We start from the raw sequence: 57,671 nt of genomic DNA, 5'->3' as shown, positions 1-57,671 counted from the left end.
GGAAAAACAGCCGTAATGTCGCCCTGATTGGCATTAAGCAAGGGCAGCATTTTTTCGGCCATCTCGCAAAAAAGCGCCGGAGTCAGGGGTGTACGACGGTGCTGGTCGAGCAAGGCCACGAAGCGCGACATATGCGTGCCTTTTTCTTCGGCGGGCAACGCGACGGTGAGCTCCCAGTTGGCAACGGTGGGCAATGCCTCGCCGTTGGCGCCCGCAACCAGCATCGGATGCCGCACGCCGCGCACACCCACGCGTTGAATGGCCAGACGACGGGTGTCTAGGCTGCTTTGCACATCGGGCATCGCAACGACGGAATCGGTAACTGAATTCATAACTTGACCTGAATAAGCCAGGCCGCAGGCCTGGCCACTGAAGTAGACAACTATTTATTATGGGTCAGTTTAGCCGCAAATGCGCTTAATCCCCTATGGAACTGGGGACATTATGGGTTTTGGCGCTGAGCAGGCCCGGGAAGCGGGCCTGGATGGAACGCTCGATACCCTGGGCATCCAGACCCAGCGAGGCCAGCAGCGCGCCTTGCTCGCCATGGTCGATGAAACAATCGGGCAAGCCCAGTTGCAGCACCGGAACGCTCGCCCCACAGGCGCTGAGGTGTTCAAGCACCGCGCTGCCCGCCCCCCCCATGATGGCGGCTTCTTCGACCGTTACGATGGCCTCATGGCTTTTAACCAGCGTATCAAGCAGCTCGGTATCCAGCGGCTTGACGAAACGCATGTCAACCACGGTGGCGTCCAGTTGCTCAGCGGCCTTAAGCGCTGCCTGCACCAAGGTGCCGAACCCGACAATGGCAATGCCCCGCCCTTGGCGCAGGATACGTCCTTTGCCCAGCGGTACCGTAGCCAACCCCGCCTCGACCAATGCCCCACACCCGGCTCCGCGTGGGTATCGCACTGCCGCGGGCCCCTCGTGGTGGTAGCAGGTGGAAAGCAACAGACGCGTTTCGTTCTCGTCTGACGGCGCCGCCACAACCATATTGGGAATACAGCGCAAAAAGGCAATGTCGTAGTTGCCGGCATGGGTTGCCCCATCGGCCCCCACCAGGCCGGCGCGATCCAGCGCAAACGTGACGTCAAGATCTTGCAGCGCCACATCATGGATCAGCTGGTCATATCCGCGTTGCAGGAAGGTGGAATAAATGGCCACGACCGGCTTCATGCCGTCACAGGCCAGGCCGGCCGCGAAGGTCACCGCATGCTGCTCGGCAATGCCTACGTCGAAATAGCGCCGGGGAAACCGCTTATGAAACTCGACCATGCCGCTGCCCTCGCGCATGGCGGGCGTAATGCCTATCAGGCGTGTGTCGTTCTCGGCCATGTCGCACAACCAGTGGCCGAACACCTGCGTAAAGGTCTGGCGAGGCGGCGAAGAAGGCTTCTGGATGCCCACCGTAGGGTCGAATTTGCCCGGTCCGTGGTACAGAACCGGATCGGCTTCGGCCAGCTTGTAGCCCTGGCCCTTGCGTGTGACCACATGCAAGAACTGCAGCCCGCCCAGCGAACGCAGGTTCTCGAGCGTGGGAATCAATGCGTCGAGGTCGTGGCCGTCGATAGGGCCGACATAATTGAAACCCAATTCTTCAAACAAAGTGGCCGGCGAGGCTACCAGACCCTTTGCGTGACCTTCGAAGCGACGCGCCAACTCGAGCATGGGCGGAACATGCTGCAACACGGCGCGCCCCATGTTCTTGGCGGTGGCGTAAAACCGCCCCGACAACAAGCGCGCAAAATAGTGGTTAAGCGCACCCACCGGCGGCGAGATCGACATGTCGTTGTCGTTAAGCACCACCAGCATGTTGACGTCAGGCGTTACGCCCGCATTGTTCAGGGCCTCGAATGCCATGCCGGCTGTCATGGCTCCGTCGCCGATGACGGCAATATGTTGGCGCTGCAGGCCTTTATTGCGAGCCGCCACCGCCATGCCCAAGGCCGCCGAAATCGATGTAGACGAATGTGCCGTGCCGAAAGCGTCGTAGGGCGACTCGCTACGCTTGGGAAAGCCCGATATACCGCCTCGCTGACGCAGGTGCGCCATGGCCTCGCGACGTCCGGTTAGGATCTTGTGGGGATAAGACTGGTGGCCGACATCCCACACAATGGGGTCGTCGGGCGTATTGAATACATGATGCAGCGCGATAGTGAGCTCGACTGTACCCAGGTTGGACGACAAATGCCCCCCCGTTTTCGACACCGACTCCAGGACGAAGGCGCGCAACTGGCCCGCCAATTCTTTCAGCTCGCGGCGATCCAGCGCCCTTAGATCGGCCGGAGACTCAATTTGTTCGAGAGAAACAGTAGTCATACGTAAAAAGCGAATATCGGGAGCATGAAGTTCTGGTGAATGATGCCGCGTCAGCGATTGCGCCCGACGATATAGTCGGCAAGCTCAGCAAGACGTGTGCCGGTTGGGCCCAAGGGCAGTATTGCCGTCTGAGCCTCATGCAAAAGGGCCTTGAGCAAATCGCGCGAACCATCCAGACCAAGCAGCGAAACATAGGTAGGTTTATTGCCGGCAGCGTCTTTGCCCGCGGTTTTTCCGAGGGTGGACGTGTCAGCCACCACATCCAGCACGTCATCCACAATCTGAAAGGCCAGACCCACTGCGTCGGCGTATTTCTCTAGTCCCTGACGCGCGGTAGAGCTGGCCCCCACCACAACTCCGCCCAGCAAAACACTGGCTTCGAGCATGGCGCCGGTTTTCATGCTGTGCATGGTTTGCAGTTGCTCTTGAGTAAGGTTCAAGCCCACGCTGGCGCAATCGATGGCCTGCCCCCCCACCATGCCGGCGCTACCCGAGCAGCGGGCAAGCGTTTCAACGGCCTGCACCACTAGGGCGGGCGCCACAGGCATCTGAGCCAGAAGCTCAAACGCCAGAGGTTGTAGTGCGTCGCCCGCCAGCATGGCAGTGGCCTCGTCGTATTGCACATGTACGGTGGGACGACCGCGGCGCAGCTGATCATCATCCATGCATGGCAGGTCGTCGTGCACCAGCGAGTAGGCGTGTATCAGTTCGACAGCGGCGGCGGCATGATCAAGCGCAATGCCCTGCGCCGCTGAAACGCCCTTGCCGGCGGGCGCGCAGGCCTCGCCGGCGGCGTAGACCAGCGCGGCTCGAATGCGCTTTCCGCCACCCATGGCAGCGTAACGCATGGCTTCATGCAGACGCGCCGGGGCCACGGTGGATTCGGGTAAGAACCCCTCAAGCACGGACTCCATGTGCTGCGCCCGCTGGGCCAGCCAGTCGGGAAATTCAATTTGGCTCATGATCAGCTCTCGGCAGGCGGGCTTATGTCGAGTTCGTCGAAGGGCTTGAGCAAATTGCCCTGCAATACCTTGACTTGCTCTTCGGCAGAGTCAAGCAACTTCTGGCAGATGCGGGCCAACTCAACCCCTTTTTGATAGGCCGCCAACGATTGATCCAAAGGCAACGAACCGTTCTCCATCTGCGACACCAGGCTTTCGAGCTGCGCCAGCGCCGTCTCGAAATCTTGAGGCAGTTCGTTTGCGTCAGGCACACCGCCTGCTTCCAGCGCCGCACCGGGTGCCTTGCCGTGATCAACCATAGGAAAAATTCCAGAAAGAAGAATTCGGCTTGCGCCGTAAAAATCGATTTGCAATACGAATTGTACGAGATGCGGGCCCCCAACTCACAAAAACGTATGGGAACCCTTGTTTTATAAAGGAAAATCTACGCTACAATTAAAAGTTCACTTCCGATTTCATCGACGCGGGGGGAATCCATGACCGACATTGGTCGGGAGGCGCAATTTGCGCTTGCGCGAACTCAATTATCAGTCAGCAGCTACTTTGACGAAGCCGTTTTTGCTCGCGAAAAAGCACTGATTTTCAAGCAGTCATCCATTTACGCCGGGCACGAAAAGCAAGTTCCCGCAATGGGCGACTGGCGCACCCTGCCCCACGAAAACAGCGGTCGGGTGCTTGTGCATGGCCCCCAAGGCATTGAGCTCATGTCTAATGTTTGCCGCCATCGGCAGGCAATTATGCTGGGTTTCAACCAAAACGGTGCGCCTGCCTCGGGCAATCTGCAGCAAACGGGCGGCAATATCGTCTGCCCGGTGCATCGCTGGACATACAGCGTACAGGGCGAGCTGCTGGGTGCACCGCTTTTTCCTGAAACGCCGTGCATGAACCTGCAGCGCTACAGCCTTAAGAACTGCCACGGCCTGCTGTTCGAAGGCCCACGCGACCCCGCCACCGACATGGCCGACTTGTTCAAGCGCCCCGAGTTCGATTTTTCAGACTACGTGCTTGACCACGTTGAAATCCATCATTGCCACTACAACTGGAAAACCTTCATCGAGGTCTATCTCGAGGACTATCACGTCGGGCCCTTTCACCCGGGCCTGGGCCGTTTTGTGACCTGCGACGATCTGAGCTGGGAGTTTTCCGAATGGTTCAGCCTGCAGCGCGTGGGCGTACATAATGCCCTGGCTCAGCCAGGCAGCGACATATACAGCAAGTGGCACGACCAGCTGCTGGGCTACCGGCAAGGGCAGCCGCCCGATTTCGGAGCCGTATGGGTCACCTATTTTCCCACTCACATGATCGAGCTCTACCCTCACGTGGTGGTGCTGTCTACGCTGCATCCCATTAGCCCGCAAGAAACCGTCAACGTGGTCGAGTTTTACTACCCCGAAGAAATCGCGGCGTTCGAGCGCGATTTCGTCGAAGCGCAACGGGCGGCCTATATGGAAACCGCCATCGAAGACGACGAAATCGCCGAGCGCATGGATGCTGGCCGTAAAGCGCTGATGCAACGGGGTATCGACGAATCAGGCCCTTATCAGTCGCCCATGGAAGACGGCATGCTGCATTTTCATGCCTGGTATCGAAAGATAATGTCCGGCAAGGCGGCTTAGCGGTCGCCCTTTGCCACCGGGCGCTTGGCGTCGCTGCACCATTCGCTCCACGAACCCGGATACAGCGCGGATCCATGCAGGCCTGCCAGTTCCATGGCAAACAAATTATGGCTGGCCGTAATGCCCGAACCGCACTGATGCACCACTTGCCGGGCGTCACGTTCGCCCAACAGCTCGGTGAATTCTTCATGTAGTTGCTCTGCCGGCTTGAACCGGCCGTTGGCCTGCAAGTTCAATGAGTTTGGCCGGTTAAGCGCCCCCGGAATATGCCCCGCCACCGGGTCCATGGGTTCGACCTCTCCGCGAAAACGTTCAGGCGCCCGCGCATCGAGTACGGTAAAAGTCGGCGCACTAAGGTTGGCCAATACGGCCTGGGCATCCACAATGGGCATGCTCGGCACGTCATTCGGCATGGACTGGGCGGCGGAAACGGCCGGCGCGTCAGACATGGCTGCCGCACCGGCCTCGACCAAGCCCCCCGAATCCAACCAAGCCTGCCAACCGCCATCAAGCACCGCCACCTGCTGATGCCCCATCCAGCGAAGCATCCACCAGACGTGAGCGGCGAACATGCCTGCGCTCGCGTCATACACCACGACCCTGGAATCGGGCTTTAGCCCCAGGCCCCGCATGAACACGGCGAAATCGTTCAAGCTGGGCAATGGGTGTCGGCCGTTGACTCCGGTTCGCGGCGCAGAAAGCTGGCGCTCGTGGTCCAGGTATATGGCTCCGGGTATATGCCCTTCGTCATAGGCCTTGCGCCCTGCGCTATGGTCGGCAAGGTCGTGACGGGCATCGAAAACGAGCCACGGCTCGTGGGCCATGGCGTGTTGAAGTTGGTCGGGTGTGATCAGAATATCGCTCAAGGTGAACCTCTTGTTTGGAAATATCGCTCGGTGCGACGGCCTGCTTTGCCACTAAGTTACCCCGGTTTCATGCCCGAACCCGACGCCTGCCGTCGCTTGCTGCTGTCGGTATAAGTACGCCAGGTAGAAAGCAAGCCCGATCCAATAATAAATGCCATGCCCGCCCATGCCACGACATCGGGGCGGTCACCCCAAAAAACAATACCCAGCAGTGTCGCAAAAATAATGGTCGTGTATTGCAAGGCCGCGGTCAGTAAAGTAGACCCGTAACCGAAGGCGCGTGTCATGGCAAGCTGGCCCACCAACCCTGAGGTGCCCAATGCAAAGAGGCCGAGCCAGGCTTGCGGGCCCGCGTGCGCCCAGCCTTGCACAATCAGGCCGACAACACTGGTCAGGCACACACAAGCGGAAAATATAAACACGGTGCGCCACTCGGGTTCGCCCACCCGGCCCAATTCACGGACCTGGAGCATGGCCACCGCGCTGAGCGCCCCCGCGCAAAGCCCCAACAGACCAGCGAAAAAATGCTCTTCGCCGATGCTCGGCCGCAACACTCCCACCACGCCCAAAAAACCAAATACGACCGCCGCAATGCGCAGCCAGTCACGTCGAATCGCGCCGGAAACCAGCATCCAGCCCGCGATGAACAGGGGCGACGTGTAGTTAAGACTGATTGCTGTGGGCAGGGGCAGGTTCGACAAGGCATAAAAACCCACCCACATGGAGGAAATGCCCGACACATTGCGCCATAGATGCAATTTCCAGGTAGGTGGGCGCAATGTGCGTCGCGTCGAGCTGGCCCAGATAAACAACAGCAGCACCGACGGAATACCGCGAAACAGGACAATTTGCGAAAGCGATGCGCCAAAATCAGCCGCGACCTTGATGCATGCGCCCATGACCGCAAACATGGCACACGCCAGCAACATCCACAACGATTGCATCTAACCACCCAATAGCGCAGGGACCAAAGACGCTACTATACTTGCGTCGCGGACTTTGTTTGTGCCGGTGCACCGCAGCTTTTTCCCAGTTCAATGAAATAATTTGCGCTTCGGGCACTTTAATCCCCGCCAGCTGTCTCCATATATTCTCAGGCAACATTAATACTACAGTTCGCAAGACAGGAAACCTTTGCATGAAACGCATCTTTCTTTTTCTGGTGACCAACCTCGCCGTTCTGGTCGTGCTCAGCATTACCATGAGCGTACTGGGTGTCGGGCGCTTCCTGACCGCCGAAGGCCTTGACCTGGGCCAACTGCTGATATTTGCCGCGCTGGTCGGTTTTACCGGTTCGTTCATTTCATTGCTGATGAGCAAATGGATGGCCAAGCAAAGCACGGGCGCGCGCGTTATCGACCCCCAGGCCCCCGCCAATTCGCGTGAGCGCTGGCTGGTCGACACCGTGCACCAGCTGGCCGACCGCGCCGGCATCGGCCACCCCGAAGTGGCCATCTACGAAGGCGAGCCAAACGCCTTTGCCACCGGCGCCTTCAAGAACAACGCCTTGGTCGCCGTATCGACCGGCTTGCTGCAAAGCATGACCGAAGAAGAGGTGGCAGCCGTTCTGGGACACGAAGTGGCCCACGTAGCCAACGGCGACATGATCACCCTTACCCTGATACAAGGCGTAGTCAACACCTTTGTGGTGTTCTTTGCCCGCGTGGTGGGGTATTTTGTAGACCGCGTCTTGCTCAAAAACGACCGTGACGGCGTGGGCATGGGTTATTACGCCACGGTCATCGTCTGTGAAATAGTATTCGGCATCCTGGCATCGATCATCGTGGCCTGGTTCTCGCGTCAGCGCGAGTTTCGTGCCGATGCCGGTTCGGCCAAGCTCATGGGCGCACGTGAGCCCATGATCCGCGCACTGGCCCGCTTAGGTGGCCTGGAGCCGGGTGCGTTGCCAAAAACCTTTGAAGCCTCGGGTATTTCGGGCGGTCGCGGCATTGGCGCCCTGTTTGCCACCCACCCCCCCATTGAAACGCGCATTCGCGCCTTGCAAGAGCGCACAGTCGCAAACTAGGCAGCCCTTTATTGAAGCCAGCGTCTGACCGACGCTTGCAAAACCGCCGGCCAGATACAGTTTGTGTAGCTGGCCGGTTGTTTTTTACAAATGAGTCTTGAACCATTCAAGCGCCTTGGCCCAGGCGTCGCGAGCATCGCGCTCGTTATAGCTGGGGCGGTAATCCGCGTAAAAAGCATGGTCTGAATCGGGGTAGACCACCACGCGGGAAGCCTGGGCCACCGCGTTTCCGTTAGCCAGCCCTTTTTCCATGCGGCGCACGTCTTCGAGCGGAATGCTGGCATCTCGGCCACCATACAGGCCCAGGACAGGTGCTTTCAGTGTCGGCCCCACATCAACCGGGTTACGCTTTTGCAAAGGGCCGTGGCCTACCGCCAGCTTGCCATACCATGCCACCCCCGCCTTGGCCACATCACTGTGCTCAAGATACATCCAGGTAAGCCTGCCCCCCCAACAGAAGCCGGTAACGCCCAGCCGGGCAGTGTCGCCCCCCTGCTGGCCGGCCCATTTGGCTGCGGCATCCAGATCGGCAAAGACCTGCTCGTCGGAGACTTTGGAAACGATGTCACGAATAAGTTCGGGCACATTTTCGTAGGTACTTGGGTCGCCCTGCCGTTGGTAGAGCTCGACCGACACCGCAAAATAGCCTTCGCGTGCGAAGCGTCGGCAGACATCGCGAATGTGTTCGTGCAGGCCGAACACCTCTTGGAGCACCAGAATGACCGGCAGCCCCTCCTTGCCTTGCGGTCTGGCGTAGTAGGCATCAATCACGCCGTCGAAGGTGGGCAGTTTGAAGTCGCCCTGCTCCAGCCCCTGGGTGGGCGTATGTATGGTGGTATCAGCCTGACCTGTAATACGTGAAAAAGACATTTGTCAGCTCCTTGTTTGAATGAAGTCTAGTGGGCCTGTTCCCAGTTGTCGCCGACCCCCACCTCGGCCACCAATGGCACGTCAAGCTTGGCAACGTCGCACATCAGGGCAGGCAGTTCGGCGCGAACCAGATCGATTTCGTGGTCGGGCACCTCGAGCACCAGTTCGTCGTGCACCTGCATGATCACGACGGCTTCCAGCTTGTTGGCCTCGATCCAGCGCTGCACCGCCACCATGGCCATTTTGATCAGGTCGGCGGCCGTACCCTGCACCGGCGCATTAATGGCCGCGCGCTCTGCGCCTGCCAGTCTGGGCCCTTTGGCGCCCTTGATGTCGGGCAGCCACAAGCGGCGTCCGAACACGGTTTCGACGTAGCCCTGCTCGCGCGCCTTGAGCTTGGTTTGCTCCATGTACGACGCCACGCCGGGGTAGCGCGTAAAGTAACGATCAATGTAAGACCGCGCTGCGTCGCGTGTAATGCCCAGGTTGGTTGCCAGCCCGAACTCGCCCATGCCATAGATAAGGCCGAAGTTGATCGCCTTGGCGGCTCGGCGCTGCTCGGCAGAAACCTGCGCCAGCGGTGTGCCGAAGACTTCGGCGGCGGTTGCCATGTGAATGTCTTCGCCCCGCTCAAAAGCACTTTGCAGGTTTTTGTCGCCCGACATGTGCGCCATGACGCGCAACTCGACTTGCGAATAGTCGGCCGACGCGATCTTGCCCCGAGCCGGAACAAAGGCGCTACGCACCCGTCGCCCTTCGGCAGTGCGTACGGGTATGTTCTGCAGATTAGGGTCTGAAGAGGCAAGCCGCCCGGTTACCACCGCCGCTTGCGAGTAACGAGTATGAACCCGGCCTGTTTTTGGGTCGACCATACGAGGCAGTTTGTCGGTGTAGGTGGATTTAAGTTTGGACAGGCCACGGTATTCGAGCAATACCTGGGGCAAGGGATAGTCGCGAGCGAGTTTGGTCAGTACGTCTTCGTCGGTAGACGGAGCACCGCTTGCCGTCTTGCGCACAACCGGCAGTTCCATGCGCTGGAACAGGATCTCGCCCAGTTGTTTGGGCGAATTAAGATTGAAGGGTTGCCCCGCAAGCTCGTGTGCCTTCTGTTCAAGCTCGAGCATTTGCCGGCCCAGTTCGTGACTTTGGGTATTCAATACCTGCACGTCGATACGCACACCCGTGCGTTCGATCGTTGTCAGCACTCCGGACACCTGAAGCTCGAGCTGGTAAATGCGTTCGAACCCTTCATTGGCCGCAACCTGCGGTCGCAACACCTGATGCAAGCGCAAGGTGTAGTCGGCGTCCTCACAGGCGTAAATGGCCGCCTTGGCAAGCTCAACCTCGTCGAAACAGATTTGTTTGGCACCCTTGCCACAAAGCTCTTCGTAGGTAACGCCAGTAACCCCGAGCCAGCGCTGGGCAAGCTCTTGCATATTGACGCGCCGATGCGACTCGAGCACGTACGATTGCAGCATGGTGTCTTCGGCGATGCCGGCAAGCGCAATGCCTTCGTTGCTGAAGATATGACTGTCGTACTTGGCGTTATGCAACACCTTGGCGGCCTTGGGGTCTTCGAGCCAGGGGCGCAACCGTGACCACACTTCGGACATGGACAACTGTTGCGGATTGTCGGGCCCGCGATGCGTCATGGGTATGTAGCAGGCTTGCCCAGGCTCGACCGACAGTGACAGACCTACAATACGCGCCTGCATCGGATCGATTGACGTGGTTTCGGTGTCAAGCGCAACCAGTTTGGCCTTGCTCAGGCGCTCGACCCAGATATCGAGCGCCGCGCGGTCGACCACGGTTTCGTAGTTCACCTGGGCAGGCGCCGGGGGCAGCTCGGGCGCGATGCGTGCATCTTGTTCGGGTATGCGCTCGGCATCGCCGCTAAGCTCGCGCAACCAGGTACGAAAACCGTATTGGTCATACAGGTCGATAAGCGTGTCGCGATCGAGCTTTTTTGGCCTCAGATCGGATAGATCGTCGGATAAAAATGGAATATCGCAATCGAGCTTGATCGAAACCAGTCTGCGCGTCATGTCAAAGTCGGGAATGGCCTTGCGCAAATTATTGCCCGCCACCCCTTTTATTTCGTCGGCATTCGCCACGAGATTGTCTAGCGTGTCGTAGGCATTAAGCCATTTGGCGGCAGTTTTGGGCCCGACCTTTTCGACTCCTGGAATATTGTCAACGGCATCGCCTGTTAACATCAGATAATCAATGATCTGGTCGGGGCGCACACCGAACTTGCGCATCACCCCCTCGACGTCGGATTTTTCTCCGCTCATGGTGTTTACGAGCTCGACGTCTTCGTTTACCAACTGAGCCAGATCTTTGTCTCCGGTAGAAATTACCGTGCGCACGCCCAGGGCCGTGGCCTGTTTGGCAAGGGTTCCGATAACGTCGTCGGCTTCGACCCCCGACACAGCCAGCACCGGCCAACCCAACGCTGCCACCATTTTGTGTATGGGCTCGATCTGTGCACGCAGATCATCGGGCATGTCGGGTCGGTGCCCCTTGTAAAGAGGGTAAATATCGTCACGAAAAGTGCCACCTTTGGCATCGAAGACGCAGGCCGCGTAATCTGCCTTGTAATCCTGAAGCAGCCTACGTAACATGGAAACGACACCATACATGGCGCCCGTTGGTTCGCCTTTGGCATTACGCAGATCGGGCAGGGCATGATAGGCACGGTACAAATAGCTGGACCCATCAACAAGCAACAAGGTTTTTTTCATGACAGTAAATAAAATAGTGCGCGCATCGGCAGCCGAGCAGATTCCCCAAATTATGTCAGAGATGCAGGCTGCCGCCGACACCCTGATGCAGGTGGGTTGGGGTGTAAGCGTTTTTGGCAGCGCCCGCATCAAGCCCGACTCGCCGTACTACCAGCTAAGCGAACTTTTAGGTCAACGCTTGGCTCAGGCCGGCTTGCCGGTTATTGCCGGGGGCGGGCCCGGCATTATGGAGGCCGCCAACAAAGGAGCCTATACAGCCGGAGGCACAAGTATAGGCCTGAACATCAGCCTGCCCCGCGAAACCACCAATAACCACTACCAGACACACAGCCTTCAGTTTGAGTATTTTTATTCGCGCAAGGCGACGTTCTTTATGCATAGTGCAGCCTACATTGCCATGCCCGGCGGCTTTGGAACGCTAGACGAGCTATTCGAAGTGATGACCTTAGTGCAAACACGCAAGGTTCCGCCTGCGCCCATCATCTTAATGGGGGCCGACTTCTGGGCCGGCCTGTTCGACTGGATGAGGCAACAGCTTTTGACCCATAAGCTCATCGGCCCCAACGACCTTGAGCTGGTCACCATCAGCGACGATATCGACGTGGTGATGCAGCACATTGAAGGCTTTTGCTCTGATTACGCCGAACATCTGGGCCGTAGCGCCATATTGCCCACAGAATAGGCCCGCAGCCCGCGAACGAAGCGGGCGCGGCACCGACCTTGCACCGCCAGTTCTTTTCTGAACGGGGCTTATTTACGAGACAGGGCCTGGGCAACCAGATACCCTGAACCGCCACCCAGGCCTGGGCCAGGGTGGGTGGACGCACCAATGTGGAACACATTTTTATACGGTGTTTTGTGTGCCCTGGCCCCGTCGGCGCCGGCAAAAGGCCTTAGCCAGAAGAACTGGTCGGGCGAGCAGATTCCCGAATAAGGGTCGCCGCCCACCAAGTTGCAATTAAGCGCTTCAAGGTCGCCGGGTGAAAAAGCGCGCCGCCCAATAACCAGACTGGAAAGCCCCGGCAGCACTGCTTCGAGCGACGCCTGCACCCGATCGGCCATGGCTTCGCGCACGGTGTCGTTCCAGCGCCCATCGGCGGGCGCTTCGATAAGCCCTGCGGCATCGCCCTTGATGTGTGTGGGCATTTCTTGTAACTGCAGCCAAAGTATCCACTTGCCGTCGGGCGCGCGCGAAGGGTCGACCGCCACAGGCTGGCCGATCGCGATGGTGGGGTTGCGTGGCAATAAGCCGTTATTGGCTTCGGCCACCGACATGCTGACCGACTCCATGCTGCCGGCCAGGTGGACCAGGGGTACGTTGAGCATTTCGGGATCGCGCCAGGGGGCGGGAGCATCAAGGGCAAAGTGAATTTGCATGCAACCCCGACCAAAGGCGTAGCCCTGAGCCTGCTTGCGCACCGCTTGCGGTGCGTCGGGCAGTAGCCGACCATACAGTTGAGGAGGAGTTACATTGCAGACCACGGCCTCGCTTGCCGTATAAACGGTGTCGCCCGCCTTGACGCCGCTAGCCCGGTCGCCCGAAACCTGCACCTGGGTAACGTCTACGCCGGTAAGCACTTGGCCGCCATGTCGCTCAATAAGGGCCTGCAAGGCTTTGACCAGGTTTTGACTGCCCCCCTTGACCACCGGCATGCCGCCCGCCACCACCGCGCCGAAGGTAAGCTTGCCTATCAGGGCCGAGGAGGCTTCGTCAGGCCCTAGCCCGGTGTGAAGCACCCACGGGCTGATCATGGCGCGAGCCAGATCGGAGCCGAGCTCGCGCTGAGCCCAGCGGCGGAAACTTTCGAGCGACTCGGCGGCATAGGCCAGCAGACCATTGGTGCCGCGCTTGCGCCACTCGGAAAACAAGAGACGGCCCACCTTCCAGTCGTAAGGCGAGTTGCCCAGCAGACCGAAGGTAAGGGCGGCGTCTTTTCCAAACAACTGGGCGGCCATGGCACCGAAGGCCTGCCCGTCGCCCGGCGCCACCTGGTCGATGCGACGCACTGCGTCGTCGATGTCTTGGCGTAGCGCCAGGGTGCGACCGTCGGGCATGGCCACACCGGTGGTGTATCCGTTGGTTAGAAACTCGACGCCCAGCGAGGCGAGGTCGTCTTTGAGTTCAGGATAAGCGGCTCCGCCCAAAAACAAGGGGTACCACGAAGACAGGACCTCGTGGTGGAACCCCGGAAAGAGTTCTTCGGTGCGGATGCACCCCCCCGCCCGGTCGTTGCGTTCGAGCACCAGTACTGATTTGCCGCGCTTGGCCAGCAAGGCGGCGCACACCAGTGAGTTCATGCCGCTGCCCACGACGATGACCTGAGCTTGGGTATTGCTCATGCATCCCTCCGTTGTCTCTTGATTTTGATGTTATTGGTCTTGAAGCCGATTAGGGAACCAGAGCCAGCACACGCAGCGGGCTACCCGAACCACCTTTGATCTTGAGCGGCGCCGAAACAATGACAGCGCCCTTGACTGGCAACTGATCCAGATTGTTCAGGCACTGCAGGCCATACTTGCCGGCACCGTGCATGAGGGTATGGCAGGGATAAGGCATGGACCAACCATATGACTGGCCGGCATCTGTATTGATGGTTTCAACACCAAAGCCGTGAACGTTGCGCTCTTTGATGAGCCATTCGACAGCCTCTTGGCTGGGGCCGGGAGTATGGGCGCCGTCTTCGCGCATGTTGACGTAAGACGCGGGGTCGCTTAAACGCTTGGACCACCCTGTACGGAACAACACCCAGTTACCTTCAGGGATGCGGCCGTGTTCGGCTTCCCAGTTTTTAAGGAATTCGACGGTAAGTACCCAGTCGTCGTCCTGACTGACCTGTTCGGTCGCATCTACAACCACTGCCGGCGCAATGAAGTTGGCAGGGTCGATGGTGTCGACCGAGTTGTTTGGCAGGTCTTTGCCCGATATCCAGTGTGCGGGTGCGTCAAAATGGGTGCCGGTGTGCTCGCCACACGTGAAGTTGTTCCAGTACCAGGCCGGGCCGGCATCGTCGTAGTGCGAAATGGTTTCCATCTTGAATGCCGCCACCTGGCCGAACTGGGGGGGCAACTGCAACGGCGGGAAGTCGGGAGACAAAGTATGGGTAAGGTCCACGACTTTGAAGTCGCCTTTAGCCAGAAGGTCGGTAAAACTGGAAGCAGGTGTGGTCATGAAAGTCTCCATTTAAAATACGTAGGATAGCGGCGCTATTCGAAACGCGCCGCCTGGGTTTATATGTATGGTTTTTATTTACACTTAGTTTAAACTTAAATAATCCTTGCAGTCATCTGCGCGACTGGCGCCACTCGCTGCACCGGCGCGACGCGTTCCCTGGAGGTCTGCTTCCATGAACCTGCCGTCCACCCCAGCGTTTCCTGCCGGCGATGCAAGCCCGGTTCGCCTGTTTCATTCTCACGACCTGGACGAAACCCGCAGCACCGTAGGACGCGTGTTCAAGCCCCATGCGCTGGGCGTGCTTGGGCAGCGCCAAAAACTCGACGCCTTCATGGACCACCTCGCACTGGGCCAGGCATCAATCAACCGGCTTTGTTACGGCGCCAATGTCAGCATCGAACCCGACTGCCTCGACCACTTCCTGCTCGTGCAAATGCCGCTTCAGGGCAGCGCCCAGATCCGTTGCGGCGATCAAAAAATCACCTCCAGCCCCTACACGGCGTCGGTACTTACCCCTACGCTGCCGCTGCACATGCAGTGGCAGGGCCAGTGCGACCAGCTTATCGTGCGCCTTGAGCGCAGCTCGCTCGAAGCGGCCTGCAGCGCCCAACTGGGGCATGCCCTGCCCCACCCCATCGAGTTCGAGCTTGGCATGAACCTGCGCGAAGGCCAGGGAGCGGCCTGGCTGGCCCTGGTCCGGTTTTTAACCTCGTCGGCGTTTGCGTCGGGCCCCGCCGGCCACGAGCTCATCGGCCGGCAGATCGAGCATCTGCTGGTTACCACCCTGCTTACCCAGCACCGTCACAACTATACCGACGCCCTGGCCCGCCCTGTCCAAACGCCGCCCACCCATTATGTGCAACGCGCCCAAGACTACATAGTCGCCCACTACCGCGAACCCATCACCCTCGAAACACTGGCCCGACACGCGGCTATCAGTGCGCGCAGCCTGCACAAGGGTTTTCAACGGCATAAAGGCATGTCACCCATGGCGTTCTTGCGACTGGTCCGCCTGCAGCAGGTGCGCCAAGAGCTGCTGCAAGCCCGCTGTAACGCCGAGCCCATCAGCATCACCCGGGCGGCACTTGACGCGGGCTTCAGCCATCCGGGGCATTTCACTCAGGCCTACCGCAGCCAGTTCGGTGAAACGCCCACACAAACACTTAGCGCCGGGTAGCGGGCCGCCATCAGGCCGCAGGCTTGCCGCGCAACGGCACCGCACGCGCATGCCCTTCTTTGGCCCGAAGACGCTTCAGCAACGCCTTGCTGACCGAGCGATAGTCTTTTGCATTGCTGGGCAGCAACCACTGCTTGAAACGAGTGGCCGCTGATACATTCAGTCCCATTTCGTTCAGCATTTCGTCGATATTGTGCATCGAGAAGGGAATAATATTGGTGCCGCGCGCATGCTTGCCCTCGGTGCGCTCTTGCATCCAGCGCAGCCGCCTGCGCACATGTTCCAGTCGCTGTTCTTGTGGCGGAAGCGCAATCTCGTCCATCAGGTAGCCGGCGATCCACAAAGCAGCCACTTCGGCGCTCAAGGGACTGTAGAACGACGAGTTATACCCACAGAAGTAAAGGTTGGGCAGATTGAAAGGCAGGATCTGCCTGTACAACATGAAGTTGCCTTCTTCGTCGGTAAGTTGCTTTTGCACGGCCTCCGAAAAGAACGGCACCACCTGCTTGAATCCGGTTCCACAGATAACCAGGTCGGCTGGGACCCGACTTCCGTCGCTCAGCTCGGCAATGGGCTGCCCGCGATCCTGACCCAAGCGCACAATTTCGCACTCGCGCAGCACCTGGCTGCGACCTTGCTCGACCTGTTTATATAACCTGTCGGTTGCCAGGCTGACGGTGCTGCGTGCAATCCGATCAAAGGTGCCTTCAGGCACCAGGCCGAGCTTGTCGAGTTTAAGCTGCTTGGTCGATACGGACTGAAGCGAACCGATCATGCCGTCGCGCACGCCCTTGCCCGGGCCATGCAGAAAACGCTCAAAGCCCTTTTGCTCGATATACGGAAACAGGCCTTCTCCCATGCGGGTCAACATCAGGTATTTGTAATTGAGTACATTGAGGATCTTGCGCGGCATTTTCCAGAGCAGTTCGCGCGCCACTACCTTGGTCGACATGGCAACCTCGCCCACCGCCGCCGCAACGTCGCAGGATGATTTCCCGTAGCCCACCACGAGCACGTGCTTGCCCCGCGCCTGCTCCACGTCATGAAATTCGGACGTGGCGCACAGGCGACCACCCGCGGACTCAAAGGTTTCACGTCCTTCATAGGGAGGAATGAAAGGCTCGGAAAAAATTCCATTTGCAACAATAAGGCTGTCGACCTCATGTTCGGTGGTTGCACCCAGGCGGGTATCGCGCACCACCAGACGCCACCCGTCCTGGTCGTTGGGTTCGGCCGAAAGCACCTCGGCGTTCAAGCGTATGGATCCGTTCAGGTCGAAATGATTGGCGTAACTCTCGAGATACTGCTGCACCTGCTCGCCGGAAGGCCATTCTGGGTAGGAAGCAGGCATTGGAAAATCGGTGAAGCAGTAGGTGTCCTTGTTGTTCTGGGTACGCAAACCCGGATAGCGCCGCGTGGCGCTCCAGACGCCGCCCACATCGGGCGCCTTTTCGAACACCGCCACCTCGTGACCAAATTCCGACAGTACCTTGGCTGAGCTCAGGCCGGCGAAGCCAGCCCCAATTATTGCAATTTTCATCTTTGTCTCCTTAGTGGCGGCCCACGCCTTGTCGCCGTGCCCACCGTTGACGCGCTCTTGTGGCGCGACTATTTTCGGCCTGCTGAGGCAGGCTCATTAACAATGGATTTACCGGGCCAGCAACGGAATCGCCGGCACCGCTTGCTCGGGCCCCATGGCGCTGTAACCGCCGTCAATCGGCAAGTCGGCGCCGGTAACAAAGGAGGCCTGGGCCGAGCATAAAAACACCACACCCTGGGCGACCTCGTCGGGGTCGCCGACCCTGCCAAGCATGTGGAACGGCGCAGCCACCCTGTCGGTCTTCGCCCGATCGCCACCCGAAAGCTCGTCCATGACACGCGACCACGTCCAGCCCGGCGAAACCGAATTGACGCGTATCCGATCAGCGGCCAGATCCATGGCCATGCTGCGGGTCAGTTGAGCCACCGCGGCCTTGCCCACCGGGTAAAGCCAACGGCCCGTCTGTGCCACCTTGGCACTGATGCTGCTGAAATTGACAATGCTACCGGCACCGCGTTCGACCATATGGGGTCGACACGCTTTACTCATCATGACGGCGCCCACGACGTTCACACTCAGGCTTTGGTTCCAGTCGTCACGTGTGGCGTTAATGCCGTCATCCACATAGCTGCAAGCCAGGTTGACCAAAATATCGATGCCGCCAAACGTTTCCACGGTGCGACGCACGCAATGGTCGATCTGCTGATCGTCGGTAATGTCGGTAGCAATGAATAATGCATTGTCGCCCAGCCCGGCCGCCACCTTGGCGCCGTGTTCTTGATCGATGTCGGCGATCACAACACGTACGCCGCGAGCGTGCAGCGCGGCGGCCACGGCGGCACCAATAATGGTGGCGCCCCCGGTCACGATCGCCGTTTTATTTTCAAGTCCGTCCATGATCTGTCTCCTTGCCCGCCTGCATGGGACGGGTGCTGTCTTATTGATATGTACAGATCATTATGAGCATAGGACGGGCGCGGACTATCCTTAAAGCGCCCTTCGTTATCCCAAAAGCGCCTCTGCCCCCCACTAGACATGTATCGCAGGTGACACGCCCGGGCAGATTGCCGCGGGCGGCTGCTTGCCTTCTTATTCGGCGTCGATGAATTTCAGCGACATGAAGCCTTCCAGGGAATCGTCCTTGATCTCCAGCCACGGTTTAGGCAGCTTGGCGGCCTGGGTACCCGTGATGGTCGAACGATACGACACGTTGCGAAACGCCATGATGTCGTCTTCTTTGTCTTGCAGCCACGACTTGAGCAGCTCGGCCTGCATCTCGATGGGAAAATCAGGGTAATCGGTTGGCCCGATCAGATCGCGAATGTACTTGGCCTGAAAATCGATGGACTCATGAGGGTTCTGAAGCGCCTCGTGTTCGTTCAGCCAGCGCTGCATGTCTTGCCGGCGCTGCTGGGCCTCAGGAAGTTCAATCTTGCCCAGGATGACATCGCGCGCATACCAGGCCTGAGCGTCAAACATATTGAAAGTAAAATACTGATCCTGCATGCCCAGATAGATCAGCTTGGGATTGGTCTGAAAAAAGACACCCTTGTAGAGGTTTTCAGGGTAAAGGCAGTTATGGGTCTGCAGTCGGAGCTCGTCGGGCAGGAACGGGAAGTGAAACTGATAGCCCGTGCACATGATTATTGCGTCGAACGCCCTGGTGGTGCCGTCCTTGAAGTGGGCCACGTTGCCCTCAAAATGCGACAACAAAGGCTTTTCCTCGATGCCGTCGGGCCAGTCAAAACCCAAGGGTTCGGTGCGATAGCTGATGGTGACCGACTTGGCTCCGTACTTGTAGCATTGGGTTCCGATGTCTTCAGCCGAATAACTTCCTCCGACCAACAGCAGATCCTGTCCCTCGAACTCCAGCGCATCGCGAAAATCATGCGCGTGCAGAACCCGGCCGGGGAACTGTTCCAGGCCTTCGTAGTACGGCATATTGGGCGTGGAAAAATGCCCCGTCGCCACCACCACGTAATCGAACTCTTCGGTTTCCTGCTCGCCCGTCTTGTGGTTCATGACCGTGACAGTGAATTTTTCGGTGTCGTCGTCATAGGTGACCCATCGCACCGGGCATTCAAGCCGAATGTAGTTGAAGATGGCCCGCTTATCGATGCGGCCCATAATGTAGTCCTTCAGCACCTCGCGCGGGGGATACGAAGGAATCGGCCTGCCAAAGTGCTTGTCAAAAGAATAATCGGCGAATTCAAGGCATTCTTTGGGGCCGTTGGACCACAAATAACGATACATGCTGCCATGCACAGGTTCGCCGTTGCGGTCCAGGCCGGTGCGCCAGGTGTAATTCCACATGCCGCAAATATCATTCTGTTTCTCGTAGCAGACAATCTCCGGCAGGTCTTTCGCCCCCGCCCGACGCGCCGCCTCAAATGCCCTTAATTGGGCCAGTCCACTGGGGCCCGCTCCTAAAATCGCGATTCTCTTCTTTTCGGTCAAAACATACTCCTGTAAAAACTATCGGTGGCAGGTACGCCCTTTTTCCTTGCGCGCAAACCGCTCCGCCCGATCGAGCGAATACGACCGATCCCCGCACGGAGCGTGCAGGCCGGCCTTTGGATGCGGCATTGAAACTGGAAAAAGGGAAACTTGCCGCGTACGGCCGGCACAAATGGTGAGATCACCGCCGGCCAACTGGCCATACTGAGTGCGTCGGCACGCTTTCCGGCAAGCGGAAAGCACGGCGGCGCGGATGGCAGCCCGGCGCTTAGGCCGGGCTTAAAGACGAGATGACGTCAGCCCGCTTCGCGCATGGCGCGGCGGCGTTCGTGCTCCTGCAGATACCGCTTGCGCAGGCGTATCGATTTAGGCGTCACCTCGACGAGTTCATCGTCATCAATAAACTCAACCGCGTATTCCAGCGTCAGCTTGATGGGCGGCACCAAATCAATGTGCTCGTCCTTGCTGGTTGTACGGATATTGGTCAGTTTCTTTTCCTTGATCGGGTTTACAACCAGATCGTTGTCGCGACTATGAATGCCGATGATCATGCCCTCGTACAGCGCTTCGCCCGGGCCGACAAACATGCGGCCCCGATCTTGCAGCTTCCAGAGCGCGTACGCCACGGCGGCCCCGTCGTCCTGGCTGATCAGCACGCCATTTCGGCGTTCGCCGACACCCCCTTCACGCATGGGGGCGTAGTCATCGAAAATATGGCTCATCAGGCCGGTGCCACGGGTCAGGGTCATGAACTCACCCTGGAAGCCGATAAGTCCGCGTGCCGGAATACGGTATTCAAGACGCGTACGACCCCGACTGTCGGACTGCATGTCCAGCAAATCGCCCTTGCGTCGGCCCAGTTCTTCCATCACCCCACCCTGGTGCGCTTCCTCGATATCCACCGTAAGCAGCTCGTAGGGTTCGTGACGAACGCCGTCGATCTCTTTGAGCAGCACCTGGGGCCGTGATACGGCCAGCTCGTAGCCTTCGCGGCGCATGTTCTCGAGCAGAATGGTCAAGTGCAGCTCGCCTCGGCCACGCACCTCAAAGACCATATCATCGTCGGTAGGGTTGACGCGCAGGGCCACGTTTGATTTAAGCTCGCGCTCGAGCCGGTCGCGCAACTGGCGGCTGGTAACGAACTTGCCCTCGCGTCCGGCCAAAGGCGAAGAGTTCACCATGAAGTTCATGGTCAGTGTGGGCTCGTCGATACGCAGCATAGGCAGCGGCTCGGGCGCGGAAGGATCCATGACCGTGCAGCCAATGCCGATGTCTTCAATGCCGTTGATCAGCACGATATCGCCCGCTTCGGCTTCGTCGACCAGTTCGCGATCAAGGCCGCTGAACTGCTGGACCTGGTTGATGCGGCCCTTGAAGGATTCGCCATCGGGGCCGAACTGAACCACCACATCTTGCCCGGGGCGCACCCTGCCGCGATTGACGCGGCCGATGCCGATTTTACCGACATAGGTGCTGTAGTCGATGGAAATGATCTGCAGCTGCAACGGCCCTTCAGCGTCGTCATCGCGCTGCGGAACGTGCTTGAGTATGGTGTCGAACAGCGGGCGCATGTCACCGCTGCGTACATCGTCGGTAAGCCCCGCGAAACCTGACAGGCCCGAGGCGTAAATAATGGGGAAATCAAGCTGCTCTTCGGTGGCGCCCAATTTGTCGAACAGATCGAAGGTAGCGTTGATGACATGGTCGGGCCGAGCGCCGCCGCGATCGATCTTATTGACGACCACGATGGGTTTCAGGCCCAGCGCCAGCGCCTTGCGTGTCACGAAACGAGTCTGAGGCATAGGGCCCTCGACGGCATCCACCAGCAGCAGCACGCCGTCGACCATCGACAGCACGCGCTCGACCTCTCCGCCGAAATCAGCGTGTCCCGGGGTGTCGATGATGTTGATGTGAGTGCCTTCGTACTCGACGGCGCAGTTTTTGGAAAGAATGGTGATGCCGCGCTCTTTCTCGATATCGCCGGAGTCCATGACCCGTGAGGAAACCTGCTCGTTCTCGCGGAAAGTGCCCGACTGACGCAGCAGTTGGTCCACCAGGGTGGTCTTGCCGTGATCGACGTGAGCGATGATTGCCACATTGCGCAGGGCGCGTTTCATAATTCGTCCTTTAATTTAAGGTTTGCCGGCCACAAGCCCTGGGGCAAGGCTTGCGGCGCAATCAATACGGTCTGCGGTTCAGGCATCTGCTGTAGCGTCTCTAGTTCGACGGCGTCGTCAAGGCTAAAGGGCCCCACTTGTGTACGCCGCAGCGCCGCCAAGTGTCCTCCGCATCCCAGGGCACGGCCGATGTCCTGGGCCAGGGTACGAATATACGTCCCTTTGCTGCAATGCACCAAAATTTTTGCATCCCGGCCGTCGAACGCCAACAATTCGAGCCGGTAAATCGTTATCTTGCGTGGCGGCCGTTCCAGCTCGATGCCCTGGCGCGCATACTCGTACAAAGGCTTGCCGTCGCGCTTCAGTGCCGAATGCATGGGCGGGATCTGTTCAATCTCGCCACGAAACTGCTCAAGCACGGCTTCAAACTGTTCGCATGTCACTGCCGCCGCGTCGTTGGGTGCCTGAAACACGATATGACCGGTTAAATCGCCGGAATCGGTTTCCTCGCCCAAACGCACCGTGGCTTCGTAAACCTTGTCGGCCTCGAGCATGGACGCCGAAATTTTTGTTGCGCGCCCCAGACAGCACACCAGCAAGCCGGTGGCGAATGGGTCAAGCGTACCAGTGTGCCCCGCCTTGCGGGCATCCAGCGCGCGCTTGGCGCGCTGCAAAGCATGATTGCTGGATAAACCCTCGGGTTTGTCCAGCAACAAGACACCATCGAGCATCTGCCCGCGTCGGGAAGCCATCGTCTCGTCTCTCTTGAAAACAAATCACGACAGCCCCATCAGGAGCGTTCGTCGGGATCCTCGGGCTCGGCAGGCTCAGATGCGGAATAGCTTTGGGGACGATTCGCTTCGTCGATCAGGCGCGACAACTCGATGCCTCGAACCAATTGCTGGTCGTGGACAAAATGCAAGGTAGGCACAGTATGGATGTGCAGCATCTTGAACAACAGGGAATGCAGCCAACCCGCCTTTTCGTTGAGCGCCGCCAAAGCTGCCTCGGGCTCGGCACCCATGACGGTGAAGTGCACTTTTGCATGCGCGTAATCGGCCGACAAGTCGACACCAGTAAGCGTTACCAGACCGGCACGCGAGACGTCGATCTCGCGCTGGATGAGACCGGCCAGATCTTTTTGGATCTGGTCGGCCAGCCGTGTGTTGCGGCCCGGATTCGCTCTGGACTTATGACGACTCATGCTTACAACGCCCGTGCAAACTCTTTGATCTCGAAGATCTCGAGCTGATCGCCCACTTCGATATCGTTGTTGCCTTTAAGGGTGATACCGCAATCAAAACCTTGCTTGACTTCCTTGACGTCATCTTTGAAGCGGCGCAGCGACTCGATGTGACCGGTCCAGTGCACAACGTGGTTGCGCAGCAGGCGAACCTGCGAATCGCGTCTGACGACACCGTCGGTGACCATACAACCGGCAATGTTGCCGATGCGCGAAACGCTGAACACCTCGCGGATCTCGACCATGCCGATGACTTCTTCGCGTTTCTCGGGCGCCAGCATGCCCGACATGGCATTGCGTACGTCGTCGATGGCGTCGTAGATGATGTTGTAGTAGCGCAGATCGATGCCGTTGTGTTCGGCCAGCTTCTTGGCGCTTTGTTCGGCGCGCACATTGAAGCCGATAATGACTGCATGCGAGGCAATGGCCAGGTTGACGTCGCTTTCGGAGATGCCGCCCACTGCCGCGTGAACCACCTGAACACGAACCTCGTCGGTGGAAAGCTTGAGCAGCGACTGCACGAGGGCCTCTTGCGAGCCCTGTACGTCGGTCTTGACGATAAGCGCCAGCGTTTGTGTGCCTTCGCCCAGGTTGTCGAACATGGATTCGAGCTTGGCCGCCTGCTGACGCGCCAGCTTGACGTCGCGGAACTTGCCTTGACGGAACAAGGCGATTTCGCGTGCCTTGCGCTCGTCGACCATGGCAATGACTTCGTCGCCCGCCGCCGGCACCTCGGTGAGGCCCTGGATCTCGACGGGGGTGGCCGGGCCTGCACTGGTCACCGGCTTGCCGTTTTCATTGAGCATGGCTCGAACACGCCCGTAGCTGGCACCGGCCAGCAAGGCGTCGCCGCGCGTAAGGGTGCCGCTTTGCACGAGGATGGTCGCCACCGGGCCCCGGCCCTTATCCAGGCGAGCCTCGATGACAATACCCTTGGCGGGAGCATCGATCGGCGCCTTCAGCTCTAGCATCTCGGCCTGTAGCAATACGTTCTCGAGCAGTTCGTCGATGCCCTGGCCCGTCTTGGCAGACACCGGAACAAAAGGAACGTCACCGCCGTACTCTTCAGGCACGACTTCTTCGGCCACGAGCTCTTGCTTGACCCGTTCGGGGTTGGCTTCGGGCTTGTCGATCTTGTTAATGGCCACGACCAGGGGCACACCAGCCGCTTTCGCGTGGTGAATGGCCTCTTTGGTTTGCGGCATGACGCCGTCGTCGGCGGCCACAACCAGAATCACGACGTCGGTTGCCTTGGCACCGCGCGCACGCATGGCTGTAAAGGCCTCGTGACCGGGGGTATCAAGGAAAGCCACTACACCGCGATCGGTTTTGACGCTGTAGGCGCCGATATGCTGCGTGATGCCACCCGCTTCGCCGGAGGCCACTTTGGCTCGACGAATATAGTCGAGGAGCGACGTTTTACCGTGGTCGACGTGACCCATGACGGTAACGACCGGCGCACGAGGCAAGGCCTCGGCTTCGTGATCGCTTTCGGCCACGTCCAGGAAGGCCTCGGGGTCGTCAAGTTTGGCTGCAATGGCGATGTGACCCAGTTCTTCGACCACGATCATGGCCGTTTCCTGGTCGAGCACCTGGTTGATGGTGACCATCTGACCAAGCTTCATGAGATGTTTGATGACCTCGGCAGCTTTGACCGACATTTTGTGAGCCAGATCGGCCACCGTGATGGTTTCGGGTACGTGCACCTCGCGAGCAATAAACTCGACCACTTGCGGCTCTTGACGGTCGGATTGCGACTGACGGTTACGACCGCCGCGACCGCCTTTACCCCCGCCCTTGCCAGAAGCACGCCAGCCGTCACGGCTGGGGCTGGCGGGCGCTGCATCGGCGCGTGCGGCAGGCTTTTTGCGCCCGCTGTCGTTGCCCCAGGCCGTAGAGACCTCGGAGCCTTTGACTGTTTTCTTCGGTTCGCCGACAGGCTTGGCGTCTTTCTTGGCCGCGCCCTTGCCCGCAGGCTTGTGCAAAGTACCGGAAATGCCTGGCTGCTCGGGTTCGGGGGCCTTAAGCACCTTGCGCGGCCGACTGAGCATCTGACGCAGCGCCGCCGCTTCGGCCTCGGCGGCCTTGCGGGCCCGCTCTCGATCTTCGTCGCGCGCCTCGCGGCCTTCAGCAGAATCAGCCTGAGCACCGGTGGCCTTGCCATCGTCAGTTTTTGCTTCGACGGCTTTCGTTTCGGAGGCTTTCGCTTCGACGACTTTTGCAGCGCCGGCCTTTGCTTCGGCGGCTGCAGGCTGCTCGGCCTGGGGTTCGGTTGCGGGGGCTTCTTCGGGCGACGCTGCGGCTTCGGATGGCGACGCCTGGGCTACCGATGGAGCCGGCTCGGCGACCGCAGCTTGCACAGCTTCAGTCGGCTTGGCGGCTGGAGCCTCGGGTTCTGTCTGAGGTGCTTCGTGAGCTGGAGCAGCGTGTGGCTGAGCAGATGGCTCTTCTTCGCGCACGGCCTCGGGAGCCTGGGCGGTCTCAGCCACAGCAGCGGGCGCCTCGTGCACGGGCGTCGTAGGCGTTTCGGGAACAGCAGCAGGTTCCTGCACGGGCTGTTCGGTTGTGAGGGCCTCGACGGCCTCCTCTTTCTTGGCCTCGGCCAACAACTCGGCCGGATCGCGCTTGACAAACACGCGTTTCTTGCGCACCTCGACTGGTATGGTGCGCGAACGGCCTGAGCTATCGGCCTGACGGATTTCAGAGGTCTGGCGACGGGTCAAGGTAATTTTTTGCCCTTCGGAGCCTCCGTGAGCACGTCGCAAAGACTCGAGCAGCTTCGCCTTGTCTGCATCGGTGACGCCATCGTCAACCGACTGGAGTTCAACGCCAGCGGCACGCAACTGCTCTAGCAGCACGTTGGCAGGCATTTTCAGCTCAACTGCGAACTGGGCGACGGTGTTACTCGACATTCGACTCTCTCTTACTTACAACTACGATTTCAATGAATTAAAGGCTCAACTGAACATGATCGCACTCATGCTTCGTCGTTGAACCAATGTGCACGCGCCTTCATGATCAGGGCGCTTGCCGCTTCTTCGTCCAACTGGGTGATTTCCGACAACTCGTCGGTGGCCAGTTCGGCCAGATCGTCCAGCGTATATACATTATGCTCACCGAGCTTGACGGCCAGCTCGGGGGTCATGCCTTCGAGCTCGAGCACCGCAGGGTCAACTTTTTGCACTTGCTCTTCCTGGGCGATGGCTTCGGTAAGCAAAGCGTTACGGGCACGGGCGCGCAATTCGTTGACGGTGTCCTCGTCGAATGCGTCGATTTCAAGCAGCTCTTGAATCGGCACGTAGGCGATTTCTTCGAGGCCGGTGAAACCTTCGTCGATAAGAATATCGGCAACTTCTTCGTCGACATCAAGACGCGTGATGAAGGCCTGGCGCAGCTCGGTACGCTCTTCGTCCTGGCGGTTCTGGCTTTCTTCGGGGGTCATGATGTTGATCTGCCACCCTGTCAGCTCGGAGGCCAGACGCACGTTCTGACCGCGCGCGCCGATGGCCTTGGGCAGGTTTTCAGCGTCGACCACGACATCCATGGCGTGGCGATCTTCGTCGACCACAATCGATTCGACATGCGCGGGCGCCAAGGCGCCAATGACGAACTCGGCAGGGTCGTCGGACCACAGCACGATATCAACCTGCTCGCCGCCCAGCTCGTTGCGAACAGCGGTAACACGCGAACCACGCATACCCACGCAAGTGCCGATGGGGTCGATGCGCTTGTCGTAAGCCACCACCGCAATTTTTGCGCGAATACCCGGATCGCGAGCCGCCGCCTTGATCTCAAGCAGCCCCTGCTCGATTTCGGGAACTTCGTTCTCGAACAACTGGCGAATGAATTCGGGCGCATTGCGCGACAAAATAACCTGCTGACCACGGGCGGTATGATCGACCTTGTGCACCCAAGCGCGAATGCGGTCACCCACGCGGATGTTTTCTTTGGGGATCATTTCGGTGCGGGGCAGACGGGCTTCGATCTTGCCGGTTTCGATTATGGCATCGCCCTTATCCATACGCTTGACGGAACCCGAAACGATGGTTTCGCCACGCTCGAGGAAGTCGTTAAGCACCTGCTCGCGCTCGGCATCGCGAATGCGCTGCAAGATGGCCTGCTTGGCAGCTTGCGCGCCGATGCGGCCAAACTCTTCGGGCTCAAGTTGCTCTTCGATGTACTCGCCTTCTTCGATGCCGGGCACGATCTCTTGGGCATCAGAATACAGCTCTTGCTGATCAGGCTCTTGCAAGCCGGCATCGTCGGGCACCACCAGCCAACGTCGGAACCCTTCGTGGGCACCCGTTTCGCGATCGATGGACACCCGGATATCGGCGTCTTCTTTGAAGCGTTTTTTCATGGCGGACGCCAATGCGCTTTCAAGTGCGCCAAAGACCACTTCGCGCGCCACATTTTTTTCACGCGCGAGGGCGTCAACCAGCAGAAGAATTTCGCGACTCATCGCTTTTTACCCTTGAAATCAAGAACGGGATCCAGTTTGGCACGATCAACATCGTCGAAGGTGAAGTTCAAAACCTTGACCTCTGCGGATTTGCCCTGCGGCTCGAGCTCGAGCCCGAACATTGGGCCGGCGGCCGTGCCTTGCTCGCCAACCTCTTGGGAGGCATGCAGCATGCCCGAAAAAACCTTGCGGTTGTCGATGGCATGACGCAACTTGATCTCGACACGCTGACCGTTGAACCGAACAAAATCAGCCACGCTTTTAAGCGGGCGATCAATACCGGGCGAGCCGACCTCGAGGCGTTTGTAGTCGATGTTCTCGACCTCAAAAACGCGTGAGAGCTGTTTCGACACTTGTTCGCAGTCTTCGATGCGCACGCCGTCGGCCTTGTCGATGGTGACGCGCAGCAACCCCAATGGGGCGCGCTCGACATCGACAAGCTCGACATCCATGCCGGCAATGGACTGCTGTGTCAGTGCGAATAGATCTGCCATAAACTCAAAAAAAAAGGGCTGTCATCCAGCCCACTATTGTTGCAACCGCAACACCCTGCCCATAAGCCGGCAAGGCGCCGGATGCACTAGAAAATGTGCCGCTATATCAGTCGTGTTTCTTTAGTGCCGCCCAGCCAGGACCAAGCACTTGCGCGCGTGAACTTCTAGCGAGCCAACTGCGGGTTAATGGCTTGAGTCAATGGTTCGGGCCAAGGCCTCTCTACTGCTTCCATCAAAGCGCAGGCTTTACTGTTAGCAAACACATATAGCTGTAAAGCCCTATATTCTAACAGAAAAGACGAAAAGATCGTGGTTTCTCACGAACTTACCTTAAAAAGACCGGCAAGGCGGCCCTGGCCGCCCATACCTGAACCAACATAATCGACACGAAGCATTACGTGCACTGAGCCCTTAGCGCCCGCGCCCGCCGATAATGCCCAGCCGAGACTCGTGGGCAGATGCACCGCGTGGCTGCCAATCGTCGCCGCGCGCCGCCTGCCCCTGACCTTTGCCGCGGGTGCGTGCGCCCTGCCTGGCGGGCTTCGTTTGCTTGCCCTCGCCCTGAGGCGCCGACGGACCTTTGGCAGGACCCTTGCCTTTTCTGGCCGGCCGACGGCCTTGCGCCGGCTGGGCGGCGTCTTGCGGCCCCTTTGCTGCCGGGCTGGGTTTGCGCCGTGCAGTAGACTTGCCTTTTTTCTGCCCGCCTTCGGGGTGCCCATTAGGCAGACCGCCACTGAAGCTCAGGCCGGTACCGTAGGGGTCGGACGGATAAGCCTGGCCGACAACCCCTTTGGCCACTCGACCGCCCGACAGCTTTCCGCGCCGGCTGATCTTGGCGCCGTTCAGACCGTTTCGCTCCATCGTGCCGAACCCCGGTGGTAAGGCATTTTCGTTGGAAAGCGGCTGGCGCGCCTTACGCCCCTGGCGGGTGTCGGCCGATTCGCCGTCAGCGCTGAGAAGACCCAGTTGCACCATCAGGGCGGTAACAAGGTTGGTGTCGAGCTCTTCCCAACGGCCCCGGCGCAGATTGCGGGGCAAAACGACCTCTCCGAAACGGGTTCGAATGAGCCGGCTGACCGTAACCCCCGCCGCCTCGAACATACGCCGCACTTCACGATTGCGCCCTTCGTGCAGAGTGGCGCGATACCAGCGGTTGCTGCCTTCGCCACCGAGGTACTCGAGGGTACCGAACTTGGCGGGACCGTCATCCAGCTGTATGCCTTCGAGCAAACGCGCATGCTGCTCAGGGGCAAGCTCGCCCAGCACCCGAACCGCGTATTCGCGTTCGGCGCCATAGCGCGGGTGCATGAGCCGATTGGCCAGGTCGCCCGAAGTAGTCAGAATAAGCAGACCTTCGGTATTCAGGTCAAGCCGACCCACCGACAACCATTTGCCGACCTTGATCTTGGGCAAGCGCGCAAATACCGTAGCCCGCCCGGCGGGGTCGTCATGACTGACGATTTCACCCGCCGGCTTGTGATACAAAATGACCCGCGGAGGCTTTGAGCTGCTGGGCCGCGTAATAAGCCGGCCATTGACTCGCACCTGATCTTGCGCCCCTACCCGCTGCCCTATATGGGCGGGTTCGCCATTGACCGACACACGACCGGCGATGATCAGCTCTTCCATCTCGCGGCGGGAGCCAACACCGGCGTCGGCGAGCACCTTGTGCAGCTTGGGCGTAACGGCATCGCTGCCCAGGTACTTCCCCAGGCGCTGCTCGATACGGGCCTGCTTTTCGAGAAAAGCCAGCGCGTTGTCGGCTTCTTTTTCGGCGGCAGCGCCAGAGGGTGCACGACCACGCTTCGGGCGCGCTGCCGGGGCGACAGGCTCGTGAGCCGCCGGCTCGGCGGGTTCACCGGCGGCCGACTCGGCAACTGCGTCACCACGACGACGGCGAAACGGGGTACGCAGCTTACGGCCCCGGCCCCGGTTGGAACCGGCCTTGCCCTCGGGCTGCGCGCCGTCGGCAGCCTCGGGCGCCTGGGTTGCGGTCGACTCATTTTCGGCCGCGGAGGAATGCTCTGCTTGATTCATATTTTCAGATATGCTCCGTATCAATCTTTTTGTGTTCGTACGCCGGGGGCTCGTCGCCCTCTGGTAGGTCGGCCGCCGGCAAGTTGGATGCTGGCTGGGCCGGTGTATTGTTGAGTGACGGCGATTGCGCGTCAGGGTCGCCGGTAAAGTCGCCTTCATTCGGCACTTGATCGCACTGCGGCGGAATTTCTTCAAAGTTCAGGCCCGCCAGTGCGGCCACACCTTCGTGAGTTTCTAGCTCGGGAAGCTCGTCTAGGGACTTGAGCCCAAGGTCGTCAAGAAACTGGTTGGTCGTACCCAGCAAGGCCGGCCGGCCGGGTGCATCACGGTGGCCCAGAACCTCGATCCAGCCGCGTTCTTCGAGGGTTCGGACAATTTGCGACGACACTGTAACGCCGCGGATGTCTTCGATGTCGCCGCGGGTAACAGGTTGACGCCAAGCAATGATGGCCAAGGTTTCTAGGACTGCTCGCGAGTAGCGTGGCGGCTTCTCGGGGTTGAGTCGCTCGAGATAACGTTGCATCTCGGGCCGGCTTTGAAACCTCCAACCGCTAGCCAAGCCAACCAGCACCAGGCCTTTGTCGGCCCAGGCATCTTGCAGGGTCTGCAGGTACTGCCGTATTTGGCCGACAGTGAACGAATCGCCAAAAAGCTGGTTCAGTCGTTCGATCCGCATGGGCTCGTCGGCGCACAGCAAAGCCGTTTCAAGTATTCGTATTATCTCTGATTCTGTCATCAAGTGGTTGGGCGGTTAAATCGGCCCGATTTGCATTTAAAAAATAGTTAGGTTAATATTTCATCTTCAGACGCGGGGTGGAGCAGTCTGGCAGCTCGTCGGGCTCATAACCCGAAGGTCGTAGGTTCAAATCCTGCCCCCGCAACCAGATGCATTTTCAAAATGGGTCAAGCGTAAAAACGCTTGACCCATTTTGTTTTGGCCAACAAACAAGTTGTGATGCAAGCTACGGGCGCAAGCAACCTTGCCGTTTCGCCAGACCGAACCGGTACATGCACTGGAGCCGCAGCCGTTAGAAAACATGTTTGTCAAATAGCGCTTGAGCGTCTGCTAATGATTGCTGATCGTGAGAACGACACACACCTGTGGGGCGTACCCCGAAACGGACATACCCGTTGACACAAAGCTGATGGCTTTGCGAAACAATAGGGACGTAAGGTGTTCAATACTGCCCTGACTGGATTCGGACAAGGAGCCGAAGCCGGGCATTACTTATTCTGAATTCGCTTAAGTTGCTTATATGCCTGCCTGCCACCACCCGCAATAGAGGCTGTGCCAATAACAGGAATGACCGTTTGCATTGTGGGGCTCGAATAAAGTGAGCGGCATCAACAAGTGCTTTCGAGACGGCCGTAAATTAGCTGTATTTAGCTATTATTACACCACTGCGGACCACATAATGCAATCATTACCGTTGCAGCCGGCGCATTTTTGCGTTGTTTTTTACAACGTTTGCCCCGCACGGATGCCTTCATCGGCCAATATGGCTCGCAGGCGCGGCTCAAAGCCGGGGGCGTCGTTACCTGCCACGATAAAAACCAGAACCGGCTGCGCTTCAGAAGACTGATTATCTGCCGATGCGGCAAGTTGTTCGACCGGGTACAACTGACGATGCACCCCATGCACGGCGGCCAGTTGGTCTTCGCCCTGAAAATGCAACAACCCCTTGAGGCGCAATAAGTCGACGTCGGGAAGCTCATGCACTCGACCCATGGCACGGCTGAACGCCGCATGCGAAACTGGCTGCTCGATAGGCACGGTAATCACCTGAATGGCTGCGTGCGCAAAAGGCCGCGAAGCAAACGAACCTGTGGCCGTGCCCCTACTCAACAGTGCCGGGCGCCCAACTGTTTCGCTGACGGTTGCCGCCGACAGAAGCGTCTCGAGCGCAGGCAGCGATTGCGCATCAAAGGTACGGGCTTGCCCATTAATGGTGGCCACGGTATTGCCAAGCACGTTCTTTGCTTCAGGCGACGCAAGATCGCCCTTGCTGAAAACAATGGCATCCGCCTCGACGGCTTGTCGCAAGGCCTGTGGATACTCGGCCAGCTGGCGCGAACCATTTACATAGTCAATGACTGTGACGCAGCCGGCGTATACATAGCGGTCTCGCAGAAAGCCCTCGTACTTGAGGGTGTGCATGACCGCTGCCGGGTCGGCCAGACCGGTCGTTTCGATAAGAATTCGCGAGAATGGCGGTATCTGCTTATGCAGGGCGGCCAGGAACAGTTCGCGCAGCGCCTCGATAAGATCGCCCCGCACGCTGCAGCATATGCAACCCGATTCGAGAGGAATGATATTGGCACTGATATGCCGGACCCGCTGATGATCAATGCCCACCGGGCCGGCTTCGTTGACAAGCAAAGCAATGCGCTGAACAACGTCAGGGTCGGTTTGTTCGGGCGACAATAAGCGATTGAGCAGCGTTGTTTTGCCACTGCCAAGAAAACCGGTAATTACGGTCACTGGAATTCTGCTCATTTCTAGCACCCCCGCCGGAAAGTCACTACACTTGTCCTGGGCCGTCCGCCCCCCCGAAACGCCACACCTAAATCTTGTTTTTCTGGTCTTGCCTTGTCCGAATCTTTTGCACTAGTAAAGCACATAGGCGATATTAACGCCGAACAATGGAACACACTGGCAGTCGGTCATCCGTTGGTACAGCACGAATTTTTATTGAGCATGCAAGAATCCGGCTGCGCATCCAACGAAACCGGCTGGTCGCCGCATTTTTTGGCGCTGTATCGCAGTAAACAGTTGGCCGGCGCCATGCCGCTGTATGTCAAATACCATTCGCGTGGCGAGTACGTGTTTGACATGGCTTGGGCACGCGCATTTGCCCAGCACGGCCTGCAATACTACCCCAAGCTCTTATCGGCGATTCCATTTACACCCGTACCCGGACCCAGGCTACTGGCCCAAAGCCACGAAGATCGCGTTCTGCTTGCGCGCGAAGCCATTGCACTGGCTGATCAGAATGAGCTTTCGTCCTTGCATGTGCTGTTTCCGACGCAAGAAGACTGCGCGGCGCTGCGCGAAGCGGGCTTCATGTTTCGCGAAAGCATACAGTTTCATTGGCAAAACGAAGGCTACCAGAACCTTGACGATTTTCTGTCTCGTTTGAATCAGAAAAGCCGCAAAAAACTCCGGCAGGACAAGAAAAAAACAATAGAAGCCGGGGTAACGTTCCGCTGGCTCGAAGGGGACGATTTGAATAACGAGGCCTTGGCTTTCTTTTATGAATGCTATGCGCGTACTTATTTTGCGCACGGCAATGCTCCCTACCTCAACAAGCGTTTTTTTGAACAGCTACGTGACCGCATGGCCCACAACCTGCTTATAGTCATGGCCTACCGGGATGGCGAACGCATAGCCTGCGCGCTGAATGTACGAAGCAACGACACGCTGTACGGACGATATTGGGGCAGCACGCAATTTGTATCGGGGCTGCATTTTGAGACCTGCTACATGCAAGCCATTGAATACTGCATTAGCAAGGGCATTAAAAGCTTCGAGGGCGGCGCCCAGGGTGAACACAAGCTTTCGCGGGGCATGCTGCCGGTACGAACCTATTCTGCACACTGGATTCGCGACACCCGCTATGCCCAGGCCATTGCCGATTTTTTAAAACACGAAACGGTTGCGATAGAGGGCTATGCCGATGAGCTGATCGACCATAGCCCCTATAAGCGCGAAGGCGGCGGCAGGCATGTTAACGCGGCCACTTTGGCCGACGCCCCCGCCCAGGGCGGCAATACCACGTAAACAGAGCAAACAGCCGGCTCGGGCCCCGGCTGCAGGTGGAACCTTATTTGTTTTTATCCGACTCGGGCCCCGTCGGCTGAAAGGGAAAAACATTGAACATGGAGCGGGTTTGGTCCTGCATCTGATCCTGCATCTGGACAAACAGATTCTTGCTTTGATCGACGTAGTTGTTCATCATGTTCTGCAGCACGGGCGTTTGAACGCTCATGAACTGGGTCCAGGCTTCGGGCCCGAACTGCGCACCATACAACCCCTTCGACTGCTCGGCCATGCGCTCTTGAACTTCCATGAAAGCCTGGATGTTCTTGTCAAGAAAGGCGCCCATCACACCTTGCATCGAATGCCCATAAAAGCGAATAATCTGCTGCAAGGCCATGGACGAAAAAATAGGCACGCCGCCGCTTTCTTCTTCGAGAATGATCTGCAAAAGAATGCTGCGGGTCAGGTCTTCGGAAGTTTTGGCGTCGACCACCTGGAACTCTTCGTGCTCAAGCACCAGCTGCTTTACATCGGCAAGCGTGATGTAAGCGCTGGTTCGCGTGTCGTATAGCCGCCGATTGGGGTACTTTTTTATTAATCGCGGCGGGTTGGCCGTTTGCGTCTGCGTCATGGTTGTCTGGGTAAGATAAAGTAAAAAGGCCTTGCGTTGAAGAGCGCATCAGCCCATGTGCAAACCGCCATTAAGCGAAAAATCGGCGCCCGTGGCAAAACCCGACTCGTCGGAGGCCAGCCACGCCACCATGGAGCCGATTTCGTCTGGGGTGCCCAGCCGCTTTACCGGAATGGTGCTAACGATTTTCTCGAGTACGTCGGGACGAATGGCCCTGACCATGTCGGTGCCGATATACCCCGGTGAAATCGTGTTAACGGTTACGCCCTTGCTGGCGACCTCTTGGGCCAACGCCATGGTAAAGCCATGAATGCCGGCCTTTGCCGTTGAGTAATTGGTTTGCCCGAACTGCCCCTTTTGGCCGTTAACCGAACTGATGTTAATAATACGCCCCCATTGATTTTCGAGCATGCCTTCGACCACCTGCTTGGTGACATTGAACAGGCTGTTCAGGTTGGTGTCGATGACGGCGCGCCAGTCGTCTTGGGTCATTTTGCGGAACAGGCCGTCGCGGGTGATGCCTGCATTGTTGACCAGCACCGCCACATGCCCGAGCTCGGCCTTAACCTTGTCGAACGCGGCCACGGTGGAATCCCAGTCGGACACGTTGCCGACCGAGGCGTGGAACTTGTAGCCCAGATTGGCCTGTTCACTGAGCCACTGTTGATGATCGCGGCTGGGGCCGCATCCGGCGATGACTGTATAGCCCTCTTTGGCCAGGCGCTGACATATCGAGGTGCCGATGCCCCCCATTCCGCCTGTAACGTAAGCCAGTTTCCCGCTCATGTGCTTCTCCTTGGTGCAAACAAAAGTGGCCTTATGCTTTTAACATCGGGCGTTTTACTGTGACCGTACCTTAACGTAGCTACCCGGCGCCGCTTCGATCGGGGCATGGCGCGCATTGCCAAGCCGGGACGACGCCTTTTTGCGCGGGCCTGAATGCTCGGCCAGCCACTGGGCCCAGTCGGGCCACCAACTGCCGGGATGTTCGGTGGCATGCTCGTGCCATGCATGGGGATCGTCCGGCATCCGGACCGGCTCTGGACTCCCCGGGGCCGCCCAATAGCTGCGCTTGCCCTGTGATGGGGGATTGATGACGCCGGCAATGTGCCCGGAAGCGCCCAATACGAAACGCATGGGACCGCGCAGCAAGGCTGTGCTTGCATACGCCGACTGCCATGGAACGATGTGGTCTTCTCGAGAGCCATAGATATAGGCCGGCATCGACAGCGCGCCCAGATCGAGCCCATGGCCGTCGATGTTGATGCATCCGGGTGTCTTCAGGCTGTTTTCGAGATAGGCCTTGCGAAAATACCAGGTAAAGAACGGCCCGGGCAGGTTGGTGCCGTCGGCGTTCCAGTAGAGCAGGTCGAACGCCGGCGGCGCCTCGCCTTTAAGGTAACTGTCGACGACGTAGTTCCAGACCAGCTCGTTGGGACGCAGGAATGAGAACGTTGTGGCAAGTTCGCGCGCGGTCATGAAGCCGCTTGCGCCCAGCTGGCGCTCACGTGTCTGCGCATGGAGCTCGTCGACGAATACGTTCAGCACCCCTGTATCGGCGAAATCAAGCAAGGTGGTGAGCAAGGTAAGCGAGGCAACAGGATCTTGGCCGCGCGCCTTGGCCAGGGCGAGGGCTGACGCCAGCAGCGTGCCGCCCACGCAAAATCCCAGGGCATTGATTTGTTTCTGGCGACTGACCTGGCGGACGACTTCGATAGCGGCAAGCACCCCCTGCTGGATATAGTCGGACCACGTGGCGGAATCGATGCCATCGGTGTCGGATAATTGTGGATTGCGCCACGACACCATGAACACCGTGAAGCCTTGCTCGACCGCATACCGTACAAGAGAGTTGTGCGGCTGCAGATCAAGAATATAAAACTTGTTGATACACGGCGGAACAATAAGCAGCGGACGCTGATACACGGTGGAGCCAAGCGGCGCGTACTGAATCAACTGCATGAGGCGGTTCTGATAAACGACCTGGCCGGGCGTGGTGGCCAGGTCGCGCCCGACCACAAAACGAGATTCGTCGGTTTGGGTGATGCGCCCTTTTTGAATGTCGGACCAAAGGCTTTGCATGCCGGCAAGCAAAGACTCGCCCTTGCTTTCGAGCATGCGCTGTTGCGCTTCGGGGTTGGTAGCCAGAAAGTTGGAGGGGGACATGGCCTCGACCCACTGCATGCAGGTGAACCGCAGGCGGTCGCGTGCCTTATCGGGCATTTGAACGGCGTCGACCATTTGCAGGACGGCCCGACCCGACAACAGATAGGCGTGCGCCATAACAAGACTGTTCGAGTTGGACGCCCAAGCGCCCCCTTTGAAACGGCGATCGGCCGGGGCAGCAAGCGTACCCTGCCGGGCCTGGTGGAGCATATCGGCCCACCCCTTGGAGAACTCAGCCTGAATTTGAGCCAGCTTGTCGGGCGAGATGCTGACCGGAACAGGCCAATCAGGGGAAGTTGCGGCGCGCATTGCGGATCCTACACAAAACTCTTTGTATTCATGTTCTCGTGCAAACATGGCAGTGTCAATCAGGGTAAGTCGCTACCATGCAGCCAGGCCAGGGTAGCCATACGGCCCGTTTTACCGTCACGACGGTAAGAGTAAAACCAGTCTGCGCGCTCATACGTACACGGCGAGTCGGCCTGGACGTGCTCGACACCCGCCTGACTCAGGCGATGCGCAGCCAGGCCGGCCAGATCGGCCTGCCATTTGTCCGCTTTGGCGCCCCGCATAAAAAACCTGGCCGTTTGACCGTCGCCATCGACAAATGCGGCGCGAACCTCGGGGCCCACTTCAAACGCAGCCGGGCCAATGGCCGGACCGATCCATGCCCTCCATCTTGAACCGGCCGGCGCCCGAGCCTGTAAAGCAGCAAGGGTATTTTCAAGCACTCCGCCGGCCAGCCCACGCCAGCCCGCATGCGCAACCCCCAATACCGCACTGCGGAAATCGGACAGCACCACCGGCAGACAGTCGGCGGTAAGAATGCTTAACACGCGATAAGGTTCACCCGTAATCACGGCATCGGCAACCGGCGGGGTCGCGCTGTTGCCTGAGGCATCTGCATCGAACACCTCAACCCCATGAACCTGCTCCAACCAAGTGGGCGCCTGCGGCAGGGTCTGCTCAAGGCCCCGGCGATTTGCCAGCACCGCCTGCGGATCATCGCCCACATGGGTGCCTAGATTGAATGATGCAAACTCGTCGCCATCAAGTACGCTGGCATCGCGCGAACGCCCCGCCAGCGGTTTTTCGGGGTCGACGGGCAGACGCAAGGTGGTGAAATAACTGACCCCTTGCCACGGCTCGCCCGTGTAGGCCGTGACACCATGCCAATTTATGATTCCCACGAGATCTCCGTCAGCGCTGCGGCGAAGTCCGCCGGCGGGTCGGCTTTGAACGAGACGCGTCCACCCGCGCCAGGGTCGTCGAAAGCCAGAGCCCGAGCGTGCAGCATTTGGCGCTGCATGCCTGCCGCAACCTTGCCCCCGTACAGGACATCGGCAACCAGTGGATGTCCAAGACCGGCCATGTGTACGCGAATCTGGTGGGTGCGGCCGGTTTCCAGACGGCAGATCACCTCGGTGACAGGCGCGCCCGAAGCAAGGCGCCCTACTCGCATTGGTTGATAGTGAGTCATGGCCGGCTTGGGCGCGATGGGACGGTCGGTCGCCATGCGTACCGGCACTCGTGAATCGCGCCCGATCGGCAGGTCGACAGTACCGCTGGAATGCAGCTCGCCATGCACCAGGGCGATGTATTCACGGCTGACCGAACGCGCCTGAAGCTGCCGTACCAAATGAGTCTGAGCCAATTCGTGCCTTGCCACCACAAGCAGTCCGGACGTGTCTTTATCGAGCCGGTGCACAATACCGGCGCGCGCAACCTGCGAAAGCTCGGGAAAGCGGTAAAGCAAGCCGTTAAGCAACGTGCCGCTCCAGTTACCCGCCCCGGGGTGGGTGACCAGGCCCGCCGGCTTGAATACGACGATCCAATCGGGGCTTTCTTGCACCACTTGAAATTCGACAGGCTCGGGCGCAAAAGCCAGGGCTTCGGGGGGCTGCTGGCGCCAGACAGTGAGCTCGTCGCCCGGGTGAACCATTTGCTTGGTGCGCCCGGCGGCACCATTGACCAGGACGTGCCCGCTTTCAATCCAGCCTTGCAATCGGCTGCGCGAATGCTCGGGAATCAACCGGGCAAGTACTTTGTCCAGACGCTCTGGAAACGCCTTGAGCGGCTGCCGAAAATGCAGCGGCTCGTGCACGGTTAAACTGTTTTGTTCAATATTCGTGTCAGGCATGGCGACAAATCATATAATCTGCCTGCATGCTAACACCAAGGACCCATTCGTGATTCGCTCCGTCTCCCAAATTTCAAGCTTTTCCGGCTTAAAAAACTGGTCGCGCACCCTCGGCGCGCTGATTGTCGTCCTGGCTGTCTCGGGCTGCGGCTCGTTCAAGGGCGACGTAGACCCCACTGCCGGATGGAGCGCAGAGCGGCTCTATCAAGACGCCCGCACTGAAATCAGCGACGGCAACTGGAACGACGCACGCACGCGGCTCGAAGCAGTCGAAGCCCGGTATCCGTTTGGCGGATACGCGCAGCAGGCGCTCATGGATCTGGCCTACGTAAACTGGAAAGACGACGAGCCCGAGCAAGCCCTGGCGGCCATTGATCGCTTCCAGCAGCAGTACCCCAACCACGCGGGTACTGACTACATGCTTTACCTGAAGGGCTTGATTACCTTTACGCCCCCCAGCGCGGTGTTTTCGCGCATTACGCGTCAAGACCCCAGCGAACGCGACCCCAAGGGCCTACGCGAATCGTACGAGGCCTTCAACGAGCTGATCAATCGTTACCCCGACAGCCGCTACGCCGAAGACGCCCGCAAGCGCGTTGCCTGGCTGGTTACTACCCTGGCGCAGAACGAAGTGCACGTGGCGCAATACTATTACGAGCGCAAGGCTTACGTTGCAGCGGCAAACCGCGCACAAACGGTGGTTGCCGACTTCCAGGGCGTGCCCGTGGCCGAAAAGGCGCTGTACATCATGTACCTGTCGTACGACAAGCTGAACCTGACCGATCTACGCGACGACGCCAAGCGCGTGCTCGACCAGAACTTCCCCGACAGCAAGTATTACGAACAGGGGCTGGACGAACCCACCGACATGTGGAACCCGCTGAACTGGTTCTAACCCCCTGAAGCGTGCGCGCCCGGTATTAGCCGCGGCGCGTTGCCGTTGCCTTGCAACCCCCGTTGCCTTGCAACCCCGCTTAAGTTGCGCTGTCAGGCGTGTTGCGCAGGTCTGTTTCTACCGACTTGCGCGCCTCATAGAACGCAATGGCCTGGGCCGGGTCCCGGGTTCGGGTAAAGGCAGGCAGACCCCGCCAAAGCAAACGTCCGTAGGGCTTGTCGACAATGCGGGTATCGCCCACCATCAGCACCCCCCAGTCGGTCTCGGACCGTATCAGGCGTCCGGCCCCTTGTTTCAGTGCAATAGCCGCCTCGGGTACCTGATATTCCATAAAAGGGTTGCCGCCATTGCTACGGCACTGATTAAGGCGCGCCTCAAGCACAGGGTCGTCGGGCGGAGCGAACGGCAACTTGTCAATGGCCACCAGAGTCAGTGCGTCGCCGGGCACATCGATACCCTCCCAAAAACTGGCACTACCCACCAACACCGCATTGCCCCCCGCCCGAAACCGCTCGAGCAATGAGCGGCGCGAACTGTCGCCCTGCTTGAGCAGCAGCCGTTCCTGGCCTTGATCTTCGAAATGCTCTTCCAGCAGTTCGGCGATTCGGTCCACCGCCCGCAATGTGGTGCACAGAACCAACACACCCCCGGGCGCGGCGTCGATGAGGGGAATCAGAGCCTGGACAAACTTCTGGTTGAAATTGGGGTGACTGGGCACCGGCAAGCCCTGAGGCACAAAGAGCAACCCCTGAGCCGGATAATCGAAAGGCGATTCCCAACGCAGGGTCCGGGCGTCCTGCAAGCCCAGCCTCCGCTGAAAATGGCCGAAATCGCCATGCACCGACAAGGTGGCCGAGGTCATGACCCAGGTCTGGTCAGGCCGGCGGTAACGCGAGAATATGCGCGCTACTGACAGGGGCGCGCTATGCAGGCGCATATGATGGGTGCCTGTTTCGACCCAGCGCACTGCAAGCTCGGCATCGCGTGCGGCATCGTCGCCAGGCTTCAGGGCGTTGCGTCCCTGGCGATCGGGTTGGCTCCATTGAAACACCCGTGCTCGCAGCTCAAGGCAAGCGTTGGCGGCGGCGGCCAGATCGGGGTGCTTCTCGGACACCGCCTGTAGCAGCCCGCAGGCTCTGTCCAAGGTCTGCAGCAACTGATCGAGTGCGGAGTCAAATTCTTCAGGTTCAGGCAGCGCATCGAACGTCGCCTTGCGGCCGGGTAGTTTTTCAATGGCCGCAGTGGCCAGCCGCAAATTGCGTGCTGCCTGCTCAACCGCCTTGCCCGCCTCGCTCCAGTTGGTCGCCTCGCGCGCATGCGCCAGCCCCGCGGCCTCGATGGCCCGCGCCAGATCAAGCAATTGGTGCGTCGACACACTAAGCCCCAGGAAACGCGTGGCAATATCGGGCAACTGATGCGCCTCGTCGAACACCACCATGTCTACGGTAGGCAGCAGATCGGTGATGCCTTCTTCGCGCAGCGCCAGGTCGGCCATGAACAAAGCATGGTTCACCACCACCAAATCGGCCTCCTGGGCCTGACGGCGCGCCTTCAGTACAAAGCAATCACGCACATGGGGGCAGTCTTGGCCCAAACAGTTTTCCCGGGTGGAAACCACCCTGTTCCAGATGTCCGCCTCTTCGGGCACCTCGGCCAGTTCGGCTCGGTCACCACTACGCGATTTTTGCGCAAACAGCTGTATATGCCGCAGTTGACCGATCTCGGCGCGCGACCGCAGCGCGCGATCGTCGCCCGAGAGTCGCTCTAGGTGATAGTGACAGACGTAATTGCCGCGGCCTTTAAGCAGTGCCACGTTAATGGGCAAGGCCAGCGCTTCGCGCAGCCGGGGCAAATCGCGACGAAACAATTGGTCTTGCAAGGTGCGGGTACCGGTAGAGACCAGCACCTTGGCATTGCTTAAAAAGGCCGGCACAAGATAGGCCCAGGTCTTGCCCGTGCCGGTACCCGCTTCGGCGATCAGCGTGGCGTGTTCCTGCAGGGCCTGGCCGATGGCCTGAGCAAGCTCCAGCTGCGCCTGGCGCGGCCGGTAACCCGCCACCTTGGCAGCAATTGGCCCTTGCTCGGAAAAAATTTCGGTAAGCTCTTGCGACAGCATCAGGAACGGTTCTTTACAATAAGTAGGGAGCCCACAGCGGATAATACCCGGCCACGCCTCGCGTAGGCCGCAGCATGTGGCAAAATGCCCCGCTTGAACATGTTTTCCAGATAGGCCATGACTAGTACTACTGCAGCAACCGTTTCCAGTTCCTCAGCCCAAGGCAACCACCCTGAGCGCATCATTGCCCTGCTGGCTGCCGAGCTGGGCGTCAAGCCCGCCCAGGTGGCCTCGGCGGTTGCCTTGCTGGACGAAGGCGCAACCGTGCCGTTTATTGCACGCTATCGCAAAGAGGCGACGGGCGGACTGGACGACACCGTACTGCGAAACCTGGAAGTGCGGTTAATCTATGTGCGCGAACTCGAAGACCGCCGGGTAGCTGTGCTTGAGTCGATCGAGCAGCAAGGCAAGCTGACCGACGAACTGACCCGCCAGATTCTTGCCGCAGACACCAAGCAGCGCCTCGAAGACCTATACGCGCCGTTCAAGCCAAAACGGCGTACCCGCGCGCAAATTGCCCGCGAGGCGGGGCTTGAGCCCTTGGCCGATGCTATTGTAAACGACACCGATTGCGACCCTGCCGCGCTCGCCGCCGACTACATTAACCCGGAAGCCTCCATTAACGACGCCAAGGCCGCGCTGGACGGGGCGCGCGACATTCTGGCCGAACGCTACGCCGAGAACGCCGATTTGCTGGCCGACCTGCGAGAGCATTTGTGGAGTACCGGCAAGCTGTACTCCAAGGTCGCCGACGGCAAAGAAAACGAAGGTGCGAACTTTCGCGACTGGTTCGACTTCAATGAATCCTTGCGCACCCTGCCCTCGCACCGCGTGCTTGCGCTGCTGCGCGGCCGCCAGCAGGGCGTGCTCGAGTTGCGCCTGGGGCTCGACGCCCAGCTAGAAGCTCAAACGCCCCATCCTTGCGTTTCGCGCATTGCCCACCATTTGCGACTTGGCGTCGATTTTTCCGCCGATGCCAGTCCGTGCCAGCGCTGGCTGGCCGAGGTGTGCCGCTGGACATGGCGGGTGAAGCTGCTTACTGCTTTCGAGACCGAGCTCATCGGCCGTCTGCGTGAGATGGCCGAGGCCGAGGCGATCAGAGTATTTGCGGCCAATCTGAAAGACCTGTTGCTGGCCGCACCCGCCGGCCCCAAGGCTGTTATGGGGCTGGACCCCGGCATACGCACGGGCGTAAAGGTAGCGGTCATCGACTCAACCGGCAAGCTGCTCGACACCGCCACGATTTATCCGTTCGAACCCCGCCGCGACCGCGAAGGCTCCATACGCACCCTGGCTGCACTGGCCACCCGCCACCCGGTAGAGCTCGTGGCCATCGGAAATGGCACGGCCTCGCGTGAAACCGAAAAGCTTGTCGGCGACATGCTGGCTGCCGTTCCCCAACTCAAGCTTACGCGGGTCGTAGTGTCCGAGGCCGGCGCCTCGGTCTATTCGGCATCTGAATTGGCGGCTGCCGAGTTTCCTGACCTTGACGTCAGTCTGCGCGGCGCAGTGTCGATTGCCCGACGCTTGCAAGATCCGCTGGCCGAACTGGTCAAGATTGAACCCAAGGCCATTGGTGTGGGCCAGTATCAGCACGACGTCAACCAGCGGGAACTGGCCCGTTCGCTGGACGCCGTGATCGAAGACTGCGTCAACGCCGTGGGTGTCGATGTCAACACCGCATCGGCCCCGCTGCTTAGCCGCGTTTCCGGCTTGAACTCGCTGCTTGCCCGAAACATTGTGGCCTGGCGCGACGAAAACGGCGCCTTTCCCAGTCGCAAGGCACTCATGAAGGTATCGCGCTTTGGCGACAAGGCCTTTGAACAGGCGGCGGGCTTTCTGCGCATTGCCAATGGCGAGAACCCGCTGGATGCCTCCAGCGTTCACCCCGAGGCCTACCCGGTCGTTGAGCGCATCCTAAAAAAAATCGATGCCGACGTGCGCCAGGTCATGGGTCGGCAGGGTGCCCTCAAAGGGGTGTCGCCGTCCGAGTTCACCGACGAACGCTTCGGTCTACCCACGGTACGCGACATTTTCTCCGAACTCGAGAAGCCCGGCCGCGACCCACGACCCGAGTTCCAGACCGCCCAGTTCAAAGAGGGTGTCAACACGCTTAACGACCTGCACGAAGGTATGATCCTGGAAGGCGTGGTCACCAACGTTGCCAACTTCGGCGCGTTTGTCGATATCGGCGTCCATCAAGACGGCCTGGTGCATATCTCGGCACTTGCCGACCGCTATGTCAAAGACCCCCGCGATGTCGTCCGTGTCGGTCAGACGGTCAAGGTCAAGGTTCAAGAAGTTGACATCGCGCGCAAGCGTGTCGGCCTTACCATGAGGCTGAACGACGACGCTCCGCCCGAGCGGCGCGCATCCGCCGCGGTCGGCGCGCCGGAACGGCCGCGGGGTCATGCTCGACCCAGGGCATCCAACCAGGAAAACAACCAGGGCATGGGCGCCATGGCTGCGGCCTTTGCCAAGCTGAAAAAATAAAGGGGGTTATATGGAGCAAAATCAGGCCCAGCAAAGCGGGCTTGCCAGGCTGATCGACCTGCTAAGCTGCCACGATGTGGACGTACATGAGATCGAGGGCGTGGTTCGCTTGTGTATACAGGCCACGAGCGAACCCGCCAAAACGCTTTCAGACAATTATGGCGACGATGCCGCACAGATCTCGCGTTACGACCCTAGCGGTGTGATGGCGTTTATTGTGTTTTCCGAACTCGAAGACTACTTCGCCGTCTCGGACACGGTCGATGAACTGCACGAGCAAATTCTTGCCGCGTTTGAATCGCCCACCCTGCCCGAGTATCCGTACGACAACAACCAGTTTGAAACGGTCGCCGACTACTTTTCCTGGCTCGACGAGCAGCTGCTCATTCATCACCCTAAGTACCGCCTGATCGAGTTCGGCCAAAGCTATACGCACGACTTCCAGACTATATTGGTGTTGCGCGATACCGTCGACGAAATTCTTGGGTTATGCAAGGAACTGGATATTGCCGCCCACCCTTGCCCCGATCAAGAAGAAAATTAAGCGCCTGGGCCCGGCCGCTGCGCGGCCAGGCCCAGCACGCTGAACAATCTTAAAGCTCGGCTAACGCTTCACGCACTGCGACCAGCTCATGCTCGGCCACCCGGCATACCAGCACGTCGTCAAACTTGACGCTCACCATCCCGTCTTGTCTTTGCAGCGCGCTTTCTGGCAGCCCGTCCTGAAGGCGCTTGATCATCTGGCCGGCTGAGCGAGGGTTGTCGAACGGTTCTGAAAGAAGCAGCTGCACGCCGCCTGCCGCCTGCAAGCGAAAACGAAAGCTGCCGTCATCGTCACGAAAACTAATGAATCGGGCTTTCTTGCCGCCTGCCTTTATCGGTTCGGCAGCCCGCTTGGCCACCGAAGGGCTGCGCAGGCCTACCGCCTCGCGCAGACGCTCCATAAGCGGCAGGGCCAGCTTGCGCGCCTTGATCGCACCCGCCTGCAAAATTTCCTCGATGCGCTCCGGGTTGGCCATAAGCGCTTCGTACTGGGCCCGCATCGGGCCGACCTCGGTTTCGATCAAGTTGAAGAGTTGGTCCTTGGCATCGCCCCAGCTCAAGCCCTGCTCAAGATCGTTGCGGAAGCTGCTGCTTTGTTCAGGTGTCGCAAATGCGCGGTACAGGGTGTAAAGATGCGAGGCTTCTGCATCTTTGGGTTCACCGGGCTGGCGCGAGTCGGTGATAATGCGCATTACTGCGGCTCGGGTCGCCTTGGCGCCGCCTTCGAACAGCGGTATCGTGTTGTCGTAGCTTTTCGACATTTTTCGGCCGTCCAGCCCCGGCAAGGTGGCCACTTCGTCGTCGATCTGCACTTCGGGCAACACAAAAAACGCTTCGCCGCGTCCGTACAAATGATTGAATCGCTGAGCGATGTCACGCGCCATCTCAAGATGTTGAATCTGATCGCGGCCCACCGGCACCTTATGCGCATTGAACATTAGAATATCGGCCGCCATAAGCACGGGATACGAAAACAAACCCATGGTGATGCCGTCATCGGGCTCGACACCCTTGGCCGTATTTTGATCGACCGATGCCTTGTACGCATGTGCGCGGTTCATCAGCCCCTTGGCGGTAACGCAACTTAGCATCCAGCACAGTTCGGGAATTTCCGGAATATCGGACTGACGGTAAAAGGTAACCCGCTCGGGGTCGAGCCCGGCCGCAAGCCAGGTGGCCGCGATCTCGAGCCGTGAACGAGCCACTCGCTGGGGGTCTTCACACTTGATCAGCGCGTGATAATCGGCCATGAAATAAAAGGCGTCCACTTCGGGCAGGCGGCTGGCCTGGATCGAAGGACGAATGGCCCCGGCATAGTTGCCTAGATGGGGCGTGCCCGTGGTGGTAATGCCGGTCAGTACGCGGGTTGTCATAAATGTGGCGGTATAGGTTAGAAGTCAGCGGCGGCGCGGCGTTCCGATTCCAGATACTCGCGCGATTGCATCTCGACAATGCGCGATACCGTGCGGTGGAACTCGTTGGCCATTGGGCCGTCAGTATATAACTCGTCGGCCGGGCACTCGGCCGACATCACGAGCTTGACCTTGTGGTCGTAAAACACGTCGATCAGCCAGGTGAACCGCCTGGCAGCAGACGCATGGCGCGATTCCATACGGGGTACATCCGACAAAACGACCGCCTGGAAACGTCCGGCCAGATCCAGGTAATCATTCTGCGAGCGCGGGCCGTCGCACAAGGTCGCAAAGTCGAACCAAACCACGGAGCCACTCAGGGCGATGGGTTTAAGCTCACGCCCTTGCACATTAAGTACAGGCTTGAGCGCAGCGGTATCAGACAGGCGCTCAAAAATTTCGCGCAGGGCCTGATTGGTGTCGGAACGAATCGGAGTCAAATACAGCGGCACTTGCTCGAGGGTGCGGCGCCGATAGTCAACGCCGGTATCCACATTCAGAACATCCAGACGATCATAAATGAGCTTGATGGCAGGCAGGATGCGGTCGCGATGCAGACCGTCTGGGTACAGCGTGGAAGGCTCGTAGTTTGATGTCATGACAAACGAGGTGCCGTGCTCGAACAGCTTGAACAGCAGCCGATGCAGTATCATCGCATCGGCCACATCGGACACATGAAACTCGTCGAAGCAGATCAGGCGATAGCGCTTGGCAATTCGGCGCGCAACTTCGTCCAGCGGATCGGCTCGGCCCTTGACCTCGCCAAGCTCGCGGTGCACCCCGCGCATGAACTCGTGAAAATGCAGGCGCGCCTTGCGCTTGAGGGGCACCGTAAGATAAAACGCATCCATCAGGAAGCTTTTACCCCGGCCTACCCCACCCCACAGATAAACGCCTCGCGGTATGTCCGGGCGTTTGAACAGTTTGCGCAACGGAGACGAACGCGCCTGCTTGTACAGCACCCACTCGTCGTAAAACGCCTGCAGGCGATCAATGGCCGCCAACTGCGCAGCGTCAGGCTTGTAGCCGCGTTCTTCCAGGGCCTGATAGTAGTATTCACGAACGTTCATCGGCTATGGGCCTGTAAAAAAAGAAGGGGCTGAAAGCCCCTTGTGCCGTGGGGCGCCTGCATAAGCAAGGCGTCGCCCGACGTGCGCGCCAAACTGGCGCGCCTTGCATCAGAAGTTAAGCGTGCGCTTGTCGACTGCCAGCGCGGCTTCTTTCATGGCTTCCGACAAAGTTGGGTGGGCATGACAGATACGTGCAATGTCTTCGGCCGCACCACGGAACTCCATGATGGTCACTGCCTCGGCGATCAGTTCGGACGCCATGGGGCCGATGATGTGCACGCCCAGCACTTCGTCGGTCTTGGCATCTGCCAAGACCTTGACGAAACCGGTGGTGTCACCCAGTGCCCGCGCACGACCATTAGCCATGAACGGAAAGCTGCCTGCCTTGTAATCAACACCGGCGGTCTTGAGTTGCTGCTCGGTACGACCAACCCAGGCAATCTCGGGCGACGTGTAAATAACATTGGGTATGACGGCGTAATTGACGTGGCCGTGCTGGCCGGCCATGTTCTCGGCAACGGCAACGCCTTCTTCTTCGGCCTTGTGCGCCAGCATGGGGCCCCGAACCACGTCGCCCACCGCCCACACATTGTTAAGATTGGTGCGGCAGTCGTCATCGACGACCACAAAACCACGCTCATCGAGCTTGAGGCCTACGGTTTCAACGCCCAGGCCTTCGGTGTGCGGCACTCGGCCGATCGACACTATAAGGTTGTCGACGGTAAGCGACTGTTCGGCACCCGCCGCATCGGTATACGGTACGGTAATATTCTTGCCCGTGGTTTTGACTTCGCCAATTTTTACACCGGTCTGGATGTTAAGACCTTGCTTGGCAAACACCTTTTGCGCTTCTTTGGAGACTTGCTGGTCGACGACGGCCAGGAAATCGGGCATGGCTTCGAGTATGGTTACGTCAGCACCCAGACGGCGCCATACACTGCCCAGCTCAAGCCCGATAACGCCCGCACCGATGACACCCAATTTTTTGGGCACCGAAGGAATACGCAGTGCGCCGTCGTTGGACAAGATCTTCTTTTCGTCGAAAGGCAAGCCCGGCAATGCCCGAGGCGAAGAGCCCGTGGCAACCACCACGTTCTTGGCAATAAGGTCTTCGTCGGCAGCGCCCGAAACCTTGATGGACCAGCCGCCGTCTACTTGGGCCACAAACGAGCCCGTGCCATGGAAGAAAGTGACCTTGTTCTTCTTGAACAGGTACAAGATACCTTCGTTGTTTTGCTTGACGACCGTGTCTTTGCGCCCGATAAGCGTGTCGAGCTTCAGGCCCAGGCCCTTGACTTCGATACCGTGCTCGGCAAAGTGAGTGCCGGCCTGTTCGTAATGCTCGGAAGACTGCAGCAGCGCTTTGGAAGGAATGCAGCCCACGTTGGTGCAGGTGCCACCCGGCGCAGGCTTGCCGTCGGGAGTGGACGATGCGTCGATGCAAGCGACTGTCATGCCCAGTTGTGCAGCACGGATCGCGGCAATGTAACCGCCGGGGCCGGCACCGATTACCACTACGTCGAATTGTTTAGCCATTTTTCGTACTCAATAAAAGTGGGGTTGTAACCGCCCTGGCCTTCTCGGCAAGAAAACCGGAACGCGCGAACCGACCGCCTCGGACACCGATTGTGTTGAGGCGGCCGCGTTCGCCGACCTGACTGAAGCCTCGCAACGAAGGCTGATTGAGCCTTGACGTTGAAACGAAGCGGCCATTGTGGAACCGGGCGATCAGACGTCGAGCAGCAAGCGCTGCGGATCTTCCAGTGCTTCTTTCATGGCAACCAGCGACAACACGGCTTCGCGACCGTCGATGATGCGGTGGTCGTAGGACAGAGCCAGGTAGTTCATGGGACGAATGACGATCTGACCGTTTTCGACAACCGCACGATCTTTGGTGGCGTGGATACCCAAAATGGCAGACTGAGGCGGGTTGATGATGGGCGTGGACAACATGGAGCCGAACACACCGCCGTTCGAGATAGAGAACGTACCACCGGTGAGTTCTTCGAGGCTGAGCTTGCCGTCGCGGGCCCGCGCACCAAAATCGGCGATTTGCTTCTCGATTTCGGCGATGGTGAGTTGGTCGGCATTGCGCAAGATGGGAACCACCAGGCCGCGTGGGCTGCCTACGGCGATACCGATATCGAAATAGCCATGATAGATGATGTCTTTACCATCGACCGACGCATTGACAACCGGATACTTTTTAAGAGCGGCCACCGCCGCTTTGACAAAGAACGAGGTAAAGCCCAACTTTACGCCGTGCTCTTTTTCGAACTTGTCTTTGTAGCGTGCACGCAGGTCAATAATGCCCTGCATGTTGACTTCGTTGAACGTCGTAAGAATGGCGTTCTCGGATTGCGACTGCAGCAAGCGCTCGGCAACACGGGCGCGCAGGCGGCTCATGGGTACGCGCTGCTCGGGGCGTCCGTCGAGAGACAGCGTGGGTGCAGGGGCTGCCGCTGCAGCTTTTTTGGGCGTTGCGTCGGCCGACAAAGCGTCGCCCTTGGTGATGCGGCCGCCTCGGCCACTGCCCTCGACGTTTGCCGGGTCGATACCCTTTTCGGCCAGGATCTTGCCAGCGGCGGGTGAAGCGATGGCCGATGCGGGCGCCGAAACCGCGGCTGCGGCTGCGGCTTGGGGGGCGGCTGCGGCTTGGGGGGCCGCAGCCGCAGCCGCGGCCGGCGCCGGAGCGGCTGGCGCTACGCTGGCTTTGGCTTCAGTGTCGATACGAGCCAGGACCTCGCCCGCCGTAACCGTGCTGCCGTCAGCCTTGACGATTTCGCTCAGCACGCCCGACGCAGGAGCGGGAACTTCGAGCACGACCTTGTCGGTTTCAACCTCGATTAGTATTTCGTCGGCCTGAACGGCTTCACCCGGTTGTTTTTTCCAGGTAAGCAGGGTGGCTTCAGCGATGGATTCGGAAAGCTGAGGTACGAGAACTTCTGTAATTGCCATGGTGTTTTTCCGTGATGATGAGTGTTCGTTACTTGGTCAGCATGAAGCCCTTGAACTTGCCCGCCATGGCCTGCTCAAGCAGAGCCCGCTGCTGCTCTTGGTGCTTGGCCAAGTAGCCTACGGCCGGCGAAGCCGACGCGCTGCGTCCTGCATAGCCCAGACGCTGGCCTTCAGCCATATTCTCGTACAAATGATGCTGAATATAAAACCAGGGGCCCTGGTTTTGGGGTTCGTCCTGAACCCAGACGATCTCTTTGGCATTGGGGTATTTTTGCAGTTCGGCCTGGAATGCCTTGTGAGCAAACGGATACAACTGCTCGACCCGCAAGATGGCGACATCGGAACGACCGGCATCGGTGCGCGCATGCACCAGGTCGTAGTACACCTTGCCCGAACACACCAGCACACGCTTGACGTCTTCGGCATTGATGGCGTCGTCGCGCTCGCCGATGACAAGCTGGAACTGGCCTTCGGCCAGATCGCTGAGCGGCGAGGTAGCGTCTTTATTGCGCAGCAACGACTTGGGCGTGAAGATGACCAGCGGCTTGCGGAACGGCCGGATCATCTGGCGACGCAGCACGTGGAAGATTTGCGCGCCGTTGGTGGGCTGCACCACTTGCATGTTGTTGTCGGCACACAGTTGCAGGAAACGCTCGATACGCGCCGACGAGTGCTCGGGGCCCTGGCCTTCGTAACCGTGCGGCAGCATCAGGGTAAGGCCGCACTGGCGGCCCCACTTGGCTTCGCCCGACGAGATGAACTGGTCAATGACGACCTGTGCGCCGTTGACGAAGTCGCCGAATTGGGCTTCCCAGATGGTAAGGGTATTGGGCTCGGCGGTTGCGTAACCGTATTCAAAACCCAAGACGGCTTCTTCGGAAAGTACCGAGTCGATCACCGTGAAAGGCGCCTGCTTGTCAGAGACGTTCTGCAGCGGAATATAGGTTCCGTCGTTCCAGCGGTCGCGCTTCTGGTCGTGCAAGACAGCGTGGCGGTGAGTAAACGTGCCGCGCCCGGAATCTTGCCCGGTGATACGAATGGTATAGCCCGAAGCAACCAGCGTGGCAAAGGCAAGGTGTTCGCCCATGCCCCAGTCAAGCGGCTGTTCGCCACGAGCCATTTTGAGACGGTCGTTAAGTAGCTTGCTGACCAGGGGATGAACCGTAAAGCCCTCGGGAACCGTGGTGAGCTTTTCGCCAATGCGGGTCAACTCGGCCAGCGCCACGCCGGTATCGGCATGGTCGGTCCATTTGGCGTTCAGGAATGGCGTCCAGTCGGTTGCGTACTTGTTTTTGTAGTCGGTAAGCACCTGCTCGACCGTACGCTTGCCGTCTTCCATTAATTGGCGGTAAGCCTTGACCAGTTCGTCGGGCTCGCCTTCGGCCATGACGCCCTGCGCCACGAGCTTGTCGGCAAACAACTTTCGGGTGCCCGGGTGCTGGCCGATGCGCTTGTACATGAGCGGCTGGGTCAGCGAGGGAGTGTCTTGCTCGTTGTGGCCCAGCTTGCGGAAGCAGACGATGTCGACAACGACGTCGTGCTGGAACTGGCGACGATAATCGAGTGCCAGTTGTGTGACATAGACCACGGCCTCGGGGTCGTCGCCGTTGACGTGGAACACCGGCGCTTCGATCATTTTGACCACGTCGGTGCAATACAGCGTGGAACGGGTGTCGCGCGGGTCGGACGTGGTGAAGCCGATTTGGTTGTTGATGACAATATGCAGCGTACCGCCCGTACCGTAGCCCCGGGTTTGGGCCAGGTTAAGGGTTTCCATGACCACGCCCTGACCGGCAAACGCTGCATCGCCGTGCACCAGCACGGGCAACACCTGGCTGCCGTCTTCGTCGCCGCGGCGATCTTGGCGGGCGCGCACGCTGCCCTCGACCACGGGGTTGACGATTTCAAGGTGCGAGGGATTGAACGCCAGCGACAGGTGTACCGGGCCGCCGCGCGTGGAAAGGTCGCTGGAGAAGCCATTGTGGTATTTGACGTCGCCGTCGGTGAGGGCCTGACTATGCTTGCCCTCGAACTCGGCGAACAGGTCGCTGGGCATTTTGCCCATGATGTTGACCAGCATGTTGAGCCGGCCGCGGTGAGCCATGCCCACGATGATTTCTTGCACGCCATTTTCGCCGGCGTGGTTCACGACCTCGTCCATCGAGGCGATGAAGCTTTCGCCGCCTTCAAGCGAAAAACGCTTTTGGCCGACATACTTGGTATGCAGATAGCGCTCGAGCCCTTCGGCTTCGGTCAACTGCTGCAGGATATGAACTTTGCGCTCGGCCGAGAAGCCGGGCACGCCGCCCGAGGATTCAAGGCGTTCTTGGATCCAGCGCTTTGCGGCCGGATCGGAAATATGCATGAACTCGGCACCGATGCTGCGGCAATACGTGTCGCGCAACGCCTTGAGCATGTCGCGCATGGTCATGGTGTCGGCTTTGGTGAAGTACGTATTGGTGGCTGCGTAGACCTGGTCAAGGTCGGCTTCGGTCAGGCCGTAAAAGGCCGGATCGAGCTCGGGGATGTTGGGACGCTCTTGACGCTTGAGGGGATCGAGGTCGGCAACGCGAGGGCCCAGTGAGCGGTAGGCGGCGATGATCGACTGAACGGACACCTGCTTGCCCGCAACGGCCAGATCGGGTTGCTGCTGGCGCGGCACAAAGGCATTGGCCTTGGCACGCTGCGCAAACGACTCGATGATGGGCGCGTGCGCCTGGTCGCGGGTAGTGTCCTGGCCGTCGGTGGCCGGTTGATGCTGAAGCTGATCGAAGTAGGTACGCCAATGCTCGGAAACCGAACCCGGGTTGTCCAGATAGGACTCGTAGAGTTCTTCTACGTATGGTGCGTTGCTACCGAAGAGGTAAGAGTTGGATAAAAGTTCTATTTCCGATGACATATATGCGCTTCACCTATCCGAGTGTCTCACTCGTTATGATGCAGGGAACAACCTTCCGCAACACGGCCAGACCGTTTAGCGGATAGCGGGGGCAGAAGGCAACGTGTACGACGCCTTGGTTAGCCGTAGTGCCAATAAGTATACCCACAATCTTTTTGTTATGTAACACAGGCACTGTGCATAACAGCTTATTCCTTCAAAAGCGTGGACGATAAGTGACACTCTTCGCCTCCATGGCGAAAGCATTACACTTACGCTTTATACAATTTGCATTTGAACTCAGGAGTCACCCTCACCATGGATGCCAACGCGGACCTCTCGAAACTGGCACTCGACTATCACGCCTACCCCACGCCGGGCAAGATTTCGGTCACGCCGACCAAAACCCTGGCGAACCAGGACGACCTTTCTCTGGCCTACTCCCCGGGCGTAGCCGTTGCCAGCATGGCCATCCACGCGGGGGGTGAAGAGGCCGCCGCCATGTACACGTCACGCTCCAACCTGGTTGGCGTCATTACCAACGGAACCGCAGTTCTGGGTCTGGGTAATATCGGGCCGCTGGCGGCCAAGCCGGTCATGGAAGGCAAGGGCTGCCTGTTCAAGAAGTTTGCGGGCATCGATGTGTTTGACATCGAGCTCAACGAGAACGACCCCGACAAACTGGTCGACATCATCGCGGCGCTTGAGCCGACGCTGGGCGGCGTCAACCTTGAAGACATCAAGGCGCCCGAGTGTTTCTACATCGAGAAAAAGCTGCGCGAACGCATGAAGATCCCGGTCTTCCACGACGACCAGCACGGCACGGCGATTATTTCTTCGGCCGCCATCCTTAACGGCCTGAAGGTGGTAGGCAAAAGCCTCGACTCGGTCAAGCTGGTGTGTTCGGGCGCCGGCGCTGCGGCCATTGCCTGCCTGAACCTCATCGTCAGCCTTGGGGTTCCGCGTTCGAATATTTTCGTGGTCGATTCGCGCGGCGTCATCTACGAGGGCCGCGAGCAGAACATGGAGCCCACCAAGGCGGCTTATGCGCAAAAAACCGATGCGCGCACCCTTGCCGATGTCTGCCGGGATGCCGATGTGTTTCTAGGCTGCTCGGCGCCGGGGGTGCTTACACCCGAAATGGTCAGCACCATGGCTGACCAACCCCTGATTCTGGCGCTTGCCAACCCCGAACCTGAAATTCGCCCTGAAGCGGCCAAAGCGGTTCGCCCCGACTGCATTATTGCCACGGGCCGCTCCGACTACCCGAATCAGGTCAACAATGTGCTGTGCTTTCCTTTCATTTTCCGGGGAGCACTCGACGTCGGCGCAACCGTCATCAACGAAGAGATGAAACTGGCTTGCGTGCGGGCTATTGCCGAGCTGGCACAAGCAGAGCAGAACGACGAAGTCGCCAACGCCTATGCGGGCCAAGAGCTTTCGTTTGGTCCCGACTACATTATTCCCAAGCCCTTCGACCCACGTCTGATCGTCAAGATCGCTCCGGCGGTGGCCAAGGCCGCCATGGATTCCGGGGTGGCCAGGCGTCCCCTCGAAGACGTCGAAGCTTACCGTCAGAAGCTCATGAGCCTGGTCTACCACACGGGTCAACTCATGCGCCCGCTGTTCATGCAAGCCAAAAACGCGCCCAAACGCGTCATTTACGCCGACGGCGAAGATGAGCGCGTGCTGCGTGCGGTCCAGGTGGTCATCGACGAACAGATCGCGCAGCCCATCCTGGTGGGCCGCCCTTCGGTCATCGAGATGCGCGTCAAGAAGTTCGGGCTGCGCCTGATCGCCGGCGAGAACATCGAAATCGTCAACCCCGAAGATGACGACCGCTTCAATGAAACCTGGAGCGGTTATTACAAGATTCAAGGCCGCAACGGTGTCACCCCTGACATTGCGAAAGCCATGGTGCGCAAGCACAACTCGCTTATCGGAGTGATGCTGCTGCAACGCGGCGACGCCGACGCCATGCTTTGCGGCGTCGCCAGCCGCTTTGACAACCAGCTGCGCTATGTGGATGAGGTAATCGGGTTGCGCGAAGGGGCACAGACCTACGGCGCCATGAACGTGCTGATGCTGCCTGATCAGACCCTGTTCATCTGCGACACTCACGTCAATGAAAACCCCACCGCTGAACAGATTGCAGACATGACCATTCAGGCAGCCGCCGAGGTCAAGCGCTTTGGCGTCGTACCAAAAATCGCTCTGCTCTCGCACTCCAACTTTGGCAGCCGGGTTACTGAGTCTTCACGCAAGATGGCATTGGCGCGTCAGATCATCGCTGAGCGCGCGCCTCATCTAGAGGTCGACGGCGAAATGCACGCAGATTCGGCGCTTTCCGAAAAAATCCGCCTGAAGTCGTTCCCCGATTCCACCCTTAGAGGTCCGGCAAATCTACTGATCATGCCTAATCTGGACACGGGCAACATTACGTACAACATGCTGAAAATGACGGGCAGTAACGGCGTGGCAATGGGCCCGGTGTTGCTGGGCGCTGCGCGACCGGTACACATTCTTACGACCAGCACCACGGTGCGCCGTATCGTGAACATGACGGCGTTGGCGGTGGTGGATGCTCAGCAAGAGGCGGGGCAAGTGCAGTTGTAAAGCGCATTCCAACTCGATTGGGACGTTCCTTCTTGGAACATGCCTTCGGTTTGGGTCGTAGCGGGGTTGGTTCTTGAGACGTTCCTGCGCTGTTTGCGGCGCTGATCGTTCTTAAAACGTTCCTGCGCTGTGGGGCAGGTCATTTGCGGGCGGAGGCACTCGGCCTTCGGCCCGCCTGCCCGCATCGTCCGCCCCTTCGGGCTCCCTTCTGCGGGCGCCCGGCTCTCGCGCCAACGCCCGCAAATGACCTGCCCCACATCGCAGAAACTGCGGTTGGGAAAAGAGCCATCACTTCGTGCTTGCGACGCGCAGGCGTTGGTGTCATGACTTGGTGCCGTTGGTGCCTGGGTGCCGGGGTGACCTGGCGGTTTGGTAACGTCGTGGCGTGGCATCGTCACATCAGTACAGCAATGACATCGACTCGCCAAGGGAATCAGTGAACAGCGGTATCAGCGGCGCAGCAAGGTCGGTGGGACTGACCTTGGCATTAGCGACATCACAACCAACAAAGCCGGCGTCCTTGACCAAGAAGACCTAAAAACGCCTCAATCATCGCAAAACAGGAGGCGTGGGGCGGGGTGGGGTATTTGGGCGACGTTTGCAAGCCGAGCGAACTGTCGTCTGCGGGGAGGCAAGCACGCAGCATGTTTGAGCGGCACGCATGGCGAACCACTGGTTCGCCGCCGCGAGTTCTGCGTGCGCCCCGCAGACGATAGTTTGCGAGGGAAGCCGGCAAAGCCGGCCGCAGCTGCCGGCGCCCAAATACCCCACCCCGCACCGCGCCGCCTCAAGAACTCAAATAACAGGCTTCCCCACCCCCCCCCTTCAAATAACACACAATGACGCTGCCACCCTAATAGCGCATGAATCGCACAAAAAACACCCTGATTGCCAGACCGGAGTCTGATAATCAGGGTGTCTTGGCTCGATGCGTCGCTTGACGCACCGAACATGCTTCATGCAGCTATTACTTGATGTCGCGCGGTGCGGCACCTGTGTACAGCTGACGGGGACGACCGATTTTGTACTCAGGGTCGGAGAGCATCTCGTCCCATTGAGCGATCCAGCCAACTGTGCGGGCCAGCGCGAAGATGGCCGTGAACATCGAGGTGGGGATGCCGATGGCGCGCTGGACGATGCCCGAGTAGAAGTCGACGTTGGGGTACAGCTTGCGGTCGACGAAGTACTGGTCTTCGAGGGCGATGCGCTCGAGTTCCATCGCCAGCTTGAACAAGGGGTCGTCTTGCAGGCCCAGGGCGGTAAGCACCTCTTTGCAGGTTTCCTGCATGAGCTTGGCACGCGGGTCGTAGTTTTTGTACACACGGTGGCCAAAGCCCATCAGGCGTACGCCGGAGTTCTTGTCTTTGACCTTTTCCATGAACTCGCCAACCTTGGCCACGCCGCCATTGGCTTGCAGCTCTTCGAGCATTTGCAGGCAGGCTTCGTTGGCGCCGCCGTGGGCAGGGCCCCACAGGCAAGCAACACCGGCCGCAATGGCGGCGAACGGATTGGTGCCCGAGGAACCGCACAGACGCACCGTAGAGGTGGACGCGTTCTGTTCGTGGTCGGCGTGCAGGATGAAGATGCGGTCAAGCGCGCGCTCGACCACTTCATTGACCTTGTAATCTTCGCAAGGCGTCGCAAACATCATGCGCAGGAAGTTCCCGGTGTACGACAGGTCGTTCTGCGGGTAGATGTAGGGCTGACCGATGAAATATTTGTACGCCATGGCTACAAGAGTGGGTAGCTTGGCGATCAGGCGGATGGCCGACACGTGACGGTGATGCGGATTCGTGATGTCGGTTGAATCGTGATAGAAGGCAGACAACGCTCCCACCAGGCCGGTCAGTACAGCCATGGGATGCGCATCGCGCCGGAAACCTTGCAGGAA

43 protein-coding genes and 1 tRNA gene (1 of these 44 running past the window's edge) are annotated in these 57,671 nt (G+C 59.1%); 10 read left to right on the top strand and 34 right to left on the bottom strand.

Annotation, left to right across the window (positions count from 1 at the left end; genetic code table 11):
• The 4 genes from folE2 to VL003_RS10145 all read right to left on the bottom strand — a co-directional run.
• A protein-coding gene (folE2, locus tag VL003_RS10160; RefSeq protein WP_325442105.1) for a GTP cyclohydrolase FolE2 crosses the window boundary here: on the bottom strand, positions 1-332 show its 5' portion. It extends 475 nt beyond the left edge of the window; the window shows 332 of its 807 coding nt (coding positions 1-332); its start codon is at positions 330-332; the stop codon falls past the left edge of the window.
• Between the two features lie 85 nt (positions 333-417).
• Positions 418-2,319, bottom strand: a complete 1,902-nt coding sequence (dxs, locus tag VL003_RS10155; RefSeq protein ID WP_325442103.1) for a 1-deoxy-D-xylulose-5-phosphate synthase — start codon at positions 2,317-2,319, stop codon at positions 418-420.
• Positions 2,320-2,369: 50 nt separating this feature from the next.
• Entirely contained in the window at positions 2,370-3,287 is a 918-nt protein-coding gene (locus tag VL003_RS10150; protein WP_414708286.1) for a polyprenyl synthetase family protein, read from the bottom strand.
• Complete coding sequence (locus VL003_RS10145; protein ID WP_325442099.1) at positions 3,284-3,580, bottom strand: exodeoxyribonuclease VII small subunit; 297 nt, start codon at positions 3,578-3,580, stop codon at positions 3,284-3,286. The genes VL003_RS10150 and VL003_RS10145 overlap by 4 nt, the downstream gene beginning before the upstream one ends.
• A 177-nt stretch (positions 3,581-3,757) precedes the next feature.
• Between VL003_RS10145 and VL003_RS10140 the strand changes: the two genes are divergently transcribed.
• A complete protein-coding gene (locus VL003_RS10140) occupies positions 3,758-4,897 on the top strand; it encodes an aromatic ring-hydroxylating oxygenase subunit alpha (protein WP_325442097.1) in 1,140 nt (379 codons plus the stop codon).
• On the opposite strand, the gene VL003_RS10135 is transcribed toward VL003_RS10140, so the two are convergent.
• Both VL003_RS10135 and VL003_RS10130 read right to left on the bottom strand, forming a co-directional pair.
• Positions 4,894-5,721 (bottom strand): sulfurtransferase, encoded by an 828-nt coding sequence (locus VL003_RS10135; protein WP_414708285.1) that lies wholly within the window; start codon positions 5,719-5,721, stop codon positions 4,894-4,896. The two genes, VL003_RS10140 and VL003_RS10135, sit on opposite strands and share 4 nt — an antisense overlap.
• A gap of 98 nt (positions 5,722-5,819) precedes the next feature.
• On the bottom strand, positions 5,820-6,707 hold the full coding sequence (locus VL003_RS10130) for a DMT family transporter (protein ID WP_325442095.1): 888 nt from the start codon (positions 6,705-6,707) through the stop codon (positions 5,820-5,822).
• Positions 6,708-6,901: 194 nt separating this feature from the next.
• Between VL003_RS10130 and htpX the strand changes: the two genes are divergently transcribed.
• Positions 6,902-7,789 (top strand): protease HtpX, encoded by an 888-nt coding sequence (gene htpX / locus VL003_RS10125; RefSeq protein WP_325442093.1) that lies wholly within the window; start codon positions 6,902-6,904, stop codon positions 7,787-7,789.
• A gap of 84 nt (positions 7,790-7,873) precedes the next feature.
• Here htpX and VL003_RS10120 read toward each other — a convergent pair whose 3' ends face one another.
• Positions 7,874-8,659 carry a dienelactone hydrolase family protein gene (locus VL003_RS10120; protein ID WP_325442091.1) on the bottom strand — a complete coding sequence of 262 codons (786 nt, stop codon included), beginning with the start codon at positions 8,657-8,659 and terminating at the stop codon, positions 7,874-7,876.
• A 26-nt stretch (positions 8,660-8,685) separates the two neighbouring features.
• The gene (gene polA, locus VL003_RS10115; RefSeq protein ID WP_325442089.1) at positions 8,686-11,403 is read right to left on the bottom strand and encodes a DNA polymerase I; all 2,718 of its coding nucleotides are present in this window, start codon (positions 11,401-11,403) and stop codon (positions 8,686-8,688) included.
• On the opposite strand from polA, the gene VL003_RS10110 reads away from it, so the two are divergent.
• Positions 11,402-12,085 (top strand): LOG family protein, encoded by a 684-nt coding sequence (locus VL003_RS10110; RefSeq protein WP_487047253.1) that lies wholly within the window; start codon positions 11,402-11,404, stop codon positions 12,083-12,085. The genes polA and VL003_RS10110 overlap by 2 nt on opposite strands.
• 68 nt (positions 12,086-12,153) lie before the next feature.
• Here VL003_RS10110 and VL003_RS10105 read toward each other — a convergent pair whose 3' ends face one another.
• Both VL003_RS10105 and VL003_RS10100 read right to left on the bottom strand, forming a co-directional pair.
• Positions 12,154-13,743: a phytoene desaturase family protein gene (locus VL003_RS10105; RefSeq protein ID WP_325442087.1), complete on the bottom strand. Its 1,590-nt coding sequence runs from the start codon at positions 13,741-13,743 to the stop codon at positions 12,154-12,156.
• A gap of 49 nt (positions 13,744-13,792) precedes the next feature.
• A complete protein-coding gene (locus VL003_RS10100) occupies positions 13,793-14,572 on the bottom strand; it encodes a cyclase family protein (RefSeq protein WP_325442085.1) in 780 nt (259 codons plus the stop codon).
• A 175-nt stretch (positions 14,573-14,747) separates the two neighbouring features.
• Here VL003_RS10100 and VL003_RS10095 point away from each other — a divergent pair, with 175 nt between their 5' ends.
• Complete coding sequence (locus VL003_RS10095; RefSeq protein ID WP_325442083.1) at positions 14,748-15,752, top strand: AraC family transcriptional regulator; 1,005 nt, start codon at positions 14,748-14,750, stop codon at positions 15,750-15,752.
• A gap of 10 nt (positions 15,753-15,762) precedes the next feature.
• Here VL003_RS10095 and VL003_RS10090 read toward each other — a convergent pair whose 3' ends face one another.
• The 11 genes from VL003_RS10090 to scpB all read right to left on the bottom strand — a co-directional run bounded on the left by VL003_RS10090 (position 15,763) and on the right by scpB (position 30,838).
• Positions 15,763-17,292: a flavin-containing monooxygenase gene (locus VL003_RS10090; protein ID WP_325442081.1), complete on the bottom strand. Its 1,530-nt coding sequence runs from the start codon at positions 17,290-17,292 to the stop codon at positions 15,763-15,765.
• 108 nt (positions 17,293-17,400) lie between these two features.
• Positions 17,401-18,189: an SDR family oxidoreductase gene (locus tag VL003_RS10085; RefSeq protein ID WP_325442079.1), complete on the bottom strand. Its 789-nt coding sequence runs from the start codon at positions 18,187-18,189 to the stop codon at positions 17,401-17,403.
• Between the two features lie 192 nt (positions 18,190-18,381).
• A complete protein-coding gene (locus tag VL003_RS10080; RefSeq protein ID WP_325442077.1) occupies positions 18,382-19,749 on the bottom strand; it encodes an NAD(P)/FAD-dependent oxidoreductase in 1,368 nt (455 codons plus the stop codon).
• A 296-nt stretch (positions 19,750-20,045) separates the two neighbouring features.
• Positions 20,046-21,866, bottom strand: a complete 1,821-nt coding sequence (typA, locus tag VL003_RS10075; RefSeq protein ID WP_325442075.1) for a translational GTPase TypA — start codon at positions 21,864-21,866, stop codon at positions 20,046-20,048.
• The gene (truB, locus tag VL003_RS10070; RefSeq protein ID WP_325442073.1) at positions 21,863-22,618 is read right to left on the bottom strand and encodes a tRNA pseudouridine(55) synthase TruB; all 756 of its coding nucleotides are present in this window, start codon (positions 22,616-22,618) and stop codon (positions 21,863-21,865) included. Before truB ends, typA begins: the two co-directional genes overlap by 4 nt.
• A 38-nt stretch (positions 22,619-22,656) precedes the next feature.
• Complete coding sequence (gene rbfA, locus VL003_RS10065; protein WP_325442071.1) at positions 22,657-23,070, bottom strand: 30S ribosome-binding factor RbfA; 414 nt, start codon at positions 23,068-23,070, stop codon at positions 22,657-22,659.
• Positions 23,071-23,072: 2 nt separating this feature from the next.
• On the bottom strand, positions 23,073-26,021 hold the full coding sequence (gene infB / locus VL003_RS10060) for a translation initiation factor IF-2 (RefSeq protein ID WP_325442069.1): 2,949 nt from the start codon (positions 26,019-26,021) through the stop codon (positions 23,073-23,075).
• Positions 26,022-26,086: 65 nt separating this feature from the next.
• Positions 26,087-27,571 carry a transcription termination factor NusA gene (nusA, locus tag VL003_RS10055; protein WP_325442067.1) on the bottom strand — a complete coding sequence of 495 codons (1,485 nt, stop codon included), beginning with the start codon at positions 27,569-27,571 and terminating at the stop codon, positions 26,087-26,089.
• Positions 27,568-28,065 carry a ribosome maturation factor RimP gene (rimP, locus tag VL003_RS10050; RefSeq protein ID WP_325442065.1) on the bottom strand — a complete coding sequence of 166 codons (498 nt, stop codon included), beginning with the start codon at positions 28,063-28,065 and terminating at the stop codon, positions 27,568-27,570. The genes nusA and rimP overlap by 4 nt, the downstream gene beginning before the upstream one ends.
• A 411-nt stretch (positions 28,066-28,476) precedes the next feature.
• Positions 28,477-30,102 carry a pseudouridine synthase gene (locus tag VL003_RS10045; protein ID WP_325442063.1) on the bottom strand — a complete coding sequence of 542 codons (1,626 nt, stop codon included), beginning with the start codon at positions 30,100-30,102 and terminating at the stop codon, positions 28,477-28,479.
• Positions 30,103-30,106: 4 nt separating this feature from the next.
• Entirely contained in the window at positions 30,107-30,838 is a 732-nt protein-coding gene (gene scpB / locus VL003_RS10040) for an SMC-Scp complex subunit ScpB (RefSeq protein ID WP_414708282.1), read from the bottom strand.
• Between the two features lie 71 nt (positions 30,839-30,909).
• Here scpB and VL003_RS10035 point away from each other — a divergent pair.
• Positions 30,910-30,986, top strand: a tRNA-Met gene (locus tag VL003_RS10035).
• A gap of 575 nt (positions 30,987-31,561) precedes the next feature.
• On the opposite strand, the gene VL003_RS10030 is transcribed toward VL003_RS10035, so the two are convergent.
• Positions 31,562-32,599 (bottom strand): CobW family GTP-binding protein, encoded by a 1,038-nt coding sequence (locus VL003_RS10030; RefSeq protein WP_325442061.1) that lies wholly within the window; start codon positions 32,597-32,599, stop codon positions 31,562-31,564.
• Between the two features lie 93 nt (positions 32,600-32,692).
• On the opposite strand from VL003_RS10030, the gene VL003_RS10025 reads away from it, so the two are divergent.
• A complete protein-coding gene (locus VL003_RS10025) occupies positions 32,693-33,883 on the top strand; it encodes a GNAT family N-acetyltransferase (protein ID WP_325442059.1) in 1,191 nt (396 codons plus the stop codon).
• Positions 33,884-33,926: 43 nt separating this feature from the next.
• Here the strand turns inward: VL003_RS10025 and phaR are convergent, their stop codons facing one another.
• The 5 genes from phaR to VL003_RS10000 are packed head-to-tail and all read right to left on the bottom strand — an operon-like array spanning position 33,927 to position 38,799.
• Complete coding sequence (phaR, locus tag VL003_RS10020) at positions 33,927-34,493, bottom strand: polyhydroxyalkanoate synthesis repressor PhaR (RefSeq protein WP_325442057.1); 567 nt, start codon at positions 34,491-34,493, stop codon at positions 33,927-33,929.
• A 48-nt stretch (positions 34,494-34,541) separates the two neighbouring features.
• Positions 34,542-35,279: an acetoacetyl-CoA reductase gene (gene phbB, locus VL003_RS10015; protein ID WP_325442055.1), complete on the bottom strand. Its 738-nt coding sequence runs from the start codon at positions 35,277-35,279 to the stop codon at positions 34,542-34,544.
• A gap of 54 nt (positions 35,280-35,333) precedes the next feature.
• Positions 35,334-36,968, bottom strand: coding sequence for a class I poly(R)-hydroxyalkanoic acid synthase (gene phaC / locus VL003_RS10010; RefSeq protein ID WP_325442053.1), 1,635 nt, complete (start codon positions 36,966-36,968; stop codon positions 35,334-35,336).
• 59 nt (positions 36,969-37,027) lie between these two features.
• A complete protein-coding gene (gene pgeF / locus VL003_RS10005; RefSeq protein ID WP_325442051.1) occupies positions 37,028-37,849 on the bottom strand; it encodes a peptidoglycan editing factor PgeF in 822 nt (273 codons plus the stop codon).
• Complete coding sequence (locus tag VL003_RS10000) at positions 37,837-38,799, bottom strand: RluA family pseudouridine synthase (protein WP_325442049.1); 963 nt, start codon at positions 38,797-38,799, stop codon at positions 37,837-37,839. Before VL003_RS10000 ends, pgeF begins: the two co-directional genes overlap by 13 nt.
• Before the next feature lie 70 nt (positions 38,800-38,869).
• Here VL003_RS10000 and VL003_RS09995 point away from each other — a divergent pair, with 70 nt between their 5' ends.
• Positions 38,870-39,694 carry an outer membrane protein assembly factor BamD gene (locus tag VL003_RS09995; protein WP_325442113.1) on the top strand — a complete coding sequence of 275 codons (825 nt, stop codon included), beginning with the start codon at positions 38,870-38,872 and terminating at the stop codon, positions 39,692-39,694.
• A gap of 79 nt (positions 39,695-39,773) precedes the next feature.
• On the opposite strand, the gene yoaA is transcribed toward VL003_RS09995, so the two are convergent.
• The gene (gene yoaA, locus VL003_RS09990; RefSeq protein WP_325442047.1) at positions 39,774-41,810 is read right to left on the bottom strand and encodes a DNA repair helicase YoaA; all 2,037 of its coding nucleotides are present in this window, start codon (positions 41,808-41,810) and stop codon (positions 39,774-39,776) included.
• 117 nt (positions 41,811-41,927) lie between these two features.
• Here yoaA and VL003_RS09985 point away from each other — a divergent pair, with 117 nt between their 5' ends.
• Both VL003_RS09985 and VL003_RS09980 read left to right on the top strand, forming a co-directional pair.
• Positions 41,928-44,303, top strand: a complete 2,376-nt coding sequence (locus VL003_RS09985; protein WP_325442045.1) for a Tex family protein — start codon at positions 41,928-41,930, stop codon at positions 44,301-44,303.
• A 10-nt stretch (positions 44,304-44,313) separates the two neighbouring features.
• Positions 44,314-44,847, top strand: coding sequence for a hypothetical protein (locus tag VL003_RS09980; RefSeq protein ID WP_325442043.1), 534 nt, complete (start codon positions 44,314-44,316; stop codon positions 44,845-44,847).
• Positions 44,848-44,896: 49 nt separating this feature from the next.
• Here the strand turns inward: VL003_RS09980 and VL003_RS09975 are convergent, their stop codons facing one another.
• The 5 genes from VL003_RS09975 to VL003_RS09955 form a co-directional block, all read right to left on the bottom strand.
• On the bottom strand, positions 44,897-46,219 hold the full coding sequence (locus VL003_RS09975; protein WP_325442041.1) for a tryptophan--tRNA ligase: 1,323 nt from the start codon (positions 46,217-46,219) through the stop codon (positions 44,897-44,899).
• A gap of 17 nt (positions 46,220-46,236) precedes the next feature.
• The gene (gene zapE / locus VL003_RS09970) at positions 46,237-47,328 is read right to left on the bottom strand and encodes a cell division protein ZapE (protein WP_325442039.1); all 1,092 of its coding nucleotides are present in this window, start codon (positions 47,326-47,328) and stop codon (positions 46,237-46,239) included.
• A gap of 108 nt (positions 47,329-47,436) precedes the next feature.
• Complete coding sequence (gene lpdA, locus VL003_RS09965) at positions 47,437-48,864, bottom strand: dihydrolipoyl dehydrogenase (protein ID WP_325442036.1); 1,428 nt, start codon at positions 48,862-48,864, stop codon at positions 47,437-47,439.
• A gap of 192 nt (positions 48,865-49,056) precedes the next feature.
• Complete coding sequence (gene odhB / locus VL003_RS09960; RefSeq protein ID WP_325442035.1) at positions 49,057-50,286, bottom strand: 2-oxoglutarate dehydrogenase complex dihydrolipoyllysine-residue succinyltransferase; 1,230 nt, start codon at positions 50,284-50,286, stop codon at positions 49,057-49,059.
• A 28-nt stretch (positions 50,287-50,314) separates the two neighbouring features.
• On the bottom strand, positions 50,315-53,185 hold the full coding sequence (locus VL003_RS09955; RefSeq protein WP_325442033.1) for a 2-oxoglutarate dehydrogenase E1 component: 2,871 nt from the start codon (positions 53,183-53,185) through the stop codon (positions 50,315-50,317).
• A 297-nt stretch (positions 53,186-53,482) separates the two neighbouring features.
• Here VL003_RS09955 and VL003_RS09950 point away from each other — a divergent pair, with 297 nt between their 5' ends.
• Positions 53,483-55,780 carry an NADP-dependent malic enzyme gene (locus tag VL003_RS09950; protein WP_325442031.1) on the top strand — a complete coding sequence of 766 codons (2,298 nt, stop codon included), beginning with the start codon at positions 53,483-53,485 and terminating at the stop codon, positions 55,778-55,780.
• Positions 55,781-56,747: 967 nt separating this feature from the next.
• Here VL003_RS09950 and gltA read toward each other — a convergent pair.
• On the bottom strand, positions 56,748-57,671 hold a 924-nt coding region (gene gltA, locus VL003_RS09945; RefSeq protein ID WP_325442029.1), incomplete at its 5' end, for a citrate synthase.

This window comes from Pusillimonas sp., from assembly GCF_035515275.1.
Taxonomy (GTDB): Bacteria; Pseudomonadota; Gammaproteobacteria; order Burkholderiales; family Burkholderiaceae_B; genus Pusillimonas.
Note: the sequence above shows the minus strand (reverse complement) of the source record. Positions and strands in the feature narration are given on the sequence as shown.

Excerpts from the sequence above, each read along its gene's own strand:
- dxs (WP_325442103.1), bottom strand. The coding sequence starts at position 2,319 with ATGACTACTGTTTCTCTCGAACAAATTGAGTCTCCGGCCGATCTAAGG.
- VL003_RS10145 (WP_325442099.1), bottom strand. The coding sequence starts at position 3,580 with ATGGTTGATCACGGCAAGGCACCCGGTGCGGCGCTGGAAGCAGGCGGT.
- VL003_RS10140 (WP_325442097.1), top strand. The coding sequence starts at position 3,758 with ATGACCGACATTGGTCGGGAGGCGCAATTTGCGCTTGCGCGAACTCAA.
- VL003_RS10135 (WP_414708285.1), bottom strand. The coding sequence starts at position 5,721 with ATGGCCCACGAGCCGTGGCTCGTTTTCGATGCCCGTCACGACCTTGCC.
- VL003_RS10130 (WP_325442095.1), bottom strand. The coding sequence starts at position 6,707 with ATGCAATCGTTGTGGATGTTGCTGGCGTGTGCCATGTTTGCGGTCATG.
- htpX (WP_325442093.1), top strand. The coding sequence starts at position 6,902 with ATGAAACGCATCTTTCTTTTTCTGGTGACCAACCTCGCCGTTCTGGTC.
- VL003_RS10120 (WP_325442091.1), bottom strand. The coding sequence starts at position 8,659 with ATGTCTTTTTCACGTATTACAGGTCAGGCTGATACCACCATACATACG.
- VL003_RS10110 (WP_487047253.1), top strand. The coding sequence starts at position 11,402 with ATGACAGTAAATAAAATAGTGCGCGCATCGGCAGCCGAGCAGATTCCC.
- polA (WP_325442089.1), bottom strand. The coding sequence starts at position 11,403 with ATGAAAAAAACCTTGTTGCTTGTTGATGGGTCCAGCTATTTGTACCGT.
- VL003_RS10105 (WP_325442087.1), bottom strand. The coding sequence starts at position 13,743 with ATGAGCAATACCCAAGCTCAGGTCATCGTCGTGGGCAGCGGCATGAAC.
- VL003_RS10100 (WP_325442085.1), bottom strand. The coding sequence starts at position 14,572 with ATGACCACACCTGCTTCCAGTTTTACCGACCTTCTGGCTAAAGGCGAC.
- VL003_RS10095 (WP_325442083.1), top strand. The coding sequence starts at position 14,748 with ATGAACCTGCCGTCCACCCCAGCGTTTCCTGCCGGCGATGCAAGCCCG.
- VL003_RS10090 (WP_325442081.1), bottom strand. The coding sequence starts at position 17,292 with ATGAAAATTGCAATAATTGGGGCTGGCTTCGCCGGCCTGAGCTCAGCC.
- VL003_RS10085 (WP_325442079.1), bottom strand. The coding sequence starts at position 18,189 with ATGGACGGACTTGAAAATAAAACGGCGATCGTGACCGGGGGCGCCACC.
- typA (WP_325442075.1), bottom strand. The coding sequence starts at position 21,866 with ATGAAACGCGCCCTGCGCAATGTGGCAATCATCGCTCACGTCGATCAC.
- truB (WP_325442073.1), bottom strand. The coding sequence starts at position 22,618 with ATGGCTTCCCGACGCGGGCAGATGCTCGATGGTGTCTTGTTGCTGGAC.
- rbfA (WP_325442071.1), bottom strand. The coding sequence starts at position 23,070 with ATGAGTCGTCATAAGTCCAGAGCGAATCCGGGCCGCAACACACGGCTG.
- infB (WP_325442069.1), bottom strand. The coding sequence starts at position 26,021 with ATGTCGAGTAACACCGTCGCCCAGTTCGCAGTTGAGCTGAAAATGCCT.
- nusA (WP_325442067.1), bottom strand. The coding sequence starts at position 27,571 with ATGAGTCGCGAAATTCTTCTGCTGGTTGACGCCCTCGCGCGTGAAAAA.
- rimP (WP_325442065.1), bottom strand. The coding sequence starts at position 28,065 with ATGGCAGATCTATTCGCACTGACACAGCAGTCCATTGCCGGCATGGAT.
- VL003_RS10045 (WP_325442063.1), bottom strand. The coding sequence starts at position 30,102 with ATGAATCAAGCAGAGCATTCCTCCGCGGCCGAAAATGAGTCGACCGCA.
- scpB (WP_414708282.1), bottom strand. The coding sequence starts at position 30,838 with ATGACAGAATCAGAGATAATACGAATACTTGAAACGGCTTTGCTGTGC.
- VL003_RS10030 (WP_325442061.1), bottom strand. The coding sequence starts at position 32,599 with ATGAGCAGAATTCCAGTGACCGTAATTACCGGTTTTCTTGGCAGTGGC.
- phaR (WP_325442057.1), bottom strand. The coding sequence starts at position 34,493 with ATGACGCAGACGCAAACGGCCAACCCGCCGCGATTAATAAAAAAGTAC.
- phbB (WP_325442055.1), bottom strand. The coding sequence starts at position 35,279 with ATGAGCGGGAAACTGGCTTACGTTACAGGCGGAATGGGGGGCATCGGC.
- phaC (WP_325442053.1), bottom strand. The coding sequence starts at position 36,968 with ATGCGCGCCGCAACTTCCCCTGATTGGCCTGTTCCGGTCAGCATCTCG.
- VL003_RS10000 (WP_325442049.1), bottom strand. The coding sequence starts at position 38,799 with ATGCCTGACACGAATATTGAACAAAACAGTTTAACCGTGCACGAGCCG.
- yoaA (WP_325442047.1), bottom strand. The coding sequence starts at position 41,810 with ATGCTGTCGCAAGAGCTTACCGAAATTTTTTCCGAGCAAGGGCCAATT.
- VL003_RS09985 (WP_325442045.1), top strand. The coding sequence starts at position 41,928 with ATGACTAGTACTACTGCAGCAACCGTTTCCAGTTCCTCAGCCCAAGGC.
- VL003_RS09980 (WP_325442043.1), top strand. The coding sequence starts at position 44,314 with ATGGAGCAAAATCAGGCCCAGCAAAGCGGGCTTGCCAGGCTGATCGAC.
- VL003_RS09975 (WP_325442041.1), bottom strand. The coding sequence starts at position 46,219 with ATGACAACCCGCGTACTGACCGGCATTACCACCACGGGCACGCCCCAT.
- zapE (WP_325442039.1), bottom strand. The coding sequence starts at position 47,328 with ATGAACGTTCGTGAATACTACTATCAGGCCCTGGAAGAACGCGGCTAC.
- lpdA (WP_325442036.1), bottom strand. The coding sequence starts at position 48,864 with ATGGCTAAACAATTCGACGTAGTGGTAATCGGTGCCGGCCCCGGCGGT.
- odhB (WP_325442035.1), bottom strand. The coding sequence starts at position 50,286 with ATGGCAATTACAGAAGTTCTCGTACCTCAGCTTTCCGAATCCATCGCT.
- VL003_RS09955 (WP_325442033.1), bottom strand. The coding sequence starts at position 53,185 with ATGTCATCGGAAATAGAACTTTTATCCAACTCTTACCTCTTCGGTAGC.
- VL003_RS09950 (WP_325442031.1), top strand. The coding sequence starts at position 53,483 with ATGGATGCCAACGCGGACCTCTCGAAACTGGCACTCGACTATCACGCC.